Origin of the sequence: Amycolatopsis melonis (assembly GCF_040064235.1) — a bacterium.
In the GTDB taxonomy this organism is placed as follows: Bacteria; Actinomycetota; Actinomycetes; order Mycobacteriales; family Pseudonocardiaceae; genus Amycolatopsis; species Amycolatopsis melonis.
Genome location: NZ_JBDZYD010000009.1, coordinates 1 through 56,471, shown reverse-complemented (window position 1 = coordinate 56,471; position 56,471 = coordinate 1). Strand labels below are relative to the sequence as shown.

Here is a 56,471-nt window from a genome sequence, read left to right as displayed (position 1 = left end):
GGCGCCAGGTGACGGTCGGGACCGGGACCGTCCACTTTGGTGCGAAGCAGGTCGCGCACCGCGCCGGTGACCGGCGAAGGCTCCAGCGGCGCACGGAAGTCCAGTGCCCTGGCCGCGGTCAGCAGCTCGATGGCGAGAACCGTGGTGAGCCCGTCGACGGCCTTGCGCAGCTTCCGCGCGGCCGACCAGCCCATGGAGACGTGGTCCTCCTGCATGGCACTGCTCGGGATGGAGTCGACCGACGCGGGCACGGCGAGCCGCTTCAGCTCGCTGACCACGGCGGCCTGGGTGTACTGGGCGATCATGTGGCCGGAGTCGACACCGGGGTCGTCGGCGAGGAACGGCGGCAGGCCGTGCGAACGCGCCTTGTCGAGCATCCGGTCGGTGCGGCGCTCGGCGATGCTGGCGACGTCGGCGACCGGGATGGCGAGGAAGTCCAGCACGTAGGCGACGGGCGCGCCGTGGAAGTTCCCGTTGGATTCGACGCGGCCGTCGGCGAGGACGACGGGATTGTCCACAGCGGACATCAGCTCGCGCTCGCCGACGAGCTCGGCGTGGGCGAGGCTGTCGCGCGCGGCGCCGTGGACCTGCGGGGCACACCGCAGCGAGTAGGCGTCCTGGACGCGGTTGCAGTCGGGACCGCGGTGGCTCTCGACGATCTTCGAGCCCTGCAGGGCCTGCCACATCCGCGCCGCGGACGTCGCCTGGCCGGGGTGCGGGCGCAGGGCCTGGAGGTCGGCGGCGAAGGCACGGTCGGTGCCCAGCAGCGCTTCGACGCTCATCGCGGCGGTGATGTCGGCGACGTCGAGGAGGTTGTGCAGATCGGCGGCGGCGAGCAGGAGCATGCCGAGCATGCCGTCGGTGCCGTTGGTGAGGGCGAGGCCCTCCTTCTCGGCCAGCACGATCGGCTCGATGCCCGCGTGCTTTAGGGCTTCGTCGGCCTTGATCACTTCGCCGCGGTAGGTGACCTCGCCTTCGCCCATGAGCGCGAGCGCGACGGCGGCCAGCGGCGCGAGGTCACCGGAGCAGCCGAGCGAGCCGTACTCGTGCACGATCGGCGTGATGCCGGCGTTGAGCAGGGCCGCAAGCGCTTGCGCGGTCCGGGGGCGGACGCCGGTGTAGCCACTGGCGAGCGTCCGCAGCCGCAGCAGCATGAGCGCGCGCACGACCTCGGGTTCGACGGCGGGCCCGGCACCGGCGGCGTGCGAGCGGATCAGGCTCCGCTGCAGCGCGGTCCGGCTCTCGACCGGGATGTGACGGGTGGCGAGCGCGCCGAAGCCGGTCGAAACGCCATAGGTGGGCGTGACGGCATCGGCGAGGTTCTCGATGTGCTGACGCGCCGCGGCGAGGGTCTTCTCGGCCGCGTCGCTGAGCCCGACGGGCGCATGCCCGCGGACGACGTCGACGACCTGGGCGGCGGTCAGGGGCTCCGGGCCCAGGAGCACTTTTTCCGGCATGGGGACATTGCACCCCTTCGGAACCGCTGGTGGGAGGCGCTGCGGAGTGGTTCTGTCTGGTATCCCAGACACCGGGGCTAGCCTGGCCGCGAGGAGGTGAGCCATGAGCGACGTTCCGGCATTGCGCCGCGGCCTGGCGGTCCTCCGGTTGCTGGCGACCCGCCCGGGCCCCGTGACGGCGGCGGCGATCGCCCGCGAGACGGATCTCCCCCGCTCGACGACGTACCACCTGCTCAACGAGCTGGAGGCGGCCGGTTTCGTCGTCCACCTTCCCGCGGAGCGCCGCTACGGCCTCGGCATCGCGGCGTTCGAGCTGGGCTCGGCGTACCTGCGCCACGACCCGCTGGAGCGCCTGGCCGGGCCGTTGCTGCGCAAGCTGGTCGACCGCACCGGCCACACGGCCCACCTGGGCGTCCTGCACGGCAACGAGTCCCTGTACCTGATCAAGGAGCGCCCGGCCCGCCCGGAGACGCTGGTGACGGAGGTCGGCGTCCGCCTCCCGGGCCAGCTGACGGCCTCGGGCCGCGCAATCCTGCGGCACCTGCCCGCCGCCCACGTCCGAGCCCTGTTCCCCTCCCCGGCGGCGTTCGTCCTCCGCACCGGCCGCGGCCCCCGCACGCTGGCGGAGCTGCGCCGCACCCTGACGGCCGAGCGCCGCCTGGGCTGGTCCGTGGAGGACGGCCACGTGACGGACGGCTTCGCCTCGGTGGCCTGCCCGGTGTTCGACCACGGAGCCCGCCCCCTGGCGGCGATCAGCGTGACGCTGCGCCACCACTGCGAGACCGAGCCGTGCGACCGGACATGGCCGGAGCTGGCCGCCGAGGTGGCGGCGGCGGCCACCGAGCTGACCACCCGCATCGGCGGCCGTCCCGGCTGAGCTTCACATCCCGACCGCGTGCCGGATGCCTGCGCCCATCGCCCGCATCAGTTCCGGCGCCCGGGTGCCTCGTGCGTCGTTCGCCAGCCGGCCGAGCACGTCGTCGTCCGCGACAATCCGGAGCAGCGCTTTCTTTCCGGCGTCGTCGAGCAGCCTTGGCATCAGCGATCCCAGGAGCCAGGCACCCGCGAGTGCCGGGTCGTACTCGTGCTGAGCCAGCAGCGCGGATTCCTCTTCGTACAGGAGATCGAGGTAGGGCCCGGTCGAATACCAGGAGATCATCGTGGCGAGATCGATCGCGTCGCGGGTGGTGATCATGCGACGCTCCCACCAGGTCAGCAGCTTGAGGAGGGCCAGCTCGGGCGCCGCGGGAACCCGGACGGTGAGCCCGCCGGGCAGGACGACGGTCTCGGCGGACGCCGTCGCCTCACGCAGGCCACGGACGTTCAACCGATGGTCGAAGTCGGCCCAGGTGGCCACCTCGACCGCGATGTCGACGTCACGGGTGGCTCGCTCGGGCGCCGTTCCGGCCAGCCCGATCGACAGGATCGTGCGCGCCGTGGCCCCGACCACCAGGTAGTCCACATCGGCTGCCTGGGCAGCGGCGTTCACCGCGGTGAGCACACGGGCGGCGCGGACGATTTCAGGTTCGGTCGAGGCGGACAAGTCGATCGTCATGGGTCCGGATCCGGTCTCCGTGGTCGCGCTGGCGCGGATCTCCCGAAGCCAGCAAGTCGGCGTAGATCAACGGGGAAGGCACGAGCCAGGACTCCGGTTCGGGCACGCGCCAGAACCGTTCCCGGATGTGGACGTTGCCGTTGCCGTCCGCCCGGGCCAGGCGATGCCGGCCGACGAACCGGGCCGGAACCTGTTCGGCGTAGAGCGTGAGCGAAGCGGGCCGCAGGTGTGAGTCGAGGAGACTGGCTCCGGCTTCTCCGCCGAGCTGGATTCCCATCGAGCGCATCTCGGTCTCCGAGGCCGGCCACCACGAGAGGTCGTCCACGGAGAATTCGCCGAGCGCCAGCGCCGCGTGCAAGGTGATCGAGTACGCCTCGGCCCACCGGTCGAGCAGCTCGCCACCGCGGGCCAGCCGGCGCCCCTTCGCCCCGGCATAGAGGTAACCCGCCGCGGCGAGCTCGTCGATCACCGCCTTGACGGTTCCCAGCGAGGCCCCGCTCGCTTCGGCCAGGACCCGGTACGGCCGGGATACGAGATCAGGCCAGCTGAGGAGGACGAACACCACGCGCAGACCCGAGCGGCCGAAAGCCCCAGCGGCCCTTGGCGAGGTTCTCGCCCGCGGAACCGCCGGATTGCGCCGTCCGCGGACGTCGACGAGGACGTCGTCCCAAGCCAGGTGCGCATTGCCCGCGGTGTCCACGTAATCGATCCCCCGGGCACGCAGGCGCTCGGCAACAGGCTCGCTGACATGCGTCGTGACCACCAGCGCCGGGAGGCCGGCGGGCAGAGTGAGGCTGGTGGCCAGTTCAGGGGTCAAGCGGCGCTTGACCTCGACACCGTAGGTCCGGGCGGCCCCGGACCGGGCGGTCAGACGCAGCACGGCGTCGAGCCGGTGCGTTTCGCCGGGCTCGGTGCTCTCGACGGAGAGCACTTCACCCCGGAACCCGAACTCACCCAGCCGCTCGACTGCCACGCTGGTCAAACTCCCGCTGTTCAACGGGAGAGCATGTTCAGTTGTTTTGAACATGCTCTCATTTTGAACAAGTCTCTCTTCTCTCGCAACTTGTCCCGGCGGCCGTCCCGGCTGACGGCCGTCGCGGGCCGTCCGGGGGCCGGGGCTGGTGCGATCGGGGCAACTGTCACCGAACGACTCGATTCCACTCCGCTGGGTTATTACCGTGACTGAACAGCGTTCCGAGGGGCACCGGCGATGGATGACGCACGCGTGACGAGGGTGGGGTTCGGCGCGGTGCTCGCCGTCCCCGAGTTCCGCGCGATGTGGACCGCCGAGCTGCTGTCCGTCTGCGGTGACCAGCTCGCCCGCGTCGCGCTCGCGGTGCTCGTCTTCCAGCGGACCGGCTCGGCCGCGCTGACCGGCCTCACCTACGCCCTGACGTACGTGCCGTCACTGCTCGGCGGTGTCCTGCTGGCCGGCGCGGGCGACCGGTGGCCGCGCCGCGACGTCATGGTCGCGACGGACCTGGCGCGCGCCGTGCTGGTCGCCGTCATCGCGGTTCCCGGCGTCCCGCTGTGGGTGCTGTGCGTGCTGGTCGCGGCGATGACGGCACTGGGCGGGCCGTTCAAGGCCGCGCAGCAGGCCCTGCTGCCGACGGTCCTCGAAGGCGAGCGTTACCTGGTCGGGATGGCCCTGCGCAACATCACCATCCAGGGCGCCCAGCTGGCCGGGTTCGCGGGCGGCGGTGTGCTGATCGCCGCGCTCACGCCGTCCGCGGCACTGGCACTGGACGCGGCAACGTTCGTCCTCTCGGCCATCCTGCTGCTCGTGGGCGTCCGGCGGCGCGCGGCGATCGCGCAGGCGGTCCGGCCGGCCTGGCTGTCGGCGACGGGCGCGGGGATCCGGCTGATCTGGCGTGACCCGGCACTGCGGACGTTGGTGGCGCTCAACTGGCTGGCGGGGTTCTACATCGTGCCGGAGGCGCTGGCCGCGCCGTACGCGGCCGGGATCGGCGCGGGCGCGACGCTGGTGGGGCTGCTCATGGCGGCCGATCCGGCGGGCAGCGTGCTCGGCGGGGTCGTGTTCGGCCGGTGGATCCCGGAAGCCGCGCAGGTGCGGCTGCTCGGGTTGCTCGGGATCGCCGCGGGGCTGCCGCTGGTGGTGTTCGTGGTCCGGCCGGGGCTGGTGCTGTCGGTGGTGCTGCTGGCCGTGTCCGGGCTGCTGGCCACGGGCTACAACATCCAGGGCACGGTGTCGTTCATGCGCCGGGTGCCGGACGAGCAGCGCGCGCAGTGCGCCGGGGTCAACTCGGCGGGCCTGATCACCGTGCAGGGGGTCGGCGCGGCCGCGGCGGGCGCGCTGGCCGACGTGCTGAGCCCGGGCCACACCATCGCCGTGGCCGGGGCGGCGGGTGCCGCGGTGGCCGTGCCGATCGCGAGGGCGTGGCGCCGGGTCAGGCGGGAGGGTCGATGACCTCAGTTGTCGCGTCCGCACATGGTGCGCCTCCTTCCCCCGCTCCGGGCCGACCCGGCTCCGTCACCGGCCGGACACCATGAGTATGCGGACCGGCGGTGGGGTTCCGCGCTCTGTGCCACGCATTCGTGACATCCTCGTGGCACCACGGCGCTGGGCGCTGTGGCGGCAGGGTCCGCGGGTGGTCGTGTACTGCCTCGCGAGCGAGGTGGTGGCGGTGGTCCTGACGCTGCGGCCGTCCCCGATCGCGATCGACCGCCGCACGCTGCTGATCCTGGCGGCGCTGCTGGTGCTGGGCGTGGTCCAGGCGGAGACGGGACGGCGCGTGGAACGCATCCGCCGTCGCGTGTCGGGCAGCCCGCACATCAACATGACGTCGGTGTGGACGTTCGCGGGCGTCCTCCTGCTGCCGCCGCTGCTGCTGACCCTGCTGGTCGCCGGGCTGTACGCGCACCTGGCGATCCGCAGCTGGTACCGCCTGCAGCGGGTCCCGGCCTCCCGCACGGTCAGCAACGCGGCGATCATCCTGCTCTCCTGTTACGCGGCACAGTCGGTGCTGCGCGCGTCCGGCGTGCACGACATCCGCGCCGCGATGACGGCAGGCTGGACCGGAACGTTCGCGACGGCGGCCGCGGGCCTGACGTTCTTCGTGGTCAACGCGCTGCTGGTGCTCCCGGCCCGCCGCGAGGTGGGCCGCACGCCGGCGGCGTTGTTCGGCAGCTGGTCCGACAACGGCCTCGAGATCGCCACGTTGTGCCTGGGCGCGCTGAACGCCCTGGCGCTGGCGACGTTGCCGGGCCTGGTGGTGCTGGTGTTCCCGCCGTTGCTCCTGCTGCACCGGACGGTGCTGGTGAAGCAGCTGGAGGTGGCGGCTCACCGCGACGAGAAGACGGGCCTGTACAACACGAGCGGCTGGCACGCGCTGGCGGAGCGGACGCTGGCGGCCACGGCCCGTCAGCAGGGAACGTTCGGCATCCTGATGCTGGACCTGGACCATTTCAAGCAGGTGAACGACACGTACGGCCACCTGGCGGGCGACGCGGTACTGAGGGCGGTGGCCCAGTCGATCATTTCGGCGGTCCGCGGCCGCGGCGACGCGGTGGGCCGCTTCGGCGGCGAGGAGTTCGTGGTCCTGCTGCCGGGCATCACCCAGCCGGACATCGGCGCGGTGGCCGAGCGCATCCGCAGGACGATCAGCGCCCTGAAGGTCCCGATGGGTCACCTGTCGATCAAGGGGTTGTCGGTCTCGATCGGCATAGCGGTCTACCCCAACGCGGGAACATCACTGCAGCGCCTCCTGGACGCAGCCGACACGGCCCTGTACCACGCAAAGGCAACGGGCCGGAACAAGGTGGTCCACGTAGCGGACCTGGTCTGAGTCACCCGGCCCGCTGCGGCCGCCGGACATCGAGCCCGAGCATGGCCAGCAGTTCGGCACATTCCCGAGAGTCGGAGGAGTGCCCGGCCACGGTGAGAACGGCCCGATCATTCTGTTCGGCAAGCCGAACGGCTTCCTCAGCCCGGATAACCCCCATCCGGCTGTCCTCATCATGGGCAAGAGAGCTGCCATTACGCCGGGCCCAGGTCATCTGGCCACCTACTTCCGACCCCACGGGTGCGGAGCCATGGTCGGAAGCCCAGCATGACACCCCACCCAAACCCACCCACAAGTGACCCCCACCACAACCCCCAGCAACACAACCCCCACTCTCAGTAGAGCGAAACCCTGACGGGGGACGCGGGGCCGGTACGACCAGGTGAGAGAGGAGGGGAAGAGGCAGACGGCGGGTAGGCCGGGGATGCCCAGCAAGAGGAGGGGACGCGGACACGGACACGCGGTGGCACGAGCGCGCGGGCCAGGGACGAGAGCGCGGGTATGGGCACGCGGCGGCACGGGCACGCGCGGGACTGGGGCGCGGGACGAAGCCTCGCGGGCACGAGCAGCTCGGGGACGGGCACGGGCACGCAAGGGTGCGGACGCGCAGGCGGGGCGGACTCGGGATGCGGAGACGAAGACCCGCAAGAGCCATGCGTGGGGCAGCCCACGCATGGGCACGCGGCGGCAGGGGCACGCAAGGGACCGGGACGCGGGACGAAGCCCGGCAGGCACGAGCAGCGCGAGCACGGGCACGGGCACGGGCACGGGCACGGGCACGGGCACGCAAGGGTGCGGACGCGCAGGCGGGGCGGACTCGGGATGCAGAGACGAAGACCCGCAAGAGGCATGCGGGAGCAGCCCAGGCATGGGCACACGGCGGCGCGAGCACACAGGACGGGGGCGGCCACGCGGCGAGCCGAGCACAAAGGCGAAGCCGAAGCGGCCAAGGGCCGCGGGGCGAAGCCAGAAGGGGGGCAAGGGGCGAAGCCCCAAAGGGAATGAGGGGCGAAGCCCCGAAAGGAAAAACACGGGGACCGGGGCGAAGCCCCGGGAGGGGGTCCAGGGGGCGAAGCCCGCCTGGCGGGGGTCTGGGGGTTCGACCCCCAGATAAACACCCGAGAACGAAGAGAAGGTCCAGCCCCGAAGGGGCGTGGACCTTCTCGAAGTGGAGGTGCCGGGAATTGAACCCGGGTCCTCTGGCGCCTCGACAGGGCTTCTCCGTGCGCAGTTCGCTGTATCTCTGCTTGGCTCCCTCAGTCACGCGAACAAGCTGAGGTGACGAGCCCAGCCACTGTTTGTTTCCCAACCGGACCCCGTGGCCGGGCCCGGCGGTGAGCCTCCTAGCTGATGCCGGCGACCGGGTCGGAGGCGACCCCGGGCCGACAGACTCGAACTACGCTCAGGCGGCGAGTTCGTAGTCGCGCTGGTACTTGACCTTGGCGCTTATTGGTTTGCGATGACGCTTGCGGTGGTCTCTCGCCTGCACCGGCACGCTTCCCCTGACTCAACGTCCAGAGTCGAAACCGTTCACCCCCTTGGTGGGTTGCTCAACCTGTTCATCATAACGCGTGCCGCCACTGCTTTCTTCCCGGTGGTAGGGCCTGCCCCACCGGGAGGATGCCCGCGCGCCCCATGTCACCTGGCCGGGTGGACGGCGATGCTGGTGGGGCGAGGATGAAGGGAGCCTGGTCATGGTGGTCGAGAGGCGGGATCCGCCGTTCGGTGGTTCGGTGGTGTTCCTGCTGATGAACCTGCCGCTGGGGGTGGTGGCGTTCGCGTTGCTGACGTCGTTCACGGCGGCCGGGGTGGGGACTGCCGTGGTGTGGGTGGGCGTCGGCCTTCTCGCCGTCCTGGTGCTGGCCGTGCGGGGTGCCGCGCGGTTGGAGCGGGCGCGGGTCTATGCGCTGCTGGACCGCTACATCGAGCTGCCGTACCTGCCGTTGCCCGCCGGGAGGCAGGCGCTGCGGTGGAAGGCGCGGCTGAAGGATCCGTCGACGTGGCGGGACCTGGCCTACTTCTTCCTGCTGTTCCCGCTGGGTGTCGTCGAGTTCGTGCTGGTCACGACGTTCTGGGCGACGAGCCTGGCGCTGACTGCGCTGCCCATCTACTTCCGGTGGCTGCCGGGCGGTGCCTACCACTTCCCGGCCGAGGACGTGCGGTGGCTGACCGTGGACTCGACCGTGGAGGCGCTACCGTGGGCGGCGCTGGGGGTGCTGTTCATCGCGTTGTCGGTGGCGTTGACGAAGGCGCTCGCGGGGGTGCACGCCCGGCTGGCGGCCGGGCTGCTCGGGCCGACGGTGGCGCAGCGTCACCGGATGGAGCGCTGGTGGCTGGACACGGAAGAGAAGAACCTGGTGGCGGGATGACCGAGGCGGAGCAGCTGGAGCACGCGCGGCCGCATCCGGCTCGCACGATCGTCTACATGATCGTCAGCTTCGTCTTCCGGCTTCTGCAGTTCGTGCTGATCGTGACCGGGACGGCGGTGGGGGTCGCCACGGTCGCGGTGTGGATCGGGTTCCCGATCCTGCTGGCGACGACGAGCTTCGTCCGCTGGTCGGGCGATCGCGAACGCGGCTGGGCCGGGAAGATGCTCGGGGTGCCGTTGCCGCCGGTGGAGCGCCGCCCGGTCGATGGCATGACGCTGGTGCGGCGGTGGGCGACGCGGCTGAGCGACCCGACGACGTGGCGGGATCTGGCCTACCTGATGGCCGCGTTCCCGCTGGCGTGCGTGGAGCTGGGGATCGCGCTGGCGTCGATCGTGCTGCTGCCGATGGCGATCTGGGTGACGCCGTGGCTGGGCTGGCTGCACGGCGAGCTGGCGCTGGCGTTGCTGGGCCCGGACCGCACGAAACGGCTGGAGCAGAAGGCCGAACGGCTGCAGGCGTCGCGGGCGCGGGGCGTCGACGCGGCGGAGGCGGAACGGCGCCGCATCGAGCGTGACCTGCACGACGGCGCGCAGCAGCGGCTGGTGGCGGTCGCGATGAGCCTGGGCCGGGCGAAGTCGAAGTTCGACCAGGATCCGGAGTCGGTACGGGAGCTGATCGACGAGGCACACGCCGACGCGAAGCTCGCCGTGTCGGAGCTGCGGGACCTCGCCCGCGGCATCTACCCGGCCGTGCTCGGGGACCGCGGGCTGGACGCGGCGCTGTCGGCGCAGGCGGCGAAGTCGCCGATCCCGGTCGACGTCCGGGTGGACGTGGAGCCGAGGCCGCCGGCGGCGGTGGAGACGACCGCGTACTTCATCGTCGGCGAGACCCTGACGAACATCGCGAAGCACTCCGGGGCGACCGAAGCGGCCGTGAAGGTGTGGCGCACGGACGGGCACGTCGTCGTCGAGATCACCGACAACGGCCACGGCGGCGCGGAGGTGCGGCCCGGCGGCGGGCTGGCCGGCCTTGCCGACCGCGCCGCGACGATCGACGGCGTCATCACGGTCGTCAGCCCGGTGGGCGGGCCGACCGTAATCCGGGCGGACCTGCCCTGCCAGTGGTGAATAAGCTGGCCCTCGTTCATCCACGAACCTGGGGGCCGGATGCGGGTAGTCATCGCCGAAGACGCCGTGCTGCTGCGGGCGGGGGTCACCCGCCTGCTCGCCGACGAGGGCATCGAGACGGCGGCGGCCGTCGACAACGGCGACGACCTCCTCGGCGCGGTCAAGGAGCACCGGCCCGACCTGGCGATCGTCGACGTCCGGATGCCCCCGACGTTCACCGACGAGGGCCTGCGCGCGGCACTGGCGGCCCGCAAGGAGATCCCGGGCCTGCCGGTCCTGGTGCTCTCGCAGTACGTCGAGGAGTCGTACGCGGTGGAGCTGCTCTCGGGCGGCGCGGGCGGCGTCGGCTACCTGCTGAAGGAGCGCGTCGCGGACGTGGCGGAGTTCCTGGACGCGGTCCGCAGGGTGGCCAACGGCGGCACGGCGATCGACCCGGACGTGATCGCCCAGCTGATGGCCCGCGGCCGCCGCAATCCCCTGGACGCGCTGACGGCCCGCGAGTCGGAGGTGCTGGGCCTGATGGCCCAGGGCCTGTCGAACACGGCGATCGCGAACTCGCTGGTGGTCTCGCACGGCGCGGTGGAGAAGCACATCGGCAACATCTTCTCGAAGCTCGGCCTGGAGGCCAGCGCGGAGGAACACCGCCGCGTCCGCGCGGTCCTGACCTACCTGGGCCGCTGATCGCGCACGGCGGTCACCAGCACCAACGCAACGCCCAGCCCGGCAGTCGGGGCGACGGTCGCCCCCAGCACGGCGCGCACCAGGATGCCGCCTGGCGCAACGAGCAGCACGCCCAGGCTCAGACCGGCGACCACGGCCCACACGACGACGACGCGGCTGGTCTGCTTCCGCGCGACCAGCGCGGCAACCGTGAGCATGGTGGCCGCCAGCGCGGTACCGGACCAGCCAAGACCGGCCATCGTCCACGGTGACACCGCGAACTTGTCGCGGTAGAGCAGGTGGAACACCCACGGCCCGGCCACGTAGGCGACCGCGGCCACGACGAGGCCGGTCCCCAGTGTTCCCGCCGCGCCCACCGCGGCGAGCCGGCGAAGCCGTCGGGCGCCGTCCGGCTGCTGCAGAACGCGGACCACCGTCGGAACCGCCAGCGACTGGATCGGGGCGAGCACCAGCAGCAACGGCGACCGCAGCAGCGACACCGCGAGGAACAACCCGCTGAGCGCCTCCTCGCTGCCGGGCGGCGCGACGAGCTTCACCACCGCCGGGTAGCCGGTCAGCACGCTCGCGGTCAGCGCGGCGCTCAGCGACAGGCCGAGCATCCGCCGCCACAGCGGTCCCCACGCCTCGGCAGGCGGACCGGGTTCGACCAGGCCCCGCACCCGGAAACCGAAGAGCAGCCAGGCACCCGAGCCGGCGGCGACGGCCACCGCCAGCCAGGTCAGGTTTCCGGCGCCCGCCAGGACGAGCGCGGCGAAACAGGCCAGCCGCACTCCGGCCTCGGCCAGCAGGACGGCCGAGTAGCGGCCGGTGTGTCCGGCGCCGATGAACAGCCCACGCAGGCCGTACAACGCCGGGAAGGCCACGATCCCGCAGCCGGCGACGAGGGCCAGCACGCGGTGCTGGTCGAACAGCCGCGTGCTGACCGCCGGGACCGCCAGCGCGGCCGCGATCACCACCGCGATCGTCTGCGTCACCGCGAAGGTGCGCAGCGCGCCGGAGTCCGGCTTGCCGCCTGCCACCGCCGTCTGCCAGGACAATTCCTGTTCCAGCGGCGAAAACGCACTGCCGACGCCCATCAGCAGGCCCCAGAAGCCGAGGAACACCGCGTTCTCGGCCGGGCTGAGGTGCAGGCCCGCCAGCACCAGCAGCACGTACCCCATCGCCGACGTCGCGAGCACCGTCAAGCCGAGACCGCCGACCGAACCGGCCCGCGAACGCAGCCGTTGCCCCTCGAGCCGCACCCGAATCCCCTCCCCCGGCAACCAGCTTCGTGATCATAGGCAAACAGCCGGTGACCGGAAGTCCCGTAGGGTGGGAACCGGGTCACCCGTTCCGCGGGCGGCACCCTCACCATCGCTCACCTACCATGAGCGGACCCGTCGGAGAGGAGCGCAGATGACCGACGAGACCCGCTGCGTCCGCTTCTTCGGGGGCCCGCTCGACGGCCGCGTCCAGGAACTCGGTGACGCCGAACCCGTTCCCGGCACCGTGATCCGGCACATCCACCTGCACGGCGGGCCGAAGATCGAGACCCGCTACGAGCTCGGGCTCACCGAGCACGGCTGGGAGTACCGCGTCGCCGCCGCGCAGCACGAACCCGAGCCCGACGGGCTGCGGTAGGGAAAACCCCCGCTTCCGGCGGGGGTGAACAGGACCCCGGATACGCCGGGCAGCACCGCTGTTTCCGCAGGCCGGAGCGACCAAGCTCGACAGCATGCACACGAGCCGGGACCGCTTTCTCGACGTCGTCCGGGCGGGGGCCATCCTCGCCGTCATCGCCCAGCACTGGGTCATGCCGGTGCTCTCCTACTCCGACGGCCACCTCGCGACCGGCAACGCCCTCGCCACGCCCGGCTGGTGGGTCGTCACCTGGCTCAGCCAGGTCATGCCGCTCGTCTTCTTCGCCGGGGGCGCCGCCAACCTCATCTCGCTGAGCCGCGCCGGGTCGCCGCGGAAGTGGCTGGCCGCGCGGATCAAGCGGCTGATGGTGCCGGTCCTGCCGCTGATGGCCGTCTGGCTGGTCGTCCCGGACTTCCTGCGCGGCCTCGGCGTGCCCGACCAGCCACTCCAGGTCGGCAGCGCGATCGCCGCGCAGCTGCTGTGGTTCCTCGCCGTCTACGTCCTGGTCATCCTGCTCACGCCCGTCATGGTCGCCGCGCACCGGCGCTGGGGCCTGAAAGTGCCGCTGGTCATGGGTGCGGCCGGGGTGCTCGTCGACGTCGCGCGCTTCAACGACTTCGGCTTCATCGGTTACGCCAACGCGATCTTCGTCTGGGTCGCGGTCCACCAGCTCGGCTTCCACTACGTCGAAGGCCGCCTCGGCACGCTCACCCGGCGTGCCGCGCTCGGCCTGTCCGCCGCCGGGTTCGGCGTCACCGCGCTGATGGTCGCGTTCGGCCCGTATCCGGCCAGCATGATCGGCATGCCGGGCGCGCCGGTGTCGAACATGAGCCCGCCCACCGTGCTGCTCGCCTTCCTCGCCGTCGGCCAGATCGGCCTGCTGCTGGCCTTCCGACCGCAGCTCAACGCGCTCGCCGGGCGGCCCGGCGTCGGGAACGCCCTGAGCTGGCTCGGCGCGCGGTTCATGAGCGTCTACCTGTGGCACATGCCGGCGCTGATCGTGGTGGCGGGCGTGACCGTCTACGGCCTCGGCTACGAAACTCCCGCGCCCGGCACGGTGTTCTGGCTGGTCATGGCGCCCGCGTGGTTCGCGGTCTGCGGGCTGGTGCTGCTGGGCCTGCTGCGTGTGTTCGCCCACTTCGAGCTGCAGCGCGACACGTCCGCCGTCACCGCACGCACTCCGCAGCTGGTCGTCGCGGGGCTGCTGGTTTCCGGTGGCCTGCTCGGCCTCGCCGCCCGCGGATTCGCTCCGCTGTCGGACGGCATCGCCCACGGCCCGGTGCCGTGGGTGGTCCTCGCGACGGCCGGATTCCTCCTGGCGGGCAAGCAGATCCCGGTCACCGACCTGCTGGCCCGCGCGGTCTCCGTGACCGAACGTGCCGCGCTGCGGCGTTAGGAGATCAGCCGCAGCGGGGTGTCGTGCAGGACGGCCCGCAGGAACGGCTCTCCCAGGCGATCGTCGGCGTCCGCCCAGCCGGCGATCGCCTGCAGCTGTGTCGCGTACGGGTACGGGATGTTCGGGAAGTCCGTGCCGAACACGACGCGGTCGGCGAACGCGGCCAGCCGCGCCGCCCAGTCCGGAGGCAGCGGCGCCATCTTCTCCGCGAACGGGACGCCGACCATCGTGGTGTCCAGGTGCACGCGCGGGTACTTCGCCATCAGGTCGAACGCCGCGCCGAACTCCGGCATCGCCGCGTGCGCGAGCACCGCCGTCAGCTTCGGATGCCGCGCCAGGACCTCTTCGAAGACCGTCAACCCGGTGAAGTCGCCCCGCAACGGACCGTGTCCACAGTGGACGACGACGGGGACGCCGGCGTCGGCCAGCGCTCCCCACACCGGTTTCAGCAGCGAGTCACGCGGGTCGTACGCGCCCACCTGTACGTGCGCCTTGAACACGCGGGCACCGTCGCGCAGCGCACTGTCCACTGCGGATTCCGCACCGGGCTCCGGGTAGAACGTCCCGGTCGGCACCGCGTCCGGGACGCGGGCGGCGAATTCGAGCGCCCACGATGTCAGCCACTGCGCCATCCCCGGCTTGTGCGGGTAGACCAGCGGCGCGAACCGCCGGACGCCCAGCGCCCGCAGGGTGGCCAGCCGCTCGTCCTCGGACGTCCGGTAGTACACCGGCCACTCGGTGCCGTAGTGCATCGACGCGCGGTCGAAGTACGCCCAGACCTTGTCCAGCACCGGCTTCGGCAGGAAGTGGACGTGCAGGTCGACCAGGCCGGGCAGCCCGAGCGACGCCGTCCAGCTCGCGACGTCGGCGTCGGTGGCCGGCCCGGGCGTCACTCCGTGAACCGGCCCTTGAGCGCCCGGCCCATCGCCTTGCTGATGTCGCGCTGCGCGTCCCGCTTGGCCAGCGCCTGGCGCTTGTCGTAGGCCTTCTTACCGCGGGCGAGCGCGATCTCGACCTTGACCTTGCCGTCCTTGAAGTACATCGACAGCGGCACCAGCGAGAGCCCGCTCTCCTTGGTCTTGCCGATGAGCTTCTCGATCTCCCGCCGGTGCAGCAGCAGCTTCCGGGTCCGCCGCGGCATGTGGTTGGTCCACGTGCCCTGCGTGTACTCCGGGATGTGCACGTTGCGCAGCCAGACTTCGCCGTCGTCGACGGTCGCGAACGCGTCCGCCAGTGACGCCTTGCCCTCGCGCAGGCTCTTGACCTCGGTGCCGACGAGCACGAGACCGCACTCGTAGGTGTCGAGGATGGAGTAATCGTGCCGCGCCTTGCGGTTCGACACGATCACCTTCTGGCCACGTTCCTTGGGCATACGACCACTCTACGTGATACCGGCAGTGACGAGCAGCCGGTTAAACCTAGTGCCGGACGTACAGGCGCAGCGTCACGTACCCGGTGATGGCGGAGATCACCACGGACACCGCGAGCAGGATCGGCGCGACCGGGAACAGCAGCTCCAGCATGGTGATCTTCGGGAAGACGTCACCGGTGAACACCGAGTCGAGGAAGCCGGCCTTCGTGATGATCAGCATGATGATCCCGATGACCGCACCGAAGACGCCGGCGACCACCGCCTCCAGCAGGAACGGCAGCTGCGTGTACCAGCGCGTCGCGCCGACCAGCCGCATGATGCCGACCTCGGTGCGGCGGGTGAACGCCGACACCTGGATCGTGTTGGCGATCAGCAGCAGCGCGGCGACGGCCATGATGAGCGCGGCCCCGAAGGCCATGTTGCGGACGCCGTTGAAGGCGTTGAACACGCGGTCGAGGAACTTCTTCTGGTCGTCGACCTTCCGCACGCCCGGCTTGCCGCCGTACTCCTGCACGATCGCGTCGCTGCGGTCCGGGTCCTTCAGCTTCACGTGCAGTGACGCGGGCAGCGACTCCGGCCCGGTCAGCGCGATCAGCTCGGGCTGGCTCTCGAAGATCTTCTTGAACCGGTCGTAGGCCTGGTCGCGGTTCTCGAACACGACCGACTCGACGCCGTTGTTGCTCTGCAGCGACGTCCGCAGCGACTGGCACAGCGCCTGCGTGCAGTTGCGGTCGTTCGCGCTGATGTCGTCGGTGAGGTAGACCGACACCTCGACGTCGGCGAGGAAGTTGGCCTTCATCTTGTCGATCGTGCGCACGGCCAGCAGGCCGCCGCCGAGCATGGCGAGCGACACGGCCGTGGTCAGGATCATCGCGATGGTCATCGTGACGTTCCGGCGCAGGCCGGTGACTACCTCACTGAAGACGAAACTGGCGCGCATGGCGGGTGCAGGTCCTTGGGGTCGGGGTCGTTCGAGGGCGGGGAGGTCAGCGACCGATGCCGTAGACGCCGCGGGCGTCGTCGCGGATCACCCGGCCGAGCTGCAGCTCGACGACGCGGCGCCGCATGGAGTCCACGATGGAGTGATCGTGGGTCGCCATCAGGACGGTCGTGCCGGTGCGGTTGATCCGCTCCAGCAGCAGCATGATGTCCTGGCTGGTGTCGGGGTCCAGGTTCCCGGTGGGCTCGTCGGCGAGCAGCACCAGCGGCCGGTTCACGAACGCGCGCGCGATCGCCACGCGCTGCTGCTCACCACCGGAGAGCTCGTTGGGCAGCCGGTCGGCCTTGCCGTCGAGGCCGACGAGCTCCAGCACCTCGGGGACGACCTTCTTGATGGTCGGGCCGGGCTTGCCGATGACCTCGAGGGCGAAGGCGACGTTCTCCGCGACGGTCTTGTTGGCGAGCAGCCGGAAGTCCTGGAACACGCAGCCGATGGTCTGCCGCAGGCGGGGCACCCGGCGCCGGGCCAGCTTGGCGACGTCGAAGTTGGACACCATCACGCGGCCCTTGGTCGGCACCTCTTCGCGCAGCAGGAGCCGGAGGAAGGTCGACTTCCCCGATCCCGAGGGACCGATGAGGAAGACGAACTCACCCTTTTCGATGTCGACGGACACCCGCTCGAGCGCGGGCCGCGTCGAGGTCTTGTAGACCTTGGAAACCTCTTCGAGCCGGATCACGATTCGGCATACTACCCACCGGTCTCGTGAAGCCCCGGTTGCCCGGTCCACCCGGGTGGAGCAGCGGGCGTTCGCGCACGGTGAGCGGTCGAACGGACACCCGCTGCGCCCGAGTTACGCCGCGTTGGACTGCTTCCGCCAGCGAATACCGGCGTCGAGGAAGCCGTCGATGTCACCGTCGAGCACCGCCGTCGGGTTGCCGACCTCGAACTCCGTCCGCAGGTCCTTGACCATCTGGTACGGGTGCAGCACGTAGGAGCGCATCTGGTTGCCCCAGCTGGAGCCGCCGTCCTTGAGCGCGTCCATCTCCTTGCGCTCTTCTTCCTTCTTGCGCTGCAGCAGCCGGGCCTGGAGGACCTTCATCGCGGCCGCCTTGTTCTGCAGCTGCGACTTCTCGTTCTGGCAGGAGACGACGATGCCGGTCGGCAGGTGGGTGATGCGCACCGCGGAGTCGGTCGTGTTGACGCTCTGCCCACCGGGGCCCGACGAGCGGTAGACGTCGACCCGGATGTCCTTCTCCGGGATGTCGACGTGGTCGACCTCTTCGACCTCGGGCAGCACCTCGACGTGCGCGAACGACGTCTGGCGGCGGCTCTGGTTGTCGAACGGCGAGATCCGGACGAGCCGGTGGGTGCCCTGCTCGACCGAGAGGGTGCCGTAGACGTAGGGGGCGCTGACCTTGAACGTCGCCGACTTGATGCCCGCCTCTTCGGCGTAGGAGATGTCGTAGACGTCGGTCGGGTAGCCGTGGCGCTCGGCCCAGCGCAGGTACATGCGCAGGAGCATCTCGGCGAAGTCGGCCGCGTCGACGCCGCCTGCCTCGGAGCGGATGGTGACGACGGCGTTGCGGTCGTCGTACTCGCCCGAGAGCAGGGTGCGGACCTCGAGGGCGTCGATGGCCTTGCCGAGGTCGGCGAGCTCGGTCTCGGCCTCGCCCATGCTGCCGGAGTCGCCCTCGGCCTCGGCGAGCTCGTAGAGCACGCCCAGGTCGTCGAGCCGCTGGCGCAGGTCACTGACGCGCCGCAGCTCACCCTGCCGGTGGGACAGCTGGCTCGTCACCTTCTGCGCCGCCTCCGGGTCGTCCCAGAGGGTGGGGCTCGAGGCCTGCTGCTCCAGGTCGGCCACCTGGGCACGCAGCGCATCCAGGTCCATCACCGACTCGATCTGGGTCAGCTTGCCGGCCAGGTCCTTCAGTGCCGCGTCGAACTCATCACTCACGTTTGTCAAGGTTACGGCAAAACCCACGACCGGTTGCGAGGACCGGTCGTGGGCGCGCGAACCTCAGGCCGCGGGGATGGCGTCGAGCAGCTTCAGCGCGGCCTTGGCCTGGGCCTGGGCGAACTCGGCGACGGCCTTCTCGTACGGCCCGTCGGCCGCCTTGGTGGCCGCCTTCGCCTCGTCGAGCTGCTGGGTGTAGCTGGCCCGGGCGGACTCGAGCAGCGACTGGCGCTGCTTGGCCGTCAGCGACCCCGCGTGCACGAGCCGCAGGATGAGCGGGCTGCGCAGGTGGTCGGGGCCGGCCTCGGACGTCAGCCAGGCCTTGAAGGCCTTCTTGCCGGCGGCGGTGATGACGTACTGCTGGCTGGAGCGCGGGCCCTGCTTGCCGAGCCGGACGAGGCCTTCCTTGGACAGCGCCGGGAGCTCCCGGTACACCTGGCTGCGGGTCACGCTGAAGAAGGCGCCGAAACGCTCACCCGCCCCCGCGACGAGCTGCCCGCCGGTGGCGGGACCGTCGTGGAGCAGACCGAGCAGGGCGGCGGCTGTTGCATTCAATTCGGACACGTCCTCTACGTTCCCACTTATCGGCCGCTGTGTCCACAGTGGTCAGCACATCTGTCCATTGTGGCTAGTGAGATCCCCTCGTTCGGCCCAATGCGACCAGGTCCACTGTGGACCGCGGATACGCTGTGCAACCACCGGCCGCGCACTTTGGTCCAACCAGCCGCACCGGAACCACCCCGGCCACCGCCGCCGCGGGCGGCCGGTCCCCGGCTTGGCGGACACCGGACACGCACCGCAACCACGCGGACACGGCACCCGGATAGCGGGTTTCGTAGTTTTTCGAGTGCTTCACGAGAAAGTCTGCAGCGAAAGGTGCGCGGACATGACAAAAGAGGCGCGGTCCCGAATTTCCAGGACCGCGCCTCTTTGTGGTAGCGGGGACAGGATTTGAACCTGCGACCTCTGGGTTATGAGCCCAGCGAGCTACCGAGCTGCTCCACCCCGCGCCGTTGTGGTACTTGAATAGATTACATGCTGCGTCCACGGCGTTTACACCGGGGTCCCCAAACGGGCCTGACCTGGCCTTACGCCGTTCCGAGCCACTGACGTGCTCCACTGAGGACCATGGCGAGCCCGTCCTCGAACCGCGCGTCGGCATCCCCGAGCACAGCCTGCCCCGCCCCGGCGTACCGCTCGTCGAACTCGCCGGGCATCGGACGGACAGCCTGCTCCTCGATGACGAAGCCGACGACGAAGCAGTAGACGGTGAAAGTTGCCTGACTGGCCCGTCCCTCGTCCAGCCCGGCGTCGATGCTCCGGCGCAGCGGATGCGTCCCGACCAGGCTGGTGTCGCCGAGATAGGTGCCGGCAAAGACCTTCCCGCCGTCGCGATAGGCCAGCATCATCCGCCGCAGCGCACGGGCACGGTAGGCAACGCCTTCCCACTCCCCCGCCGACTCCGGCGGCTCGCGATCGGCGACGGAGTCGCGGTACATCTGCGTCGCCATGTCGTCGAGCAGTTCCTGCTTGTTCTTCACGTGCCAGTAGAGCGCCGGAGCTTTCACGCCGAGGTCGGCGGCGATCAGCCGCAACGTGAGCCCGTTCAGCCCGACCTCGTTGAGCAGCTTCAACCCGGACCGCGCAATGTCCTGCCTGGTCAGAGCCATTTTCGACGTTCTCCTCGCAGCACCGGGCTTGACAACTTAACGATGTTAAAGGCACCCTGGTGCCAGGTCAATTTAACAACGTTAAGGAGCTGGGGACGATGGAGCTGACGGCCGAGGTGGTGGTGGCGGGCGCGGGCCCGGCGGGCCTGATGCTGGCGAACGAGCTGGCACTGGCCGGAGTGGACGTTCGGGTGCTCGAGCGGATGCACGAGCGAACGGGCTTGTCGAAGGCCTTGAATCTGCAACCGCGAACGGCCGAGATCCTGGATCTCCGAGGTCTGCTCACCCGTGCGGAGCAGCGTTCGTTCGCGACCGTCCCAGAGGGACACTTCGCGGCGATCCCGGTGTCCTACGAGGGCTGGAACACCCGCCACCCATACCAGCTGGGTATTCCCCAGGCCCAGATCGAGCAGCTGCTGGAGGAGCGCCTGGCAGAGCAGGGCGTCAAAGTGAGCCGAGGCGACGAGCTGACCACCTTCACCCAGGACGCCGACGGCGTCACGATCACCACGCCCACCACCCGAATCCGAGCGGCCTACCTGGTGGGCTGCGACGGAGGAAGAAGCACGGTCCGCAAAACCCTGAACCTCCCCTTCGAGGGCATCGAAGGCCAAGGCCACGGAGTGGCAGCAGACGTCCTCTTCAAGTCACCCCCACCCGGAGCCCCCACAGAGTGGCGCTCAATGGGCAACATGGTGACCTCCCAGAGCCCAGGCAAGTTCATCGGAGTAATCCCCCTCCACCAGAAGAACCTGTACCGCCTGACATTCGGAGACCGCCTGACCCGCCCCCAAAACCTCAGAGCAGAGGTAACCAGGCAGGAAGTCGAAGCAGCAGTGCAGGAACGCTTCGGCAAGGAGGCGGAGATCGCAGAGATCCGCTGGGCATCCCGTTTCTCAGACGACAGCCGCTTAGCAGCAAGCTACAAGGTAGGCAGGGTCTTGTTGGCAGGAGACGCAGCCCACACACACTTCCCAGCAGGAGGCCAGGGCCTGAACCTGGGAGTCCAGGACGCCATGAACCTGGGCTGGAAACTGGCAGCAACCCTGAAGAACCACGCACACCCAGGCTTACTGGACACGTACGAGCAAGAACGCCGCAAGGTGGCAGAAGAAGTCCTGCAGAACATAGCGGCCCAGAACGCCCTGATCCCCACAACACCAAACCAGCTGGCCTTGAGATCCCTCTTCCGAGCCCTGACCCAGCTCCCCGAAGTCCAGCACCACCTGTCAGGCCTGGTCTCAGGCCTCAACATCAAGTACCCAACACACGAAACCCACCCAGCAGCAGGAACCCGCCTACCCGACTTCAACCTGAAGCAAGCAAGGGCAAGCACCCTGTTCCACAAAGGAAAGTTCGTCCTCCTGACAACAACCCCCACCCCACCCCCACACCCAGAGGTAGTGGTGGCAGAGGCCCCAGAACTCCCCTGGCCAGACCTGACAAGAGTCTTGGTCCGCCCAGACGGCTACGTGGCCTCAACAAGCGGATCCACAGAAGGCTGGCTCACTTAGAAACCCAACCGACCGCAGGGGGGTCCAGGGGCGGCGAAGCCCCCCTGGCGGGGGTCTGGGGGTTCGACCCCCAGAGACAAATGCGAAGGAGGGTCCCACGGGCGCTTTTTGCCCGTGCGACCCTCCCACACTCTGTAGCGGGGACAGGATTTGAACCTGCGACCTCTGGGTTATGAGCCCAGCGAGCTACCGAGCTGCTCCACCCCGCGTCGTGGCACCTACCTTACGCCCTGGTTTCGCCGGGGTGCAAAGCAGGTGCCGGTTGCGTTACCGAGGTCACCCTCCGGGCTGGCTGCTGGGGGGCGGGGTGCTGCTGGACGGGGTCGCCGGCTTGGCTGCTTCGTACGCTCGTGCGGCGGCGTCGAGGGCGGCGAGGGCGGCGCCTTGTTCGGTGAAGTTGCCGGATTGCTGGGCGGCCTTGAGTTTGGCGATGGCTGCCTGGATGTCGGCGACGGCCTTGTCGAGGGCCGCGTTGCCGCTGCCGTTGTTCGGCGGTGGCGTGGTCGGGCTGGTGGGTGTGGTGGGGGTGGTCGTAGGCTGCCCGGCTTGGGGCGGGGTGGTGGTGGCTTCGCCGGTGCCGGGGCCGAAGACCTGGTTGAGGGCTTCCTGGAGGGTGGCGCCGTAGCCGACCTTGGGTCCGTAGGAGACGAGGACGCGGGCCAGCTGCGGGTAGCTGTTCTGGTTGCGTTGCCGGATGTAGACGGGTTCGACGTAGAGGAAGCCGTCGGCGACCGGGAGCGTGATCAGGTTGCCGTAGATGGGGATGACGTTGGGGTTGTTGAAGAGGGTGCGGTCCTGGGCGACGCGGGGGTCGCTCTGGAACCGGTTCTGGACCTGGACCGGGCCGTCGACCTGGGTGGCTCCGGTGGCCGCGCTGGGTAGCTGGAGGACGCGGATGGTGCCGTAGTCGCCGGGGTCGGACGACACCGACATCCAGGACGCGAGGTACTGGCGCTGGAGGCCGGTGAGGGAGCTGGTCAGCTGGAATGTCGGCTTGTTCTGGCCGGGTGCGTCGGCGAGGACGTAGTAGCCGGGCTGGTTGGCCGCGCCTGCCGCGGCCGGGTTCGAGCCGCCTTCGGCGGTCGGGTCCTGCGGGACGCTCCAGAACGCCTGCTGGGAGTAGAACTCCTGCGGGTTGCTGACGTGGTAGCGCGACAGCAGCTCGCGCTGGATCTTGAAGAGGTCCTCGGGGTAGCGGAAGTGGGCGCGCAGGTCCTGGGAGATCTCGGAGCTGGGCTTCACCAGGCCGGGGAAGACCTTCTCCCAGGCGTTGAGGACCGGTTCCTTGTCGTCGATCGAGTACAGCGTGACGGTGCCGTTGAAGGCGTCGACGGTGGCCTTGACCGAGTTGCGGATGTAGTTGATGGAGCTGTTGGCCTGGCGGGCGACGCCGTTGAGGGAGTCGTTGGTGGCCGCGCCGAGCTGGGTCTGCTGGGCGTACGGGAAGTTGTTGAGCGTGGTGTAGCCGTCGATGATCCACTGGATCTTGCCGTCGACGACGGCCGGGTACGGGTCGCCGTCGAGGGTCAGCCACGGCGCGATCTTGCTGACGCGGTCGCGCGGGTCGCGGTTGTACATGATCTTGGAGTTGTCGCCGATGGCGTCGGAGAACAGGATGTTCCGTTCGCCGTACTCGGCGGCGAAGGCGAGCCGGTTGAACCAGTTGTCGATCGGGACGCCGCCGGTGCCCTTGTAGTTGTAGCGGTCGGTGGCGGTGTCGTACTCGCCGGGCGCGTTGTTGCCGCCGACGATGGCGTAGTCGGATTCGGCGGCGGACAGCTCGCCGTAGTAGATGCGGGGTTCCTTGACCTCGATGCCGGGCTGGCCGGGTGCGGGCGCGCCGGCGCCCGCCGGGTTCTGCGTGTCGCTGGTGGTGGCGATCGGGTAGCCGCCGTCGGAGTTGGCGTCCTTGACCGCGCGGTCGATGGTGTTGGCGGGCGCGACGACGAAGCCGTTGCCGTGGGTGTAGACGAGGTGCTTGTTGATCCAGCTGGTCTGGTTGCCGGTCAGGCCCTCGGTCTTGATCTCCTTGGCCGCGACGATGTAGTCCTGCGTCACGCCGCCGACGGTGTAGCGGTCGATGTCGAGCTTGGCCGGGAAGCCGTAGAAGTTCTCGCGGCCGACGCGCTGGGTGAAGGTGTCGGAGAGGATGTTCGGGTCGAGCAGCCGGATGTTCGACATGGTGCCGGTGTCGGACTTGATCTGGGCCGTGGTGGCGTCCGACTTGCCGGCGTAGGGCTGGTACTGGACGTCGGTGAGGCCGTAGGCGCGGCGGGTGGCGTCCATGTTGCGCTGGATGGACGTCGCTTCCTTCTCGTTGGCGTTCGGCTTCACCGAGAACTGGTCGAGGATGGCGGGCCAGGCGACGCCGACCAGGATGCCGGAGAGGATGAGCAGCACCAGCGAGATGGCGGGCAGCTGCAGGTTCCGCAGGAAGGCACCGGCGAAGAAGGCGATCGCACAGATCACCGAGATGCACAGCAGGATCAGCTTCGCCGGCAGGACCGCGTTCAGGTCGGTGTAGGTCGCGCCGATGAACAGGGGGTAAGCGCGATCGGACAGCAGCAGGTTGTAGCGGTCGAAGAAGTACTCGACCGCCTTCAGCAACACGAAGAGGCCGACGGTGATGGCGAGCTGCGCGCGGGTCGGGCCGGCGAGCTGGCCGCCCTTGCCCGCCAGCCGGATGCCGCCGAAGACGTAGTGCGCGATCAGCGCGCCGAAGAACGAGACGACGACGGTGATGAACAGCCAGCCGAGCAGCCAGTTGAAGAACGGCAGGTCGAAGGCGTAGAAGCCGACGTCGTTGCCGAACTCGGGGTCGGTCTGGCCGAACTTGGTGCCGTTGAGGAACAGCTGCACGACCTGCCAGTCGCCCTGCGCGGACAGGCCGGCGATGAGGCCGGTCAGCACCGGGATGCCGACGCCGAAGAGGCGGATGCGGGCGACGATCGCCGAGCGGTAGCGCGCCAGCGGGTCGTCGGTGCCGGAGATCGGCACGAACACCGGGCGGGTCCGGTAGGCGATCATCAGGCTGATCGCCAGCGCGCCGCCGACGAGCAGCCCGACGGCGAAGAAGAGGACCACCCGCGTGATCAGCTGCGTCGTGAACACCGACCGCGCGCCTGCTTCGCCGAACCACAGCCAGTCGACGTACGTGTCGAGAAGGCGGGCCCCGAGCAGCAGCGCCAGCACGATCACCGCGGCGATGATGAGGAGGATCCGGCTGCGCCGGGACAGCTTCGGCAGGCTCACCGGGGGCCGAGTCGCCACGGCACACGCTCCTGTCTTCGTCAATACCTGAGCAGGGGCGCGTGCGCCCCCTGATCCCCTAACTCTACGGATGCCCGGTGAAGTTCCCGAGACCCGCCCAAACCGGACTCGCGGCGACCGCGGCCCGGCCGACCTGACACGATGGGCGCATGGAATCGCAGCAGGCCGGCGTGGCCGCTCTCGCCCGCGAGATCGAGGAGTTCATGGCCGCCGGTGGCTGGGACCAGCCGCCGCAGCTGTTCGCGCTGGTGCCGACCGCGGCGCTGCTGGACGAGCAGCCGGAGCTGGCGGGCCAGCTGGACCGCGCGAACCCGCTGACGCCGGTGGCCCAGGAGGCGCTGCCCGAGGGCGACCTCGCCGAGGCGCTGGGCCGGATCGCCTGGCCCGACCTGGTCATCGGCTGTGCACTGGCCCAGGAGATCATCGTGCTCCCGCCGGGCTCGGAGTCGGAGCTGCCCGACGTCGCCGAGGCGGACGCCGAGAGCCTCCGCCGGGCGGCGGCCGACCACCCGCAGCGGACCGAAGCCCGCCTGGTGGCCGCGGTGCTGCGCGACGGCGACGGCGCCTGCGTGATGCGGCTGCGCGGGATCGGCACGGACGAGACCGTCGACGAGATCGTGGAAAGCCCCGACCTCGCCCCGAACCTGGTCGAAGCGCTGAAGGCCACGCTGCTGCCTTGACTCGAGCTCACTATCGAACATCCACTATGACGCTAAGTCATAACTACACCTACCCTCACTATGTCGAATCGTTCGCCAGAACGTAGTAGATCTACGATTTTCGAAGCCAACTTCTCGTAGCCCCATTGGTCTCACTGAGGCAACCACTTTTCAACCTTGCGCAACAGACGGTTGGCTGCTAACTTATTTTCGATACGTCTTCTGGGGAGGGGGACAATAAGGCGCACTGGTTTAGCAATTGCGCGTTTGTACACACTTGCTTACCATTCAATCAACTCGAACCACTCGAGCCTTCCTCAACACATCTCCAGTCCGCGAGAAGACGATCGCGTGTATCAACAGGCAATTCCTTTGAATTTCCTTTACTGATACGGAGGCACTTGGTGGAACTCAAAGAATTACCGACCGATCGATTGATCTTAGCCTTCGATGGCACTTGCATGACCTGTCGTCAAATCTCTATCACAGTCGCCGCCGCCTGCAACGACAAGCTGGACGTACTTCCGCTGTCCAATCCCCAAGTGGAGCAATGGCGACAGCAGGCATTGGGTTCGGAAGCGCGAAATGCACCTACCTTGATCGAAGCAACCGGAGCCGGCGTGCGCGCATGGCAGGGGCTGACCATGGCCCTTCCCTTGATGCGCCGGATCGGGCCTTGGCGGATGATACGAATCTTGACCGCCCTGGGTCAACTGAAGCGCGAGTCGGACGAGTGGCTGGCCATCCAGGGCACCGGACAAGCGCCGAGCCGAGAACTGAACCGCGGCAAGTTCCTGCGTCTCGCCGCAGGCGTCGGCCTTGCAATCGCCGTGCTGGGAATGGGTAAAACCCCCGCCCTCGCCGCTGATCAAACCCGGAGAGTGCGCAACCTCGCTGACCGCACGGGCCGACTCCCGCAGACCTACGACGAAGTGACAGCTCTCCCAATGGCAGACAGACGTGCAGTCATCGGCGCATTGACCCCTCGCGTTCGCAGCAACTTATGGGTCGAGCAGATTTCGCGGTACCGAAAGACACATTCGAATCTTTCGAAAGAGCAGGCATCAGTGCTTGACCAAGCATCCGCACTCGCCAGCGTCGAATCGATCTTTCAATCGAGAGCAGTCGAAGATCCAGCGATCGACAAACAGTTGCAAGAGTTACAGCGGGTAGCAATAGCAGCTTTCGGCAAGGAAGAGGCCGGCAAGATCCTCGCCACACTGGGGGCAGCCGACGTCAATTCTAATGCGTCGATGTCGATGCAGGCGCAGTCAATTCCCTTGGCAGGCGGAGGACCTCTGTCATGTAATTGCAGTCGAGAGAGTGACTTCTGTGCAATCGCATGCTTGGGGTGCGCAGGCTGCCAGGGGAGACCAACGAATGGGGTTTGCGTAACCGGATACCCCGGATGCGGACTGCTCTACAACTACGCCTGCGACGGAATGTGCGACGGCTCCTGCCACCCGTGTCTACCGTAAAGCTGACCGTATGGCTTTCCGGTTCGCGGCAGCATCAGTGAGATTTTGCGCGGGAACGGGCGACGGGAACCCGATCGTTCGGTGACGCCCCGGGGCACCTCTGTCTGCGGTACCCGGGGCGGCGCCTGCTCCTCAGCACACCACCGTCAGCAGGACGCGGTCGGACGGCCCGCCTTCAGGTTGGCCAGCTGGGCGAGCGCGTCGTCCAGTGTGGACACCTTGATGAGGTTGAGCCCGGCGGGCGCGGTGGTCTTCGCCTCGGCGCAGTTGTGCTCGGGCACCAGGAAGTCGGTGGCGCCGGCCTCGCGCGCGCCGATCACCTTGAACGAGATCCCCCCGATCGGGTCGACTTCGCCGGTCTCGGTGATCTCGCCGGTGCCGGCGATGTGCCGCCCGCCCGCGAGGTCGCCGGGCTGCAGCCGGTCGATGATGGCGAGGGTGAACATCAGGCCCGCCGACGGGCCGCCGACGTCCTGCAGGGAGATGTTCACGGTGAACGGCGCGTCGGCGCGGTCGACCGCGGTGAGACCGATGAAGCCCTCCTTGCGGTCGGGGCGCGCGGCGAGCGTGAGCGGGACGGTCCGCTCCGGCTGGCCGTCCGACTGGAAGGTGATCTGCACGGTCTGGCCGGGCAGCGTGCCGGCCAGCGCGGCCCGCACGTCGCCGGCCTCGGCGATCTTCTTGCCGTTCACGGTGATCAGCCGGTCGCCCGGGGAGAGCACGTGGTCGGCCGGGCTGCCGGAGACGATCTGCTTCGCCAGCACCTTGATCGGGTAGCCGAGCTTGCGCAGCGCGGCGACCTGCGCGTTCGTCTGCGAGTCCTGCAGCTGCTGGATGTTCTCCTGCTTGACCTGCTCGTTCGTCTCGCCGGGCTTGAAGTACTCCTCGCGCGGCGCGAGCGCGTAGCGGCCGCTGGCCCAGAAGCCGAGGCCCTGGAAGAGGGTGACGCCGTCGTGCAGCGAGACGGTCGTCATGCGCAGCTCGCCGGTGGTCTGGAAGGTCTCGTGACCGGTGACCTGGATGACCGGGTTGCCCGCGGCGTCGCGACCGAGCGTGTCGTAGGTCGGGCCGGGACTGATGGCGACGAAGGGCACCGGCACGACCGAGCCGAGCACGACGAAGATCAGGAACAGCGAGCCGCTGACCACGAGTGTCCAGCCACGGCGGGTCATCCGCCGGGCCTCGCCGGCCGGTTCCGCCGCCGGTTCCGGCGCGCTCTTCGCGGGGGCGGTCTCCTCGGAGGACTTGGTCACGACCGACAGCGTACGGTGACCGTGTTCGCTTCTCGGTGAAGGCCACGCACATGGGTCCGGTTGACGCGCTCGGCGGCCGCCGACCCGCGTACGGTGGACACATGAGCAAACCCCCGTTCGGCTTCGGACCTCCCGATCCCGACAAACGAGGTGAGAACGACCCCTCGGAAGGCGGGCAGCCGTCCGGCGCCGAGGCTTTCAACCAGCTCGGGCAGATGCTGAGCCAGCTGGGCCAGATGCTCAGCCAGGCGGGCAGTTCCAGCGGGCCGGTGAACTACGACCTCGCCAAGCAGATCGCCCTGCAGACCCTGGGCAGTGCCGGCAACACCGGCGAGAGCAAGCTGGGCTTCCGCGGCGGCGACGACTCGAACGCCGCGGTCCGCGACGCGGCCCACCTTGCCGAGCTGTGGCTCGACGCGGCGACGGTGTACCCGGCAGGCGCGACCTCTGCGGTCGCGTGGTCGCCGCGGACCTGGGTGGAGAAGACGCTGCCGACGTGGCAGCGGCTGTGCGACCCGGTCGCCCGCCAGATTTCGGGTGCCTGGATGCAGGCGCTGCCGGAGGAGGCCAAGCAGGCCGCCGGCCCGCTGCTGCAGATGATGGGGCAGATGGGCGGGATGGCGTTCGGCTCCCAGCTCGGCAACGCGCTGGCCCAGCTGGCGTCGGAGATGCTGACGGCGTCGGAGATCGGCCTGCCGCTGGCCCCGGCCGGGACGTCGGCCCTGCTGCCGGCGAACATCGAGAAGTTCGCCGACGGCCTGGAGCTGCCGAACAGCGAGATCCTGGTGTTCCTGGCCGCCCGCGAGGCCGCCCACCAGCGCCTGTTCACGCACGTCCCGTGGCTGCGGCAGCGTCTGCTGGCGACGGTCGAGGAGTTCGCCCACGGCATCACGGTGGACACGTCGGCGCTGGAGTCACTGGCGGGCCGCATCGACCCGTCGAACCCGGCGAGCATCGAAGAGGCGATGTCCTCGGGCCTGCTCGAGCCCCAGACGACGGACGAGCAGAAGGCGGCGCTCAACCGCCTGGAGACGCTGCTGGCCCTGGTCGAGGGCTGGGTGGACGTGGTGGTCGCGGAGGCGGTCGGCGACCGCCTGCCGGGAGCAGAGGCCCTGCGCGAGACGCTGCGCCGCCGCCGCGCAACGGGCGGCCCGGCCGAGCAGACGTTCGCGACGCTGGTGGGCCTGGAGCTGCGCCCCCGCAGGATGCGAGCGGCCTCGGCCCTGTGGAAGCTGGTGGGCGACCGCCACGGCCTCGAAAAGCGCGACGGCCTCTGGTCCCACCCGGACCTGATGCCGACGGCAGAGGACCTCGACGAGCCACTCGACTTCGCCGACCGCGTCGGCGCAAGCGACGCCCTCGACGACCTGGACCCGATCGCCGAGCTGGAGCGCACCGAGCGGGCGGAGAAGGACCAGCAGGACCCGCCCCCGCCTTCCCCTGGCGAGGGCGACACCAAGAGCTGAGCAGTGCCCCGGGCCGGGCGTCTCGCACCCGCGAGCCGCCCGGCCCGGCTTTTCGCCCCCGCGACGACCGGCGTGTCGACCTTCCAGGCACGCCAGCCGACCCTCCAGACACACGCGCCGACCCTCCAGGCACGCGGGCCGACCCTCCAGGCACGCCCGCCGACCCTCCAGGCACACGTCTGCCTTCCTCCGGACCCGCAGCGCAACGCCCTGCCGACCTGAACGGCCCTTCCACCTCAGTCCTGCGCGTGGGCTCCGGAGCCGCCCATCAGCGTCGGCATCGCAGGGCGCACGGTTGCGATGTCCTGAATGAGTCATTCAGGACACCGGCGAGCGCAACCGCCGCCCCTCCAGGCACGCCAGCCCACCACACCGCCCAGGCGCCGCCCCGGCCCCGGCCCCGCCCCGGCCCCCGGCCTCGGCGCCAGTCCGGCCCGCGGGGTGATCCGCAAGCAAGCGAACCACCCCGGAACCAGCTCACCCGCTCAGTCCTCCTCGGAAATCCCCCACCCAGCGGCCGCCGCCAGCCCCTCCAGGTAGCCCATCGCCCGCTCGGTCTTCGGGTACCTCCGCACGAGCGTCCAGAAGGCCGCGTCGTGCCCGGGCTCCCGCAGGTGCGCCAGCTCGTGCACCAGCACGTAGTCCAGCACCCACGGCGGGACCTTCCGCAGCCGCTCGCTCACGCGGATGGTCGCGTCGACCGGCGTGCACGACGCCCACCGCGTACGCATCGGCGGCACCCAGCGGACGCTCGCCGGTACCGCCGTGCCGTCCAGGTACTTGGCCGACAGCACCGCGCAGCGCGCGAGCAGCACGTCGTCCGACGTCTTCGGGGACGCCGGCCGTCGTGGTTCGGGGCGCTGCAGTTTGCGCTCCATCTCGGCGACCCAGTGTTTCTCCTCCGCCCTGGTCATCCGCGCGGGGATGAGCACGACGAGCGTGTCGTCTTTCCAATACGCGGTGACCGTCCGGTGCCGGCGCTGGCTGCGCCGCACTTCGACCTTGTGTCCGGGTGTGTCCGACGAGGGGTTCGTTCCCCCTCGGCCTCTCAGGGAAGGCATCTGTGCTTCGACCACCCGACAACGGTAAGGCCAGGCACCGACAACTCCGAGCGCCTTGCGGTCACGGACCCGAGTTGTCCACAGGCACTTCCACTTGTGGACAACTCGGCCGCTCCGGCGTCTTCCGGGGCCTTCCGGTCGCCGGCGGGTGTCATCCTGCGGACATGTTCCTCTCCACCGCGGACATGCCACCGGTGCTGCTGCCCGGCCATCCCGCCCTGCTCCCGGGCCTGACCGTGCTCGAACGCGGGCCCGACGAGATCCAGATCGGGCTCGACCCGCGCCACGGCGTGATCGCCGAAGGCCTGCCACCGGCCCTCGTCGCCAGGCTGCGCACGCTCGACGGCAGCAAGCCCGTCGAGCGCCTCCTGCTCGCCGAGGGCGAACACGGCGACCGGCTGCGGACGCTGCTGCGGCAGCTGACCGCGCTCGGCCTGGTCACCGACGCCGGCCGCCCCGAGGGGCCGGGTCTCCGCGGCGAAACCGGGTTCTGGTCCCTGCGGGCCCGGCACCACCAGGGCGCGATGACGGAGCTGCGGCGCGCCGCCGCAGTCACCGTGCACGGCGACGGCCGCGTGGCGGTCGCGGTCGCCGTGCTGCTGGCCAACGCCGGCATCGGGCACGTCGACCTGCGCGTGCCCGGCGAAGTGACCGAACACGACCTCGGCTCGGGCTTCACCGACGCGGACCTGGGCAAGTCCCGGCGGCAGGCGCTCGCCGACCTGCTCCGCCGGGTCGACCCGCGCCTCCGCGTCACCCGCCTGCACGACCGGTTCCCCGACCTGGCGCTGCTCACCGACGCCGTCGTGCCGGCTCCCGAGGTCGTCGCCGACCTGATGGACGACGGCGTCCCGCACCTGCTGGTGCGCGTCCGCGACGGGACGGGGATCGTCGGCCCGCTGGTCGTGCCGGGCCGCAGCTCGTGCCTGCGCTGCGCCGACCTGCACCGCACGGACCTCGACCCGTGCTGGCCCCGCGTCGCGGGCCAGCTCGCCGGCCGGCACCAGCGCCCGGACCTCGGCGCGGTCCACGCCTGCGCGTCGCTGGCCGTCGCGCAGGCGATGCGGCTGTTCTCGCCCGGCGGGCCGGCCCCGCCTGCCTGGAACGCCACCCTGGAGATCGACGCCTTCGACGCCCGCATCCGCCACCGCGGCTGGCCGCCCCACCCGCGGTGCGGCTGCCGCGCGCGGTCCGCACTCCAGGAGACACTCCAGGAGACGTAGGCCACCAAGTCGCGGCGAGCAGGCTGCGCGCTGCCGAGGACGCAAGGCAGAATCGCCGGTGTGACCGACTTCCGCGACCCGGCCGATCGCGACACCGCGATGCCGCGCAAGGGTGCCGCCCGTACCGCCAAGCTCGCCAGTCTCCCGCTCGGCATCGCCGGCCGGGCGGTCGGCGGCTGGGGCAGGAGGCTCGCGGGCCAGAGCGCGGAGCAGGTGAGCGCGACACTGTCGGCCAAGGCCGCCGAGCAGCTGTTCGAGGTGCTCGGCACGCTCAAGGGCGGGGCGATGAAGTTCGGCCAGGCGCTGAGCGTGTTCGAGGCGGCGGTGCCGGACGACATGGCGAAGCCGTACCGCGAAGCGCTGACGAAGCTGCAGGCCGCGGCGCCGCCAATGCCGGTCCGGCAGACCCACCGGGTCCTCGCCGAGCAGCTGGGCCGCACCTGGACCAGCCGGTTCGCGTCCTTCGACGACGAGCCGGCGGCGGCCGCCAGCATCGGCCAGGTGCACCGGGCGGTCTGGCACGACGGCCGCCAGGTCGCGGTCAAGGTGCAGTACCCGGGCGCCGACGAGGCGTTGCGCAGCGACCTGCGGCAGCTGCAGCGGTTCAGCAGGCTGTTCCAGGCGTTCCTGCCCGGCACCGAGGTCAAGCCGCTGCTGGCCGAGCTGGCCGAGCGGATGAACGAGGAGCTGGACTACCAGGCCGAGGCCCAGCACCAGCGTGCCTTCGCGAAGGCGTTCGACGGCGATCCGGGCATTCTCGTGCCGCGGGTGGTGGCCAGCGCGCCGAAGGTGGTCGTCACGGAGTGGGCGAACGGCACGCCCCTGTCGAAGGTGATCGCCGACGGCGACCGCCGGACCCGCAACCTGGCCGGCCGGCTGCTGGCGGAGTTCCACTACTCCTCCCCCGAGCGCGTCCACCTGCTGCACTCGGACCCGCACCCGGGCAACTTCATGATCACCGACGACGACCGGCTGTGCGTCATCGACTTCGGCGGGGTCGCCCGGCTGCCCGAGGGCATCCCCCGCCACCTGGGCGAGATGACGCGGCTGGCGCTCGACGGCGAGTCCGCCGGGCTGATGCGCCTGTTGCGCGAGAACCGGTTCATCCGCCCCGACAGCGACCTGACCGCGGACGAGGTGCTGGCATACCTCGCGCCGTTCACCGAGCCGCTGGCCGAGCCGACGTTCCACTTCACGCGCCGCTGGATGCAGAAGCAGGCGGGCCGGGTGGGCGACAGCCGCGGCAACGACTTCCGCGTCGGCCGGTCGCTCAACCTGCCGCCGGAGTACCTGATGATCCACCGGGTGACGGCGGGCTCGACGGGCATCCTCTGCCAGCTCGACGCGGAGATCCCGGCACGCGGCATCGTGGAGCGCTGGCAGCCCGGTTTCGCCGCCTGAGTTGTCCACAGGCGGGGCCGTGAAGGGCCGAATCCGGCCGAGTTGTCCACAGGTGGCGGAAACGGGGTTCCACCCGGTTGGCCGAGCCGCCATGCTCGGTTCATGGCTGCTACTCAGTGCACCGATCCCCTGACCCTCAGCAATCCGAGCACGTGCGAGGTGATGAACCTCGAACAGCTACGGCAAGCCGGGGTGTCCGACCGAAGAACCAGGCGGCTCTGCGGCCCCGGCGGGCCGTGGCGCCGCCTGCACCCCGGCGTCGTCCTGCTGCGCAACACCACCCCGACCCGGCGTCAGCTGCTGCACGCCGCGGTGGTGCGGTACGGGCCGAGGGCGGTGATCACGGGCAGCGACGCGCTGCAGGCCCACGGCGTGAAGTGCCCGCCGGCGGAGGAGATCCACCTGCTGGTGCCGGGCCACTGCCGGGTGGCGTCCTGCGAAGGAGTCCGGGTGGCGCGCACGGCCCGGTTGCCGGACCCGGTCGTGGTCGACGGCCTGCCGTTCGCACCCCCGGCCCGTGCCACGCTCGACCTGGCGCGGAACGAGCCCGACCCGGCCCGCATCCGGCACCTGCTGACGCTGCCGTTGTACTGGGGCCTGTGCGACCGCCACGAGCTGCTGGCGGAACTGGACACGGGTCCCCAGCGCGGCACGGCGGCGGTCCGCAGGGTGCTGCGTGAGCTGGACGACGGCCCGATCCAGGCCCACGGCCTGGCCGTGCGAGTGCTCGACGCGGCACGGCTCCCACCCCCGGCCTGGGACGTGACGATCTGCGACCGCCGCGGCCGCCGCATCGGCGACGCGGACGCATGGTGGGACGAGATCGGCCTCGCCTGGCAGTACCGCTGCGGCCCCGGCCCCTCCGGCGGCTTCAGCCACCTGGCCCTGGCGGCAACGGGGATCGTCCTGGTCCGCTGCACGGTCCGGCAGCTACGCCAGGTCCCGCACGAGGTGGCCCAGGAGCTGGCCCGCGCGTTCGGCGAAGCATCACGAACACCCCGCCCACGGGTACGCGCGGTCCCGATGGCCCCACTCGGCGACGCGGCATGACGAGCTGTGGAGACATGGGGCCGGACCACGGACGCGGCGCGTCCGTGCGGCACGCAGGCGAGGTGACAGACCCGGCTCCCGGCCACGGCCGCGGCAAGCCCGCACCACGCGACGAGGCAGCGCCTCCGGCTCCCCAGCCACGGGCCTGGCAACCCGCGGAGCGCCCCAACCACGGGCCCGGCAACCCGCGGAGCGCCCCAACCACGGGCCCGGCAACCCGCGGAGCCCCAACCACGGGCCCGGCAACCCGCGGAGCGCCCCAACCACCCCTCCGGCCCGCGCCAAGCCCCACCGCCACGCGCACCAAACGCGGCGCCCCACCGCCCGAAGAACGCGCCAGAAACCTCAGGAGGCCGCAGTGCTCACCAGTACTCGTCGGGCAGCTTGCCCTCGATGTCCCGCACGTGCTGCCGCGCGCAGTCCGGGCACAACCACCGCAGCGCGCCCTGCTCGCGAGTGGACACCCATGCGAGGGCCGTAGCCGGATCATCGTCGGCGGTGCGGCTGCGTCCGCAGCGGGTGCACACCACCGGCTCCGGCGCGTTCACCGTGACCGTCCACAGTGGATCGCCTTGGCGCCGAACAGGTACAGGTCGTCGCGGTGGCCCAGGAAGTGCGGGCTGCCGGGATCGGTGAGCGTGGCGACGGCGTCGCGGTCGTCCGCGTCGAGCCATTCGCCTGCCCAGTCGGCGAGCCAGCCGATGCGATGCACCACGTACTCGCGCAGGAGGTCCGAGCCCGGCATGGGGTGGTCGATGAGCGCGCCGAACGACTCGACGTCCTCGAGCCCGGCTTCGCGGAGCGCGCGCGTCCAGCCGTAGGGCATGGCGATGCTGCCGGTGATCCCCGCGCGCATCCGGATGAACCACTCGGCCCGTGCGGCGTGCAGCCGATGCTCCAGCCCGGGCCGTCCGACCCCGAGTTCCCAAGGGAGGCACCGCAGTTCGAGCCCGCCTTCGGCAATGGCGAGCACCCCGCCCGGCCGCAGGAGCCCGGCCAGTGTGCGCAACGCGGCCTGCTGGTCGCCGACGTGGTGGACGACGCCGGCGGCCCACACCAGGTCGGCGGCGGGCACCCGGGCGGCCAGCCCGTGATCGGCGAGGTCGCCGGCCTGGCCGACGACCTGGACGGTGTCGCCGGCCGCCGCGGAGACGGCGTGCTGCGCCTCGGCCAGCAGCTCCGGCGTGGCGTCGACGAGCACGACCGTGCCGCCACCGGCGCGCGCCAGCTCGCGCGCGAACAGCACGCTCATGCCGCCGGCGCCGCACCCGACGTCGACGACCGTGGGCCGCCCGGCCACGCCTTCGAGCAGCCGGCGCGCGACCGGAGCGAGCGCTTCGGCGTCGAGGGCGTCGGCCATGCGCAGCTGGGCGAGGCGGTCCGCCCAGTCGATGTCGTCGTGGGTGTGTCCGGACATCACCCCATTCAACACCAGCCACGCGGCCGGAGCCTGCCGCCGAGCACGAAGGCCCCCGCCGCCCGGAGGCGGCAGGGGCCCTGCGCTCAGTTCTGGTCCTGGTACCGCTCCGCCCGTCGAGCCGCCCAGCGGGCCACTCGCGTCCAGCGGCGCACGGCACGCGCGCTACCTCGGGCCCGCTGCGCGCGGACCCCCTCTTCCAGGTCCCGTATTCGGGCCCTCGACAGTTCTTCGTAAAGCAACATCTCGCTGATCTCCTCGATCTCGGTCTTCGTCAGTTGCAGCTGCGGACGGCACATCCGCGCTTCGTAGTCCTTCGCGGTAACCGGTTCGACGCTCATGCGGCGGCGCTCCGGTGATCGCCGCCTGCCTTGGCGGCGGCGGGCTCGACGGTGGCGTTCTTGCGCGGACGGCCACGGGGCCGCTTCCGCGCGATCACGACGCCGCGCTCGAAGATCTCGCCACCCCAGACGCCCCACGGCTCACGCCGGGCCAGCGCACCGGCCAGGCAGGCCTCGCGCACCGGGCAGTCGGCGCACTGCGCCTTGGCGCGCTCGAGCTCGGCCGGGGACTCCGCGAACCACAGGTCCGCGTCGCCCGAACGGCAGGGCAGCGCCACGTCGGGAACGGCGATCGGGTCGAGCAGGTCGGCGAATATTGCCTCACCCGAGGTGTAGGCGATGGCCGAAGACATGGGGGTTCCTCCTTGTGTCGTACGGGTTTTCGGTTGGGTGATGGAGCTGGGCAACGCTGGTTCCTCTGAGGTTGTGCAGCCAAAAACACGAAGGCCGCGGATCCGGGTTCTCCGGTTCCGCGGCCTTCGTGAGCCTCGTGTCCTGACTAGGTCAGGAACTTCGCTCCCGTATCGACAACGGAACACGGAACTGCTTGATGGTCGGCAGATCGGCCTGCGGGTACGCGGCGGCAACGCCCTGCGTCCCGAAGACGACGACACCGGTGGCCCAACGCCGCTCGACGCGACCCATGCCACGGATCTCGTGCGCGCTCACGGGCAGACCGGTGCCCGGGCGCGAAGCAGCCGCGACTTCCGCGGCGCAGGACAGACGGGTGCCCGGGTTCGTGAGCGTCATGTTGATGATCATTTCACCGGCACCTCCTTCTGCACTCTGCACATGCGGCCGCCGAGCGGCGCTGTCAACGTGGATCCCCAGCCGAGCCCTTCGGGCTCGGTACTGGCAGGTTATTGCCCCCTGCCACATGGGGGCAACTCAATTAAGAGGAAAATCCTCGAAGTTACGAAGATCGCCTCTGAGCAGCGGGTTCGCCGCGTCGATCATGGCTCGGACGCGGTCAAGGCCACGCCGGCGCAGGCAACCTGCGGCATCGCCCGCCCGCGCCGGGGACGGCACGGACGCGATCGCCTCCCCGGCTGCCCGAAGGTCCGCCCCATCGGCCCCGGCGGCCACGGGCCACACCGGCGGGGGCTCGCCAGCACGCCGACGCCGAGGCGGACCGCAGGAAGATCAGGTCAGGCGCCGCCGATTACGCGGCGACGCCGGGCAGTACGCCGGGCACCGCACCATCCACTTCGGCGAGCCGACCAGGCGCGGCCGCCCCGCGAGTCCACCCGGCACCGCTCCAACGCGGTCACCCCCGCAAGCCGACCGCCCCATCACCGGCACCGACCACAACTCCCAGCCAACCCGCGCAGCCCCCTAAGAAGCCGCCGAGGCCCGGACCACGCCGAGGATCTCCGCGCCGAAGCGTTCGAGCTTCGTCGCGCCGATTCCCGAGATCGACACCAGTGCCGCCTCGTCCGTCGGGCGCTGCTCGGCGATGGCCGTCAGTGTTGCGTCCGTGAACACCACGAAGGCCGGGACCTTCAGCTCCCGGGCGCGGTCGGCGCGCCACGACTTCAGCCGCTCCAGGAGTGCCTCGTCCACTGTGGACGGGCAGCGGCCGCAGCGGCCGAGCTTCACGTCGATCGTCTCCAGCAGCGGGCCACCGCATACCCGGCAGCGGGTCTTGACCGGCTTCGGCTGCTGCTGCTGCTGCTGCTGGGAGCGTGCCACCCTTGCCGCCGGGTGGTCCTCCGGGATCAGGCCGTACAGGAAGCGGCTGCGGCGGCGGTTGCGGCGCGCTCCCGGTGTGCGGGCCAGTGCCCACGACAGCCACAGGTGCTCGCGGGCGCGCGTCACGCCGACGTAGAACAGGCGCCGCTCCTCCTCGATCGCCGCTTCGTCGCCGTCCGCGTGGAGGATCGGCATCGTGCCCTCGGCCAGGCCGACCAGGAACACCGCGTCCCACTCCAGGCCCTTCGCCGCGTGCAGCGACGCCAGCGTCACACCCTCGACCGTCGGCGGGTGCTGGGCCGCCGCGCGCTGGTCGAGCTCGGCGCAGAACCGCGGCAGGTCGGCGTCGGGCACCGTGGCGGCCAGCTCCTCGGCCAGCTCGACCAGCGCCAGGAGCGCGTCCCACCTTTCCTTGGCCGCGCCGCCGGCGGGCGGGGACTCGGTGAGGCCGACCCGCGCGAGCACCGACCGGACCGTCGTGACCAGGTCGGAGCTGCCGTCGCCGCTCGCCGCCCGCAGTGCGGACATCGCCTGGCGGACCTCCGTGCGGTTGAAGAACCGCTCGCCGCCGCGGACCAGGTACGGGATGCCCGCCTCGGCCAGCGCCGACTCGTACGCCTCGGACTGGGCGTTCACCCGGTAGAGGATCGCGATCTCGCTGGCCGCGACGCCGCCGTCCAGCAGCTCGCGCACCCGCCGGGCGACGGCCCCGGCCTCGACCGCCTCGTCGTCGAACTCGGCGAAGCGCGGCTCCGGGCCCGGCGGGCGCTGGCCGATCAGCTTCAGCCGCGACCCCGCCGGACGTCCACGCGCGGCCCCGATCACGCGGTTGGCCAGCGCGACGACCTCGGGCGTCGACCGGTAGTCACGCTCCAGCCGGACGACCGTGGCGTCCGGGTAGCGCCGCGTGAACTCCAGCAGCGGCCGCGGCGACGCGCCGCCGAAGGAGTAGATGGTCTGGTTGGCGTCGCCGACGACGGTCAGGTCGTCGCGGCCGCCGAGCCATGCGTCGAGGAGGCGCTGCTGCAGCGGCGTGACGTCCTGGTACTCGTCGACGACGAAGCAGCGGTACCGGTCCCGGAACTCCTCCGCGACGACGCTGTGCTCCTCGAGCACCGCGGTCGTGTGCAGCAGGAGGTCGTCGAAGTCGAGGACCTGCGCGGCGTTCTTCAGCTCCTCGTAAGTGCGGTAGACCTCGGCGATCTGCGTCGCCGGTGCCGGGATGTCGCGCTGCATCCGCGCGGTGACGGCCGGGTAGTCGTCCGGGCCGACCAGCGACGCCTTCGCCCACTCGATCTCGCTCGCGAGGTCGCGCAGCACCTCGACCTCGGTGCCGAGCCGGTGCCGGTTCGCGGCCTGGCCGACGAACCGCAGCTTGTTCTCCAGCAGGTCCCACGGCCGGTCGCCGACCACGCGCGGCCAGAAGTACCGCAGCTGGCGGCGGGCGGCGGCGTGGAACGTCAGCGCCTGCGCCGCGTCGACGCCGAGGCCGCGCAGCCGCGTCCGCATCTCGCCCGCGGCGCGCGTGGTGAACGTGACGGCGAGGACCTGACCGGCGGAAACGTGCCCGGACCGGACGAGGTGGGCGATCCGGTGGGTGATCGTGCGGGTCTTGCCCGTGCCGGCCCCGGCCAGCACGCAGACCGGGCCCCGCGGGGCACTGGCGGCGGCGCGCTGCTCGGGGTCGAGGCCATCGAGCAGACGGTTCAGGCTCCTGGGTGAAAGTACGCCGGTCACGTCCGGCATCCTCGCAGAGGGGGACGGGGAATCGGGGCAGGGGCACGCGGCCGTATCCTGGTCATATGGCGGGTAAGCAGGACAAGGAAGCGGCCAAGCAGGCCAAGAAGGAGAAGCGCGCGGCGAGCAAGGCACGCCGTGGCCAGCTCTTCGAGGCCTTCAAGATGCAGCGCAAGGAAGACCCCTGGCTCATCCCCTGGATGGTCGGCGCGATCGTCGTCGTCGCGGGCGTGGCGTTCGGGATCGGGTTCTTCTTCAACGCGCAGTGGGTGCTGCTGCCGCTGGGCCTGATCCTCGGTGCGCTGGTCGCCATGATCATCTTCGGCCGCCGGGTCCAGAAGACGGTCTACTCGAAGGCCGACGGCCAGCCCGGCGCCGCGGCGTGGGCGCTGGAGAACCTGCGCGGCCGCTGGAAGGTGACGCCGACCGTCGCGGCGACGACCCAGCTCGACGCGGTGCACCGGGTCCTCGGCGGCCCCGGCGTGGTGCTGGTCGCCGAAGGCGCGCCGCACCGCGTGAAGACGCTGCTCGCACAGGAGAAGAAGCGTGTCGCGCGCCTGGTCGGCGACACGCCGATCTACGACGTGATCATCGGGCACGAAGAGAAGCAGGTCCCGCTGAAGAAGCTCCAGGGCTACCTGATGAAGCTCCCGCGCAACCTCAAGCCCGCCCAGGTCGACGCGCTCGAGGCGAAGCTGGCCGCGCTGGGCAACCGCGGCGCGGCGCTCCCCAAGGGCCCGATGCCGGCCGGCGCGAAGATGCGCAACGTCCAGCGCACGATCCGCCGTCGCTGACCCCGCCACCAGCACGAGAACGGCCCCCGTCCGGATCAGGACGGGGGCCGTTCTCGTGTTTCAGCGCATGCGGATGACGACGGTGCCGGTCAGCCGGTCGAGCCAGCTGCGGCCGTCGGCGTTGCGGACCGCGGCCGGGATGATGACGAACGTCAGTACCGCCCGGACCAGCGCCCGCAGCGGGCCGACCAGCGCGGCGCCGTCGAGGCGGGCGACACGGATGCCGACCACGGCCATCCCGGGGGTGAAGCCGAAGAAGCCGGCCGAGATGACGGAGATGACCGCCCACACGCCGCCGGACCAGAGGTTGAACTGCTGCATCGCGGCCGGGTCCTGCAAGTTGGGGTGCAGGAACACCGCCGTGACCAGGGACGCGAGCACGAGGTCGACGATCAGCCCGAGCAGCCGCACCCCGCCGCTCGCCGCCGAGCCGACGCCCGATTCGGGCAAACCGAGCTTCTCGCCCGGCCAGCGTGAGCCGTCCCGCGCGGTGGTCTCGCCGCCGTCGCCGGTTCCGGGCAGCCATTCACCGGTCCATCTCGCCACCCATCCAGGGTATGCCGGTGGCGCGGAGCACATCCGACCTGGTCGGATACCCGATATCGACCACCCGTTAACACTGGCGAAACATACGGGTGACGGTCGGGCAACACCGCACTTTTAGCGTGAGCCGAAGAGAGCACTGCCGTACGAGCTCGAACGAGAAGGAGTCACCGAGGGTGCCCACTACTCCAGACGACATCCAGCGCCTCATCGCCGACGAGGACGTCGAGGTCATCGACGTCCAGTTCTGCGACCTGCCGGGCGTGATGCAGCACTTCACGGTCCCCGCCAAGGCCTTCACCGAAGACGTCTTCGAAGAGGGTCTCGCGTTCGACGGCTCCTCGGTGCGCGGCTTCCAGTCCATTCACGAGTCCGACATGCTGCTGCTGCCGGACGCGGCGACCGCGCGGATCGACCCGTTCCGCAAGGCGAAGACGCTGGCGCTGAACTTCTTCGTGCACGACCCGTTCACCCGTGAGGCGTACAGCCGCGACCCGCGCAACATCGCGCGCAAGGCCGAGCAGTACATCTCCGAGTACGGCGTCGCCGACAACGTCTACTTCGGCCCCGAAGCCGAGTTCTACATCTTCGACTCGGTCCGCTTCGACTCCGCCGAGCACGCCTCCTTCCACGAGATCGACTCGATCGAGGGCTGGTGGAACACCGGCGCCGACGAGGTCGGCGGCAACCAGGGCTACAAGACGAAGTTCAAGGGCGGCTACTTCCCGGTCCCGCCGGTCGACCACTTCGCCGACCTGCGCGACGACATCGTCCGCAACCTGACGAACGTCGGTTTCGAGATCGAGCGCGCGCACCACGAGGTGGGCACCGCCGGCCAGACCGAGATCAACTACAAGTTCAACACGCTGCTCCACGCGGCGGACGACCTGCAGCTGTTCAAGTACATCGTGAAGAACACGGTGTTCGCGGCTGGCAAGACGGCGACGTTCATGCCGAAGCCGCTGGCCGGCGACAACGGCTCGGGCATGCACTGCCACCAGTCGCTGTGGAAGGACGGCCAGCCGCTGTTCCACGACGAGTCCGGCTACGCCGGCCTGTCGGACACGGCGCGCCACTACATCGGCGGCCTGCTCAAGCACGCGCCGAGCCTGCTGGCCTTCACGAACCCGACGGTGAACTCCTACCACCGCCTGGTCCCGGGCTTCGAGGCCCCGGTTTCGCTGGTGTACTCGCAGCGCAACCGCTCGGCGTGCGTCCGCATCCCGATCACGGGCAACAACCCGAAGGCGAAGCGCGCCGAGTTCCGCTGCCCGGACTCGTCGGGCAACCCGTACCTGGCGTTCTCGGCGATGATGATGGCCGGCCTCGACGGCATCAAGAACAAGATCGAGCCGCCGGAGCCGATCGACAAGGACCTCTACGAGCTCCCGCCCGAGGAGGCCAAGGACGTCAAGCTGGTCCCGGGCGACCTGGGCACGGTCCTCGACACGCTGGAAGCGGACCACGACTACCTCCTCGAGGGCGGCGTGTTCACGCCGGACGTGATCGAGACGTGGATCGCGTACAAGCGCGAGAACGAGATCGACCCGCTGCGCCTGCGCCCGCACCCGTACGAGTTCGCCCTGTACTACGACGTGTGATCGGCGCTGGGCCGCGGTGACGGCCCACCCGGACACGGGACGGCGGTCGAGGGGAAAGCCCCGGCCGCCGTCCCGTTCTTTTTGCTCGGTTATGGACCTCGCGTGGCGTCCTTCAGGCGGAACACATCCTTGATGCCCGCCGCGTCCGCTCCGAGCTTGACGGCGTGAGGTGCCGGAGCGCATACGCCCCGCGCCGCGCCGTTGGCGAATGCCCGCGCGCAGCAAGCCGGCAAGAAATACAACGTCGTGCCAATGACCACGCAGAACGCCGGCCCGCACGCTCGCCACCTGCCGTTCGGCGGCCTGTCTGCAGGCGGCACGGATGGTCTGCGGGCAAGCCGCCGGAAGATCCAGTGCACGGCGCGCCGCCGCGACAACGTTGCTACGAGTGTCATGCGCATCCGCATTGCCCGCGTGTCTTCCCCATAGCCGCACCGTCGGGCTTCTACTCTGACTGCGAAGCCTGCTTCAGTCGCTTCCTCGTACGGCCGTCGAGGAAGCGCCCCTGGCTCTCTCGACACTGCCGGGTAGATCGCCCGCGGTTTCCTCAGGGGAGAAGGTAGGTGAGGCCCGTGTTTCGACGGGGCTGGAAGAACCGGTTCACCGTCAGCATCACCTGTGAGGTGACGCTGACGGTGAACCACGCAGTAACCGTGGTCGGACTGGTCCTGCTAGGCGTAGGAACCTGGTACCAGCGCTGACCTGCGGTAACCCGTCACCGGGGCTGTCCTGCCGGACGGCCCCGGTGATGCGTTTGCGGGTTTGCATGCAAACCCGGCTGGATCACTGTAACTCTGGCCGGGTACGTACACCGACAATTCGCTCGGCATGTTCTGGCGCAAGATGTCAGAAGAAGTCAGGAGAAGTCAGAAAGAAGTCAGGCCTACATGGCTTGACAACACAGTCCGCTGTCGATAAGGGCGTCGCTGCGGGATGAGCTTGGCTCCCCCTTGGTCCCGGCAGCCCAGTTGCTAACAGCGGCGCGAGCGTCGTGGTGACGGCGCAGCCGCCGTCCCGTTCTCTTGTGCCAAGTTATGGACCTCCCGACCGGCTCCACTATGGACCTTTCCACCGGACCATTCCCGGGCCAAGCTGCTTCCATGTCCGTCGAATTCCTGATCACCGCGCTCGTCATCGTGGTCACGCCGGGGACCGGTGCGCTCTTCACGATGAGCGCCGGGCTCTCGCATGGCACCCGTGCCAGTGCCGTTGCCGCTGTCGGCTGCACTCTCGGCACCGTTCCGCACGCCGTTGCCGCCATTACCGGGCTTGCCGCTCTGCTGCACACCAGCGCCGTTGCCTTTCAGGCTCTCAAGTACGCCGGTGTCGCCTATCTGCTCTACCTCGCGTGGTCCGCGCTGCGTGCCAAGGACGCTCCGGCCCGGGACGTCTCGCCCCAGCCTGCCGGGCGCGTTGTCCTGTCCGCCGTGCTGGTGAACGTGCTCAATCCGAAGCTCACTGTCTTCTTCTTCGCCTTCCTGCCCCAGTTCGTGCATCCCGGCGATCCGCACGCCACGCTCACCCTGATCGAACTGAGCGCGGTGTTCATGGCGCTCACGCTGGCCGTCTTCCTCGCCTACGGTGCCGGTGCCGCCGTGATGCGGGACCGGGTGCTGGCACGGCCGCGCGTCCGGGCCTGGCTGAACCGGATCTTCGCCGGCACCTTCGTCGCCCTTGCCGCCCGGCTGGCCGTCGGATGATCCGGTTCCGGCACTCCGGCGAAATCTGGTCGGACTTTCCCCAGCTGGTTGCCGGCGTGATCCACGCCGAGGACGCGCACACGGACGGCGAGCACCTCGAGCGGTACTGGCGCATCGCGGCCGAACGTCTCGCCGCCGGGCCGGAGTCGGGGCTGCCCGAGATTCAGGCGTGGCGACAGGCCTTCACGCGGCTGGGCCTCAAGCCCACCCAGTACCGGTGCGCCGCCGAGTCGCTGCTGCGCCGCTTCCGCAAGGACGGCTCGCTTCCCTCGATCCATCCGCTCATCGACCTCGGCAACGCGATCTCGCTCGCCTTCGCCATCCCGGTCGCCGTGCTCGACGCCGGCACCCTCGACGGGCTGCTCGAAGTCCGCTACGCCACCGGGGACGAGAAGTACCTGGCCTTCTCCGGGGAAACCGAGCACCCCGCCCCGGGCGAGGTGATCTTCGCCGACGAGCACGGCCACGCACACGCCCGCCGGTGGACCCACCGGCAGAGCGCGCGCTCGGCCGTCTCGCCCGCGACGCGGTCCGTGCTGATCGTCGCCGAAGCCCTGCATCCCGGTGCCGCGCACGACATTCCCCGGCTGCTCACCGCGCTCGGCGACGAGCTGCCGGGGTCCGTCTCGGCAGTGCTGACCCGGGAGGCGCCCGAATTCCGCACCTGACCGGTCACGACGACGCGGTCGGCCTCCGGAACAGCTCCATCGCCTGGTTCCGCCGGAACAACGGCCGCAACCGGTACGTGTAGTGGTAGTCGCGGTCGGCGAACAGCTTGTACTCGTCGTGCGTCTGCGCGCCCCAGCTGTCGTCGCCGCCGACACCCATCTGCCGGTGGTTCAGGCGCAGCACCACTTCCTGGCGCGGCGTCAGCTGGTAGTCGTGCCGCGCTCCGATCGACAGGTCCTCCGGCGTGAAGTGCGACGCGTTGACCTCCAGCAGCGGCTCGCCCGTCGCGAGCAGGCCGGCGCCGCGGCGGTTCGTCAGCGCGACCCACCGCACGTCGGTCTTGTTGCCGTTCTCCTGCGGGCGGATGTAGCCCGTCCACTGCCCGGCCACCGTCGAGGAGTACACGCCCACGTCCGAACCCGTGTTGCGGTCCCAGTGGTTCTCCTCGGGCCCGCGGCCGTAGTAGTCCAGCGTGTCGAACTCGCCGGGCACGAACAGGATCGTCCCCACCTCCGGCAGGTACGGCAGGCTCGCCGCGCCCGGGTGCACCGTGTGGTCCACCTTGATCTCGGCGTTGCCGAAGACCGTGTACGTCGTCGTGTAGGCGGACTCGACCGCGGTCGGCAGCGTGCCGCGGACCGTCACGACCACCGGCTTCCCCGCCGTCACCGAGACGTCGGTGACGTGCCGGTCGGCACCCGCGTACCGCCAGGTCGCGGTGCGGCTCGGGTGGCCGTTGCCGCGGTCGTTGTCGGTCGGCGCGCGCCAGAAGTTCGGCACCGGCCCGGACGTCACGAGCCGGACGCCGCGGGCTTCGTAGGACGTGATGAGCCCGGTGTCCTTCGCGATGACCACGCTGAAGCCGTCCCCGGTGATCCGGACTTCGGCGTCGGTCTCCTGCACGGCGGCCGCGGGCACCTGCGCCAGCGGCACCGGCGCGACGGCGGGACTGCCGAAGTCGACCGGCAGCTGCTGCTTCGCCACCTCGAACCCGGGCTGCGCCCAGAGCGTGGGTGCCTTGGTGGTGAAGGAAAAGCGGACGAAGTACTCCCCTGCCGGGTTGGCGGGACGGCGCAGCGGCAGGGTGATCGTCCGGCTCGACCGGGGCGGCACGTCGAGCTGCGCGGCGGTCAGCCGCCCGCGCTGCACGACCTTGCCGTCGTTGGCCAGCTCCCACGTGCCGTCGAACGCAGTGACGTTGGTGAACAGGTTTTCGTTGGTGATCGTGAAACCGCTCGCGGCCGCGGAGACGTTGATCGCCTGGTAGACCTGCTTGACCTCGACGGCCTTCCCGCTGATCCGGCGGTCGGCGGTGACGATGCCGTTGGCGCAGAAGTTGCCGTCGTTGGGGTTGTCGCCCCAGTCGCCGCCGTAGGACAGGTACGTCCGCTGGCTGGGCTGCTTCTCGGAGTACGCCGCGGTGGCCGAGTCGAACCACAGCCGCACGGCCGGATCACGCGGATCGCGGTCGCTCGCCGCGATTTCCGCGGCGCCGAGGGCACGGGCGTACACGCGGGCGATCCGGATGTGCCCGCTGAACACGCGCGCGGAGTTCTCGACGTCGGTGCCGAGCGCGAGCTGGACGGCGGAGCTGTCCGGCACGCGGTCGGTGTCCGTGTGCGCGACGGCCTTCCCGTCGAGGTAGAGCGTCAGCGTCTTCGCGTCGTGGTCGAGCACGCCGGCGACGTGGTGCTCCTGGCCCACCCAGTCCGCGGGCAGCGGTGCCGTGACCGAGATCCACTTGCCGGAGTAGACGAAGAATTCGAGATTGGTGTCGTTCTGCTTGAGCGAATACTGGTGGTCGCCCTTGGCGATGATCGGCTGGTGCCCGCCGACCGCGGCGGCGGTCACCCACGCTTCCAGCGTCAGAGAACCGGTCAGGTCGAGGCTGTGCGCGGGCGGGAAGACGGCCGCGCCGGCGAGGCCGGACCCTGGCGCGAACGTCGCGGCGGTCGCCAGTTCCGCGGTGAGCGCCGCCGGGCCGGTCTCGGTGAGCAGCTTGCGTTTCGGCGTCGGCCAGTACAGGCCCTGGTCGACGAAGTCCCAGATGAACCCGCCCTGCAGCACCGGGTGGGCGCGGATGACATCCCAGAACTCCTTGAGGTTCCCGGTGGAGTTCCCCATCGAGTGCGCGTACTCGATCATGATGTACGGCCGGGTGTCCGACTGGTCGGCCGCGCGCTTCGCGAGCGCGGCCGGTGTCGGGTACATCTGCGAGCGGACGTCGCTGATCCCCGGCCGGTCGTCGCCCTCGTACTGGATCACGCGCGTCGCGTCGTACGACCGGATCCAGTCGTACATCGCGACGAAGTTGCTGCCGGTGCCCGCCTCGTTGCCGAGCGACCAGATCACGACGCTCGGGTGGTTCTTGTCGCGGTGCACCATCGCCTTGACCCTGGCGAGCACCGCGTCCGTCCACTCGGGATTCGAGCCGGGGTAGTGGTCGCGGACGCCGTGCGTCTCCAGGTTCGCCTCGTCGACCAGGTACAGGCCGTACTCGTCGGCCAGCTCGTACCAGTCGGGATCGTTGGGGTAGTGGGACGTGCGGACGGCGTTGATGTTCAGCCGCTTGATCAGCCGGATGTCCTCGACGAGGTCGGCGCGGGTGAGCGCGCCGCCGCGGGCCGGGTGCTCTTCGTGCCGGTTGGTGCCGCGCAGGCTGACCGGCTGCCCGTTGATCCGCATCAGCCCGCCGGAGAGCACGAACTCGCGGAAGCCGACACGCGCGGACAGCGTCTCGGTGACCCGCCCGGCCGGGTCGCGCAGCACGAGCACGGCGGTGTAGAGGTTCGGCTGTTCGGCCGACCAGAGTTTCGGCGCGCGCACGGCCTTCTCCGCCTGCACGGTCACGTCCTGCCCGACCGGCGCCGACCCGAGCGAGACCTGCTGGCGCAACGGTTCCGGCCACACCGGCCGCCGGTGTTCGTCGTACAGCTGGGTTTCCACGGTGTAGGTGCGGGTGTCCGCGGCGCCGTAGTTGCGGACGCTCGCGGTGACCGCCAGGTCGGCGTTCGTGTAGCCGTCGCGCAGCCGCGGGTCGAGGCGGAAGTCGCGCAGGTGCACCGGCGGCGTCGAGAACAGGTAGACGGACCGGTAGATGCCGGACAGCCGGATCATGTCCTGGTCTTCCAGCCAGTCGCCGTCCGGGAAGCGGTAGACCTCCACGGCGAGCTGGTTGGTTCCCGGGCGGAGATGATCGGTGATGTCGAATTCCGCGGGAGTGCGCGAGTCCTCCCGGTAGCCGAGCAGCGTGCCGTTGACCCACACGTAGCACGCCGACTTCACGCCCGCGAAGTGCAGGAACGTGCGCCGTCCCGCCCAGGAGGACGGCACCTCGAAGGTCCGGCGGTACTGGCCGACGGGGTTGAACTTCGTCGGCGCGAACGGCGGCTGGGCGTTCTCGTTCTGCCCGTTGGCACCCCACCAGGGGTAGGTGATGTTGGTGTAGATCGGGAAGTCGTAGCCGTGCAGCTGCCAGTCGGACGGCACGGGGATGCTCGCCCAGGAGCGGTCGTCGACGTCCTCGCGGTGGAACTCCGGATCGCGGGCGTCGGGCCGGTCGGCGTGCCGGAACTTCCAGTCCCCGTCGAGGCTCTGCCGGAACGGCGAGCAGGTGCGGTCCCCGGCGAGGGCCTGCCCGAGGTCGGCGTACGGCATGAGGGTCGCGTGCGGCGGCTCGCTGCCGACGTCGAAGATGCGCATGTTGTTGTTCCACTCGGGGAACCCGTTGGGCGGCGCGGCCGACGGCCGGGTGGCGGCCGCGGCCGGGCAGGCGAGCGCCGAGAGGGTCGACGGCAGCGCGAGCGTGCTGAGCAGGGCGGCCCCGCCGCCCAGGAAAGTGCGCCTGCTGAAGGAGTTCCGGTGCCCGGACGGCTCGGGCGACATGTGCGTCATCGTTGACCACCCCGTTCTTCGACATCGGAATGGTTACCTCTTCACCATCCGAAGTCAACGCTTCTACGCAGAAACCAACGGAAGTTGCTGTTGGTTTCTGTTCGAAGCTGGGTGATCACCCGGACAGCGGAGTGACAGGGCCGCGCAGGTCCAGCCACATGATGCGGAGGCCGACGTCGCCGTGCACCGGATGACGGAACGCGCCGGGCGCCACGCCCAGTGTCGTGAACCCGAGGCTCTCGTAGAGCCGGATCGCGCTCGTGTTGGTCTCGACCACCGCGTTGAACTGGATGGCCACGAAGCCGGCCGTTCGTGCCCACGCGATCATGTCCGTCACCAGCGCGCGGCCCACTCCCCGGCCGCGGGCGGTGGCCGCCACCATCAGGCTTCCGGAGGCCACATGACTGCCCGGCCCCGGGCGGTTGGCGTACATGTTCGCCGTCCCCAGCACCCGGCCGCCGTCCGCGGCGACCACCACCCGGGCCGGAGGCGGGCGCAGCCAGGAGGCGCGGGCTTCCTCCTCGGTCATCGCCGGGTCGTAGGGAAAGGTCTCCTGCGCCGTGACGACGTCGTGGACGATCGGCCAGATCCCCGGCCAGTCCCCGGCGGTGGCCGGGCGGATCATCCCTCCGCCGTCGACAGCAGCTTGAGGTCCGCGCCCGCCGCTTCGAACCGGCCGCGCGGGTCGTCGACCAGCTTGCGGCGCTCCAGGTCCATCAGCCCCAGCGTGCAGGTGATCTCCGCGGCGAGGGTGCCGTCCAGCTTGACGATGTCGGAGTCCATCTTGAACGTCTTGCCGCTGCCGAACTTGACGTCGCACGTCACGTCGACGACGTCGCCCGCCCGCAGCTCGCGGCGGAACACCACGTGCGTCTCCAGCAGCACCGAGGCCACGTTCCCCAGCCCGGTCAGCGCGCCGGACGCTTCGAGCAGCTCCAGCCGCGCCACCTCGCCGTAGGAGTGGTAGACGGCGTGGTTGAGGTGGCCCAGGGTGTCCAGCTCGTAGTGGCGGACCTTGATCCGGGTCCGGAACGGTTCGCGATCGCTCACCCGGCCCACTGTAGGTCAGGCCTCGTAGAACAGGTGCTCCACCACCGTGTGCGCCCGGCGCGTGAGCCGGCGGTAGAAGTCCAGGAACTCGCCGGGGTCCTCGGTGGCCGGGCGGCCGAGGACGCGGGCCACCGCGGCGAGGTCGCGGCCCGACCCGGGCACCTCGTCGACCGCCTTGCCGCGCACCAGCATCCCCGCGTTGCGCACCCGCGTCGCCAGCAGCCACGCTTCGCGGAGCGACGCCGCTTCGGACTCCGTCGCCAGCCCCGCCTCCGGCAGGCGGGCCAGCGCGTCGAGCGTCGAAGTCGTCCGCAGTGCCGGGATTGCACCGGCGTGCTGCAGCTGCAGGAGCTGGACCGTCCACTCGACGTCGGCGAGGCCGCCGCGGCCCAGCTTCGTGTGCCGCGTCGGGTCGGCGCCGCGGGGCATCCGCTCGGTCTCCACGCGTGCCTTGATCCGGCGGATCTCGCGGGCCTTCGTCGCGTCCAGGCCGCCTTCGGGGTAGCGGATCGGGTCGATCATCGCGAGGAACCGCTCGCCCAGCTCGTCGTCGCCCGCGACGAACCGCGCCCGCAGCAGCGCCTGGGCCTCCCACACCTCGCCCCACCGGGCGTAGTACGCGCGGTAGGACTCGAGCGTCCGCACCAGCGGCCCGCTCCGGCCTTCGGGCCGCAGGTCGGCGTCGACCACCAGCGCCGGGTCCGAGCTGGGCGCCCCCAGCATCTTCCGCACGGTCTCCGCGACCGACGACGCGAACTTCACGGCGTCGGCGTCGGAAACGCCTTCGGCGGGCTCGCACACGAAGAGCACGTCGGCGTCGGAGCCGTAGCCCAGCTCGGCACCACCGAGGCGGCCCATCCCGATGACCGCCAGCCGCGCCGGGGTCCGGCCCAGCTCGGCCTGCCGCTGACGGAACGCCGCGGCGAGCGCGCCCTGCAGCACGGCCACCCAGACACTCGACAGCGCTTCGCAGACCGCGGGCACGTCGAGCAGCCCGAGCAGGTCGGCGCACGCCACGCGCAGCAGTTCGTGACGGCGCAGCGAACGCGCGGCGGCGACGGCGGCGTTGAGGCCGGGCTGACGCCGGACGGCGGCCCGCAGCGACTTCGCCACCTCGGCGGGCGTACGGCCCAGCAGCCGGGCCGGGTCGCCGAGCAGCTGCAGCACCTCGGGCGCGCGCACCAGCAGGTCCGGCACCAGCCGGGACGTGCCGAGCAGCAGGGCCAGGTTCTCCACGACCGTGCCCTCGTCGCGCAGCACCCGCAGGTACCACGGGGTGTCCTCGAGCGCCTCGGACACCTTCCGGTACGACAGCAGGCCGCCGTCGGGATCCGGGGTGTCGGCGAGCAGGTCCAGCAGCACCGGCAGCAGCGCCTGCTGGATCGCGGCGCGGCGCGAGACGCCCGCGGTGAGCGCCTTGATGTGCTGGAGCGCGCCGTCGGGCGCGGTGTAGCCGAGCGCGGACAGCCGGCTCGCGGCCTGCTTGGTGGTCAGGCGCAGCGCCTCGGTCGGCACGTTCGCGACGGACTGCAGCAGCGGCCGGTAGAAGATCTTCTCGTGCAGCCGCCGGATGCCCTTGCCGTGGCGACGGAACTCCGCCAGCAGCGCCTCGCCCTGGCTCTTGCCGCCGGACGGCTTGATCCCGCTGGCGCGCGCGAGGATCCGCAGCTCACCGGTGTCGGACGCGGCGGGGAACAGGTGGGTGCGGCGCAGCCGCCGCAGCTGCAGGCGGTGTTCGAGCATCCGCAGGAACTCGTACGACTCGGCCAGCTCGGCGGCGTCCTGGCGGCCGACGTACCCGCGTTCGCCGAGCGCGGCGAGCGCGTCCATCGTGGACGGTGAACGCAGGTTCGCGTCGACCCGGCCGTGCACCAGCTGCAGCAGCTGGACGGCGAACTCGACGTCACGCAGGCCGCCGCGGCCCAGCTTCAGCTCGCGCTCGGCGTGCTCGGACGGCACGTGCCCCTCGACGCGCCGCCGCATCTGCTGCACCTCGGCGACGAAGTTCTCCCGGTCGGCGGCCGACCACACCAGCGGCGCGACCATCTCGGCGTACTGACGGCCCAGCTCGGCGTCACCGACCACCGGCCGAGCCTTGAGCAGCGCCTGGAACTCCCAGGTCTTGGCCCACTTCCGGTAGTAGCCCTGGTGCCCTTCGAGCGTCCGGACCAGCGCGCCGGCCTTGCCTTCCGGGCGCAGCGCCGCGTCGACCTCGAAGCAGGCCTTCCCGACGACCCGCATCATCGTGCTCGCCAGCCGCGTGGCCACGCCGAGGTCGCCGTCGCCGGCGAAGATGACGTCGACGTCGCTGACGTAGTTGAGTTCCCGGCCCCCGCACTTGCCCATGGCGATGACCGCGAGCCTGCCCTCGGCCGTCGCGCCGACCTCGGCCTCGGCGACGACGAGCCCGGCGGCGAGCGCGGCTTCGGCCAGCTCGGTCAGCTGCGCGGCGACCTCGGCGTAACGCGGGTGCTCGAGCCCGGCCTCGACGAGATGCCCGAGATCGGCGGCGGCGATGCCGAGCAGCTGGCCGCGGTAGGCGGTCTTGAGGGCCTGCTCGGCTTCGAGGCCGGTGCGCACCGAGCCGTCGTCACGCAGCAGGGCCGCCCGCAGGATGGCGCGGTAGCAGGCGGAATCGGTGCACTTGTCGCCGGTGAGCGAGCGCCAGTGCGCCGGGTTCGCGGCGAGGAAGTCCGCGAGCGCGCTCGACGTCCCGAGCACGCCGAGCAGGCGGCCGCGGAACGTCCGGTGCGTGCGGAGCTGCTGGTCGAGCTCGGCCCACTCGGCGCCGCCCGCCTCGCGGATCCGGTCGAGACCGCGCAGCGCGAGATCGGGATCGGCGGAGCGGGACAGCGCCGCCAGGACGTCGGCGGCGGCCTCGGCCGGGCCGGCGTCGGACCACCAACCGGCCGCGCGCAACTGCCCCTCGGCACGGGAATCGGTGAAGCCGTACCTCGCCGCCGAAGCGGTCGTTCGCGCGCGGTCTGCCATCACCGACCACCGTAACCGGCGAAGGCGGGTCAGGCGGCGAGCCGGCCCGGCTCGGGGTCGGCGGGTGTCGGCTCGGGCACCTGGAAGCTGTGCGCGGTGACGGGGTTGCGCCGCGAAAGGACGTAGATGCCGGCGCCCACTGCGACCCCGGCGACGCCGACGGCGATCGTGCCCGCGTTGCCGAGCGAGGCGATCTTGCCGGAGACCGCGCCGACGATCGCCGCGGCGGGCAGCGTGAACAGCCACGCGACGACCATCCGGCCCGCCATCCGCCACCGGACCGGCGCCTCCTTGCGCCCGACACCCGAACCGACGATGCCGCCGGAGCACACGTGCGTCGTCGACAGCGGGAAGCCCAGCCGCGACGAGACCAGGATGACCAGCGCCGAGCTGGTCTGGGCGGCGAAGCCCTGCGGGCCCTCGATGTCGGTCAGGCCCTTGCCGAGGGTGTGGGTGATGCGCCAGCCGCCGAGGTAGGTGCCCAGCGCGAGGGCACAGGCGGCGCTGACGATCACCCACACGGGCGGCGACGCGCCCGACGGCAGGCTGCCGGCGCTGACGAGGGTGAGCGTGATGACGCCCATCGTCTTCTGCGCGTCGTTGGTGCCGTGGGCGAGCGAGACGAGCGAGGCCGAGACGATCTGGCCGACCTTGAAGCCGCGCGTGGCCGGGCGCCGCCGCACGAGGAAGCGGTAGACCAGGTAGGTCGCGACCATGGCGACGAGACCGGCGATCACCGGGCTGGCCGCGGCCGGGACGAGGACCTTCTCGACGATCTTTCCGAAGTGGACCGAGTCGGCGCCCGCCGAGACCCAGGTGGCGCCGATCAGGCCGCCGAACAGGGCGTGCGACGAGCTCGACGGCAGGCCGACGAACCACGTCACGAGATTCCAGATGATCGCGCCGACCAGCCCGCCGAAGACGATCGCCGGACCGATCTTCGTGTCGTCCACCAGTCCGCTGGAGATCGTCTTGGCGACCTCCACCGACAGGAACGCACCGACGAGGTTCAGCACCGCCGAGATCGCGACCGCCACGCGGGGCTTGAGAGCCCCGGTGGCGATCGACGTCGCCATCGAGTTCGCGGTGTCGTGGAACCCGTTCGTGAAATCGAAAACCAAAGCCGTGACAACGACGATCACGACCAGCAACGAGGGTTGCACCCCGACCTCCGCACCCTTGTGGGGACTCCTCCCGCAAGGTACCTGACGGGTACGCCCGGCGTTAACAGCGTGTTGCTGGTTGTGACCTCGGTCGTCAAGCGAGCGGCAACGACCGTTGACTGTCGGCGGCGGGCGCGAGTTCCCCGGCGGCCAACCGGACGAACCGCTGCGCGAACGGACGCCACGTTTCGGCGATGTCGGCGTGCACGGTGACCAGCGCGTCGTGCTCGAGCGAGCCCGGCCGGGCGAATTCCGCTTCGTCCGGGCAGTCCGCGGCCCAGCTCTCGACGACCTCGGGCGTCGTCTCGATGTGGAACTGGACACCGTAGACACAACGCCCGAGCCGGTAGGCCTGGTGCGGGTAGCGCGGAGAGGACGCGAGCAGCTCGGCGCCGGGCGGCAGCCGGGTGATGGCGTCGCTGTGGAACTGCAGGACGTCCTGCATGAGCGGCAGCTCGGCGAAGAGCGGGTCGGTCCACGCCGCGTCCTTCTTGGCGACGAGGTGCGGACCGACCTCCGGCCCGTCGGGCCCGGCCTCGACGTGCCCGCCGGTGGCGACGGCCAGCAGCTGCGAGCCGAGGCAGATCCCGAGGGTGGGCAGGTTCTTCGCCGCGGCCTTGGCCAGCAGCCGCCGGACCTCGGCGAGCCACGGGTGTTTCGCGTCGTCTTCGGCGCCCATGCCCCCGCCGAGGCAGACGACACCCTGGTAGCCGTCGAGGTCAGCGGGCAGGTCGTCCCCCGGGGGCAGGCGCACGTCCAGTTCGGCGCCGGCGTCGGTCAGCCAGTCACCGAGGGGGCCGACGGGGTCCGAGGCGTCCGGCTGGATGATCAGGAGTCGGGTCACGCCGTCCAGGGTAGTCAGCAGGCGCAGCTGATTCCGGGGGCTTTGGTCCCTTCGGTGGGGTAGCCGGCGGCGATCCAGCTGGTGATGCCCCCGGAGAGCCGCTTGACCCGGAACCCGAGTTCGGCGAGCTTGAGAGCGCCCTTGGTGGCGGCGTTGCACTGGGTGCTTTCGCAGTAGCAGACGTAGACGAGATCCCGGTCGAGGTGCTGCGTGGTTTCGGCGGTCATGTCCCGGTAGGGCAGGTTGATCGCGCCAGGGATCCGGGCCTGGGCAAAGGCTTCGGGCGCCCGCGTCTCGACGATGACGTAGCCGTCGGTCCGTCCGGCTTCGAGGTCCCGAACGAGATCATCGGGATCGACTTCGAAGGCAAGTTCGGCGGCGAAGTATTTGGCGGCATCTTCGGGAGCCGCGGCGGGGACGGCGAGCGTGCGTGTCATGACGTCAATCCTGCTGCCCGCGGCGGTTCCGGCACAGGGGAGAATCGGGGTGGAGGCCCGGGTCTGCCGGGGATTTCCCTGTTGTGGCCGTACGAATCCGGGAGAGTTGCGGTGGACCCCCTCGACGACGTCGACTGGCACCTGCTGGAGCTCCTCCAGGAGGACGGCCGCCTGAGCTTCACGGAGCTGGGCCGCCGGGTGTCGTTGTCCGGCTCGGCGGTGACGGAGAGAGTCCGCCGCCTGGAGGAGCGAGGCGTGATCACGGGCTACGCGGCGACGGTCGACACGACGAAGCTCGGGTTGCCGATCGAGGCGTTGGTGCGGGCGCGGGTCCGGAGCCTGGACACGCCCCGCTTCCGGACGACGGTGTTGCTCCTACCCCAGGTGATCGCGGCGGACCACGTGACCGGGGAGGAGTGCTGGGTGCTGCGGGTGCTGTGCCGGGGCACGGCGGAGCTGGAGGGGGTGCTGGAGACGGTGCAGCGGTATGGGGAGACGTCGACGTCGCTGGTGTTGTCGTCGCCGCTGAGGCGTCGAGCACTGGGGCGGCCGGGGATGGATTGAGGGCGGTGCCGGTTTTGAGGGCGGTGCCGGCTTGCGTGCCTGGGCGGCGGGTTCGCCTGCTCAGGCGGTCGGCTGGCGTACCTGGAGGGTCGGTCCGTGTATCCGGAGGGTCGGCTCGCGTGCCTGGAGGGTCGGCCTGCGTACTTGGAGGGTCGGCTCGCGTGCCTGGAGGGTCGGTTTGCGTCTCTGGGCGGACGGCCCGTCTTTCCGGGATCGCCGGTTGGTGTGCTCCGGGGCGGATCTCGCGTGATGGGGCCCGTAACTCGCGTGATTGGCGGCGGATCTCGCGTGCCCAGCGGGGTATCTCGCGTGACTGTGCGGGCATCACCCGTGACTGGAGAGGCATCGCGTGTGATTGGTGGGGCATCACGCCGGGCGGGCATAAGGAAAGGGCCTGGGCCGGGAGACTGTTGGTCTCGACCGGGCCCAGGCCCTCACCTTCAAGGTAAGTTCGGCGGTGTCCTACTCTCCCACAACCCTTCGGTTGCAGTACCATCGGCGCTGTCAGGCTTAGCTTCCGGGTTCGGAATGGGACCGGGCGTTTCCCTGACGCTATAACCACCGAAACACTACGAAACAACACACCCGGTGTGGTGTTTCAGAGCTGTAGAGTGGATGCGTAACATCTTCGTAGGCAAGTCCTCGGCCTATTAGTACCAGTCAACTCGACAACACATTACTGTGCTTCCATTTCTGGCCTATCAACCCAATGGTC

The 56,471-nt window shown here is 70.3% G+C and carries 49 protein-coding genes, 2 tRNA genes, 1 rRNA gene and 1 other RNA gene (1 of these 53 running past the window's edge); 20 read left to right on the top strand and 33 right to left on the bottom strand.

Annotated elements, in window-relative coordinates; genetic code table 11:
• On the bottom strand, positions 1 to 1,457 hold the 5' portion of the coding sequence (gene hutH / locus ABJI51_RS24060) for a histidine ammonia-lyase (RefSeq protein ID WP_348953621.1). Its footprint begins 70 nt before the window's first position; only the first 1,457 of its 1,527 coding nucleotides appear in the window; it begins with the start codon at positions 1,455 to 1,457; its stop codon lies off the left edge, out of view.
• Positions 1,458 to 1,560: 103 nt separating this feature from the next.
• Between hutH and ABJI51_RS24055 the strand changes: the two genes are divergently transcribed.
• A complete protein-coding gene (locus tag ABJI51_RS24055; RefSeq protein ID WP_348953619.1) occupies positions 1,561 to 2,334 on the top strand; it encodes an IclR family transcriptional regulator in 774 nt (257 codons plus the stop codon).
• Between the two features lie 3 nt (positions 2,335 to 2,337).
• On the opposite strand, the gene ABJI51_RS24050 is transcribed toward ABJI51_RS24055, so the two are convergent.
• Positions 2,338 to 3,012, bottom strand: coding sequence for a hypothetical protein (locus tag ABJI51_RS24050; RefSeq protein WP_348953618.1), 675 nt, complete (start codon positions 3,010 to 3,012; stop codon positions 2,338 to 2,340).
• Positions 2,978 to 4,039 (bottom strand): type IV toxin-antitoxin system AbiEi family antitoxin, encoded by a 1,062-nt coding sequence (locus ABJI51_RS24045; RefSeq protein ID WP_348953617.1) that lies wholly within the window; start codon positions 4,037 to 4,039, stop codon positions 2,978 to 2,980. The genes ABJI51_RS24050 and ABJI51_RS24045 overlap by 35 nt, the downstream gene beginning before the upstream one ends.
• A gap of 183 nt (positions 4,040 to 4,222) precedes the next feature.
• On the opposite strand from ABJI51_RS24045, the gene ABJI51_RS24040 reads away from it, so the two are divergent.
• A complete protein-coding gene (locus tag ABJI51_RS24040) occupies positions 4,223 to 5,440 on the top strand; it encodes an MFS transporter (protein WP_348953615.1) in 1,218 nt (405 codons plus the stop codon).
• 139 nt (positions 5,441 to 5,579) lie between these two features.
• The gene (locus tag ABJI51_RS24035) at positions 5,580 to 6,818 is read left to right on the top strand and encodes a GGDEF domain-containing protein (protein ID WP_431605663.1); all 1,239 of its coding nucleotides are present in this window, start codon (positions 5,580 to 5,582) and stop codon (positions 6,816 to 6,818) included.
• Position 6,819: 1 nt separating this feature from the next.
• Here ABJI51_RS24035 and ABJI51_RS24030 read toward each other — a convergent pair whose 3' ends face one another.
• Together ABJI51_RS24030 and ssrA are read right to left on the bottom strand one after the other, a co-directional pair.
• Entirely contained in the window at positions 6,820 to 7,029 is a 210-nt protein-coding gene (locus ABJI51_RS24030; RefSeq protein WP_348953613.1) for a hypothetical protein, read from the bottom strand.
• Between the two features lie 952 nt (positions 7,030 to 7,981).
• Positions 7,982 to 8,353: a transfer-messenger RNA gene (gene ssrA / locus ABJI51_RS24025) on the bottom strand.
• Positions 8,354 to 8,509: 156 nt separating this feature from the next.
• Here ssrA and ABJI51_RS24020 point away from each other — a divergent pair.
• The 3 genes from ABJI51_RS24020 to ABJI51_RS24010 are packed head-to-tail and all read left to right on the top strand — an operon-like array spanning position 8,510 to position 10,992.
• The gene (locus ABJI51_RS24020; RefSeq protein ID WP_348953612.1) at positions 8,510 to 9,184 is read left to right on the top strand and encodes a sensor domain-containing protein; all 675 of its coding nucleotides are present in this window, start codon (positions 8,510 to 8,512) and stop codon (positions 9,182 to 9,184) included.
• Positions 9,181 to 10,311, top strand: a complete 1,131-nt coding sequence (locus tag ABJI51_RS24015; RefSeq protein ID WP_348953611.1) for a sensor histidine kinase — start codon at positions 9,181 to 9,183, stop codon at positions 10,309 to 10,311. The genes ABJI51_RS24020 and ABJI51_RS24015 overlap by 4 nt, the downstream gene beginning before the upstream one ends.
• Before the next feature lie 39 nt (positions 10,312 to 10,350).
• Positions 10,351 to 10,992, top strand: a complete 642-nt coding sequence (locus ABJI51_RS24010; protein ID WP_348953610.1) for a response regulator transcription factor — start codon at positions 10,351 to 10,353, stop codon at positions 10,990 to 10,992.
• Here the strand turns inward: ABJI51_RS24010 and ABJI51_RS24005 are convergent.
• On the bottom strand, positions 10,977 to 12,233 hold the full coding sequence (locus ABJI51_RS24005) for a hypothetical protein (RefSeq protein WP_348953609.1): 1,257 nt from the start codon (positions 12,231 to 12,233) through the stop codon (positions 10,977 to 10,979). The two genes, ABJI51_RS24010 and ABJI51_RS24005, sit on opposite strands and share 16 nt — an antisense overlap.
• Before the next feature lie 154 nt (positions 12,234 to 12,387).
• On the opposite strand from ABJI51_RS24005, the gene ABJI51_RS24000 reads away from it, so the two are divergent.
• Entirely contained in the window at positions 12,388 to 12,612 is a 225-nt protein-coding gene (locus ABJI51_RS24000) for a hypothetical protein (protein WP_072481551.1), read from the top strand.
• Between the two features lie 94 nt (positions 12,613 to 12,706).
• Entirely contained in the window at positions 12,707 to 14,008 is a 1,302-nt protein-coding gene (locus ABJI51_RS23995) for an acyltransferase family protein (protein WP_348953608.1), read from the top strand.
• Here ABJI51_RS23995 and ABJI51_RS23990 read toward each other — a convergent pair.
• From ABJI51_RS23990 to ABJI51_RS23955, 8 genes are all read right to left on the bottom strand, one after another.
• A complete protein-coding gene (locus ABJI51_RS23990; RefSeq protein ID WP_348953607.1) occupies positions 14,005 to 14,901 on the bottom strand; it encodes an amidohydrolase family protein in 897 nt (298 codons plus the stop codon). The genes ABJI51_RS23995 and ABJI51_RS23990 overlap by 4 nt on opposite strands.
• Positions 14,898 to 15,380, bottom strand: coding sequence for an SsrA-binding protein SmpB (gene smpB / locus ABJI51_RS23985; protein ID WP_348953606.1), 483 nt, complete (start codon positions 15,378 to 15,380; stop codon positions 14,898 to 14,900). The genes ABJI51_RS23990 and smpB overlap by 4 nt, the downstream gene beginning before the upstream one ends.
• Before the next feature lie 46 nt (positions 15,381 to 15,426).
• Complete coding sequence (gene ftsX / locus ABJI51_RS23980) at positions 15,427 to 16,320, bottom strand: permease-like cell division protein FtsX (RefSeq protein WP_348953605.1); 894 nt, start codon at positions 16,318 to 16,320, stop codon at positions 15,427 to 15,429.
• A gap of 46 nt (positions 16,321 to 16,366) precedes the next feature.
• A complete protein-coding gene (gene ftsE / locus ABJI51_RS23975) occupies positions 16,367 to 17,056 on the bottom strand; it encodes a cell division ATP-binding protein FtsE (protein WP_348953604.1) in 690 nt (229 codons plus the stop codon).
• Between the two features lie 114 nt (positions 17,057 to 17,170).
• On the bottom strand, positions 17,171 to 18,274 hold the full coding sequence (prfB, locus tag ABJI51_RS23970; protein WP_348953603.1) for a peptide chain release factor 2: 1,104 nt from the start codon (positions 18,272 to 18,274) through the stop codon (positions 17,171 to 17,173).
• A 63-nt stretch (positions 18,275 to 18,337) separates the two neighbouring features.
• Positions 18,338 to 18,838 carry a PadR family transcriptional regulator gene (locus ABJI51_RS23965; RefSeq protein WP_348953601.1) on the bottom strand — a complete coding sequence of 167 codons (501 nt, stop codon included), beginning with the start codon at positions 18,836 to 18,838 and terminating at the stop codon, positions 18,338 to 18,340.
• 369 nt (positions 18,839 to 19,207) lie between these two features.
• A tRNA-Met gene (locus tag ABJI51_RS23960) sits at positions 19,208 to 19,284 on the bottom strand.
• Between the two features lie 78 nt (positions 19,285 to 19,362).
• Positions 19,363 to 19,944, bottom strand: coding sequence for a TetR/AcrR family transcriptional regulator C-terminal domain-containing protein (locus ABJI51_RS23955; protein ID WP_348953599.1), 582 nt, complete (start codon positions 19,942 to 19,944; stop codon positions 19,363 to 19,365).
• Positions 19,945 to 20,042: 98 nt separating this feature from the next.
• Here ABJI51_RS23955 and ABJI51_RS23950 point away from each other — a divergent pair, with 98 nt between their 5' ends.
• Entirely contained in the window at positions 20,043 to 21,458 is a 1,416-nt protein-coding gene (locus ABJI51_RS23950) for an FAD-dependent monooxygenase (protein WP_348953597.1), read from the top strand.
• A 135-nt stretch (positions 21,459 to 21,593) separates the two neighbouring features.
• Here the strand turns inward: ABJI51_RS23950 and ABJI51_RS23945 are convergent.
• Positions 21,594 to 21,667: transfer RNA gene (locus ABJI51_RS23945), tRNA-Met, on the bottom strand.
• Between the two features lie 67 nt (positions 21,668 to 21,734).
• On the bottom strand, positions 21,735 to 24,728 hold the full coding sequence (locus ABJI51_RS23940) for a UPF0182 family protein (RefSeq protein WP_348953596.1): 2,994 nt from the start codon (positions 24,726 to 24,728) through the stop codon (positions 21,735 to 21,737).
• Positions 24,729 to 24,877: 149 nt separating this feature from the next.
• Between ABJI51_RS23940 and ABJI51_RS23935 the strand changes: the two genes are divergently transcribed.
• Together ABJI51_RS23935 and ABJI51_RS23930 are read left to right on the top strand one after the other, a co-directional pair.
• On the top strand, positions 24,878 to 25,408 hold the full coding sequence (locus ABJI51_RS23935; protein ID WP_348953595.1) for a PPA1309 family protein: 531 nt from the start codon (positions 24,878 to 24,880) through the stop codon (positions 25,406 to 25,408).
• Between the two features lie 383 nt (positions 25,409 to 25,791).
• Positions 25,792 to 26,865 (top strand): bacteriocin fulvocin C-related protein, encoded by a 1,074-nt coding sequence (locus ABJI51_RS23930; RefSeq protein WP_348953594.1) that lies wholly within the window; start codon positions 25,792 to 25,794, stop codon positions 26,863 to 26,865.
• A gap of 146 nt (positions 26,866 to 27,011) precedes the next feature.
• Here ABJI51_RS23930 and ABJI51_RS23925 read toward each other — a convergent pair whose 3' ends face one another.
• Positions 27,012 to 28,037 (bottom strand): YlbL family protein, encoded by a 1,026-nt coding sequence (locus ABJI51_RS23925; protein WP_431605662.1) that lies wholly within the window; start codon positions 28,035 to 28,037, stop codon positions 27,012 to 27,014.
• 182 nt (positions 28,038 to 28,219) lie between these two features.
• On the opposite strand from ABJI51_RS23925, the gene ABJI51_RS23920 reads away from it, so the two are divergent.
• A complete protein-coding gene (locus ABJI51_RS23920; protein WP_348953591.1) occupies positions 28,220 to 29,584 on the top strand; it encodes a zinc-dependent metalloprotease in 1,365 nt (454 codons plus the stop codon).
• Positions 29,585 to 30,069: 485 nt separating this feature from the next.
• On the opposite strand, the gene ABJI51_RS23915 is transcribed toward ABJI51_RS23920, so the two are convergent.
• The gene (locus ABJI51_RS23915) at positions 30,070 to 30,579 is read right to left on the bottom strand and encodes a M48 metallopeptidase family protein (RefSeq protein WP_348953590.1); all 510 of its coding nucleotides are present in this window, start codon (positions 30,577 to 30,579) and stop codon (positions 30,070 to 30,072) included.
• Between the two features lie 230 nt (positions 30,580 to 30,809).
• On the opposite strand from ABJI51_RS23915, the gene ABJI51_RS23910 reads away from it, so the two are divergent.
• From ABJI51_RS23910 to ABJI51_RS23900, 3 genes are all read left to right on the top strand, one after another.
• Positions 30,810 to 31,868 carry a ThiF family adenylyltransferase gene (locus tag ABJI51_RS23910; RefSeq protein WP_348953588.1) on the top strand — a complete coding sequence of 353 codons (1,059 nt, stop codon included), beginning with the start codon at positions 30,810 to 30,812 and terminating at the stop codon, positions 31,866 to 31,868.
• A 60-nt stretch (positions 31,869 to 31,928) separates the two neighbouring features.
• On the top strand, positions 31,929 to 33,269 hold the full coding sequence (locus tag ABJI51_RS23905; protein WP_348953587.1) for an ABC1 kinase family protein: 1,341 nt from the start codon (positions 31,929 to 31,931) through the stop codon (positions 33,267 to 33,269).
• A 162-nt stretch (positions 33,270 to 33,431) separates the two neighbouring features.
• On the top strand, positions 33,432 to 34,319 hold the full coding sequence (locus tag ABJI51_RS23900; RefSeq protein WP_348953969.1) for a hypothetical protein: 888 nt from the start codon (positions 33,432 to 33,434) through the stop codon (positions 34,317 to 34,319).
• Between the two features lie 362 nt (positions 34,320 to 34,681).
• Here the strand turns inward: ABJI51_RS23900 and ABJI51_RS23895 are convergent, their stop codons facing one another.
• The 6 genes from ABJI51_RS23895 to ABJI51_RS23870 form a co-directional block, all read right to left on the bottom strand.
• Positions 34,682 to 34,867 carry a hypothetical protein gene (locus ABJI51_RS23895; RefSeq protein WP_348953585.1) on the bottom strand — a complete coding sequence of 62 codons (186 nt, stop codon included), beginning with the start codon at positions 34,865 to 34,867 and terminating at the stop codon, positions 34,682 to 34,684.
• Entirely contained in the window at positions 34,864 to 35,736 is an 873-nt protein-coding gene (locus ABJI51_RS23890; RefSeq protein ID WP_348953583.1) for a class I SAM-dependent methyltransferase, read from the bottom strand. The genes ABJI51_RS23895 and ABJI51_RS23890 overlap by 4 nt, the downstream gene beginning before the upstream one ends.
• Positions 35,737 to 35,822: 86 nt before the next feature.
• Positions 35,823 to 36,077, bottom strand: coding sequence for a hypothetical protein (locus ABJI51_RS23885; protein WP_348953581.1), 255 nt, complete (start codon positions 36,075 to 36,077; stop codon positions 35,823 to 35,825).
• The gene (locus ABJI51_RS23880; RefSeq protein ID WP_348953579.1) at positions 36,074 to 36,430 is read right to left on the bottom strand and encodes a WhiB family transcriptional regulator; all 357 of its coding nucleotides are present in this window, start codon (positions 36,428 to 36,430) and stop codon (positions 36,074 to 36,076) included. Before ABJI51_RS23880 ends, ABJI51_RS23885 begins: the two co-directional genes overlap by 4 nt.
• Before the next feature lie 151 nt (positions 36,431 to 36,581).
• Positions 36,582 to 36,839 (bottom strand): hypothetical protein, encoded by a 258-nt coding sequence (locus ABJI51_RS23875; RefSeq protein ID WP_348953578.1) that lies wholly within the window; start codon positions 36,837 to 36,839, stop codon positions 36,582 to 36,584.
• A 573-nt stretch (positions 36,840 to 37,412) separates the two neighbouring features.
• Complete coding sequence (locus tag ABJI51_RS23870) at positions 37,413 to 39,515, bottom strand: ATP-dependent DNA helicase UvrD2 (protein WP_348953576.1); 2,103 nt, start codon at positions 39,513 to 39,515, stop codon at positions 37,413 to 37,415.
• A gap of 56 nt (positions 39,516 to 39,571) precedes the next feature.
• Here ABJI51_RS23870 and ABJI51_RS23865 point away from each other — a divergent pair, with 56 nt between their 5' ends.
• On the top strand, positions 39,572 to 40,300 hold the full coding sequence (locus tag ABJI51_RS23865; RefSeq protein WP_348953574.1) for a DUF4191 domain-containing protein: 729 nt from the start codon (positions 39,572 to 39,574) through the stop codon (positions 40,298 to 40,300).
• Between the two features lie 60 nt (positions 40,301 to 40,360).
• Here ABJI51_RS23865 and ABJI51_RS23860 read toward each other — a convergent pair whose 3' ends face one another.
• Positions 40,361 to 40,846 carry an RDD family protein gene (locus ABJI51_RS23860; RefSeq protein ID WP_348953572.1) on the bottom strand — a complete coding sequence of 162 codons (486 nt, stop codon included), beginning with the start codon at positions 40,844 to 40,846 and terminating at the stop codon, positions 40,361 to 40,363.
• Between the two features lie 173 nt (positions 40,847 to 41,019).
• On the opposite strand from ABJI51_RS23860, the gene glnA reads away from it, so the two are divergent.
• The 3 genes from glnA (at position 41,020) to ABJI51_RS23845 (ending at position 44,812) form a co-directional block, all read left to right on the top strand.
• Complete coding sequence (gene glnA / locus ABJI51_RS23855; RefSeq protein ID WP_348953570.1) at positions 41,020 to 42,444, top strand: type I glutamate--ammonia ligase; 1,425 nt, start codon at positions 41,020 to 41,022, stop codon at positions 42,442 to 42,444.
• Positions 42,445 to 43,544: 1,100 nt separating this feature from the next.
• Positions 43,545 to 44,144, top strand: a complete 600-nt coding sequence (locus ABJI51_RS23850; protein WP_348953568.1) for a LysE family translocator — start codon at positions 43,545 to 43,547, stop codon at positions 44,142 to 44,144.
• Complete coding sequence (locus ABJI51_RS23845) at positions 44,141 to 44,812, top strand: B3/B4 domain-containing protein (RefSeq protein WP_348953567.1); 672 nt, start codon at positions 44,141 to 44,143, stop codon at positions 44,810 to 44,812. The genes ABJI51_RS23850 and ABJI51_RS23845 overlap by 4 nt, the downstream gene beginning before the upstream one ends.
• Before the next feature lie 4 nt (positions 44,813 to 44,816).
• Here ABJI51_RS23845 and ABJI51_RS23840 read toward each other — a convergent pair whose 3' ends face one another.
• The 7 genes from ABJI51_RS23840 to ABJI51_RS23810 form a co-directional block, all read right to left on the bottom strand.
• Positions 44,817 to 48,707 (bottom strand): glycoside hydrolase family 2 TIM barrel-domain containing protein, encoded by a 3,891-nt coding sequence (locus ABJI51_RS23840; protein WP_348953566.1) that lies wholly within the window; start codon positions 48,705 to 48,707, stop codon positions 44,817 to 44,819.
• Between the two features lie 115 nt (positions 48,708 to 48,822).
• Positions 48,823 to 49,332 carry a GNAT family N-acetyltransferase gene (locus tag ABJI51_RS23835; RefSeq protein WP_348953564.1) on the bottom strand — a complete coding sequence of 170 codons (510 nt, stop codon included), beginning with the start codon at positions 49,330 to 49,332 and terminating at the stop codon, positions 48,823 to 48,825.
• Positions 49,329 to 49,757, bottom strand: a complete 429-nt coding sequence (locus ABJI51_RS23830) for an acyl-CoA thioesterase (protein ID WP_348953562.1) — start codon at positions 49,755 to 49,757, stop codon at positions 49,329 to 49,331. The genes ABJI51_RS23835 and ABJI51_RS23830 overlap by 4 nt, the downstream gene beginning before the upstream one ends.
• Before the next feature lie 15 nt (positions 49,758 to 49,772).
• Positions 49,773 to 52,748, bottom strand: coding sequence for a bifunctional [glutamine synthetase] adenylyltransferase/[glutamine synthetase]-adenylyl-L-tyrosine phosphorylase (locus ABJI51_RS23825; protein WP_348953561.1), 2,976 nt, complete (start codon positions 52,746 to 52,748; stop codon positions 49,773 to 49,775).
• A gap of 29 nt (positions 52,749 to 52,777) precedes the next feature.
• Positions 52,778 to 53,911 carry an inorganic phosphate transporter gene (locus ABJI51_RS23820; protein ID WP_348953560.1) on the bottom strand — a complete coding sequence of 378 codons (1,134 nt, stop codon included), beginning with the start codon at positions 53,909 to 53,911 and terminating at the stop codon, positions 52,778 to 52,780.
• 94 nt (positions 53,912 to 54,005) lie between these two features.
• Positions 54,006 to 54,755, bottom strand: a complete 750-nt coding sequence (locus tag ABJI51_RS23815; RefSeq protein ID WP_348953559.1) for a type 1 glutamine amidotransferase — start codon at positions 54,753 to 54,755, stop codon at positions 54,006 to 54,008.
• Between the two features lie 14 nt (positions 54,756 to 54,769).
• Entirely contained in the window at positions 54,770 to 55,192 is a 423-nt protein-coding gene (locus ABJI51_RS23810) for a rhodanese-like domain-containing protein (RefSeq protein ID WP_348953557.1), read from the bottom strand.
• Positions 55,193 to 55,303: 111 nt separating this feature from the next.
• Here ABJI51_RS23810 and ABJI51_RS23805 point away from each other — a divergent pair, with 111 nt between their 5' ends.
• Entirely contained in the window at positions 55,304 to 55,756 is a 453-nt protein-coding gene (locus tag ABJI51_RS23805) for an Lrp/AsnC family transcriptional regulator (RefSeq protein WP_348953556.1), read from the top strand.
• Between the two features lie 449 nt (positions 55,757 to 56,205).
• On the opposite strand, the gene rrf is transcribed toward ABJI51_RS23805, so the two are convergent.
• Positions 56,206 to 56,322: ribosomal RNA gene (gene rrf, locus ABJI51_RS23800) — 5S ribosomal RNA — on the bottom strand.
• Positions 56,323 to 56,471 lie beyond the last annotated feature (149 nt).

What these genes read in the sequence shown, in the direction of transcription:
- ABJI51_RS24055 (WP_348953619.1), top strand. Translation starts at nt 1,561, where the DNA reads ATGAGCGACGTTCCGGCATTGCGCCGCGGCCTGGCGGTCCTCCGGTTG.
- ABJI51_RS24050 (WP_348953618.1), bottom strand. Translation starts at nt 3,012, where the DNA reads ATGACGATCGACTTGTCCGCCTCGACCGAACCTGAAATCGTCCGCGCC.
- ABJI51_RS24045 (WP_348953617.1), bottom strand. Translation starts at nt 4,039, where the DNA reads ATGTTCAAAACAACTGAACATGCTCTCCCGTTGAACAGCGGGAGTTTG.
- ABJI51_RS24040 (WP_348953615.1), top strand. Translation starts at nt 4,223, where the DNA reads ATGGATGACGCACGCGTGACGAGGGTGGGGTTCGGCGCGGTGCTCGCC.
- ABJI51_RS24030 (WP_348953613.1), bottom strand. Translation starts at nt 7,029, where the DNA reads ATGACCTGGGCCCGGCGTAATGGCAGCTCTCTTGCCCATGATGAGGAC.
- ABJI51_RS24020 (WP_348953612.1), top strand. Translation starts at nt 8,510, where the DNA reads ATGGTGGTCGAGAGGCGGGATCCGCCGTTCGGTGGTTCGGTGGTGTTC.
- ABJI51_RS24015 (WP_348953611.1), top strand. Translation starts at nt 9,181, where the DNA reads ATGACCGAGGCGGAGCAGCTGGAGCACGCGCGGCCGCATCCGGCTCGC.
- ABJI51_RS24010 (WP_348953610.1), top strand. Translation starts at nt 10,351, where the DNA reads ATGCGGGTAGTCATCGCCGAAGACGCCGTGCTGCTGCGGGCGGGGGTC.
- ABJI51_RS24000 (WP_072481551.1), top strand. Translation starts at nt 12,388, where the DNA reads ATGACCGACGAGACCCGCTGCGTCCGCTTCTTCGGGGGCCCGCTCGAC.
- ABJI51_RS23995 (WP_348953608.1), top strand. Translation starts at nt 12,707, where the DNA reads ATGCACACGAGCCGGGACCGCTTTCTCGACGTCGTCCGGGCGGGGGCC.
- smpB (WP_348953606.1), bottom strand. Translation starts at nt 15,380, where the DNA reads ATGCCCAAGGAACGTGGCCAGAAGGTGATCGTGTCGAACCGCAAGGCG.
- ftsX (WP_348953605.1), bottom strand. Translation starts at nt 16,320, where the DNA reads ATGCGCGCCAGTTTCGTCTTCAGTGAGGTAGTCACCGGCCTGCGCCGG.
- ABJI51_RS23955 (WP_348953599.1), bottom strand. Translation starts at nt 19,944, where the DNA reads ATGGCTCTGACCAGGCAGGACATTGCGCGGTCCGGGTTGAAGCTGCTC.
- ABJI51_RS23950 (WP_348953597.1), top strand. Translation starts at nt 20,043, where the DNA reads ATGGAGCTGACGGCCGAGGTGGTGGTGGCGGGCGCGGGCCCGGCGGGC.
- ABJI51_RS23935 (WP_348953595.1), top strand. Translation starts at nt 24,878, where the DNA reads ATGGAATCGCAGCAGGCCGGCGTGGCCGCTCTCGCCCGCGAGATCGAG.
- ABJI51_RS23925 (WP_431605662.1), bottom strand. Translation starts at nt 28,037, where the DNA reads ATGACCCGCCGTGGCTGGACACTCGTGGTCAGCGGCTCGCTGTTCCTG.
- ABJI51_RS23920 (WP_348953591.1), top strand. Translation starts at nt 28,220, where the DNA reads ATGAGCAAACCCCCGTTCGGCTTCGGACCTCCCGATCCCGACAAACGA.
- ABJI51_RS23910 (WP_348953588.1), top strand. Translation starts at nt 30,810, where the DNA reads ATGTTCCTCTCCACCGCGGACATGCCACCGGTGCTGCTGCCCGGCCAT.
- ABJI51_RS23900 (WP_348953969.1), top strand. Translation starts at nt 33,432, where the DNA reads ATGAACCTCGAACAGCTACGGCAAGCCGGGGTGTCCGACCGAAGAACC.
- ABJI51_RS23890 (WP_348953583.1), bottom strand. Translation starts at nt 35,736, where the DNA reads ATGTCCGGACACACCCACGACGACATCGACTGGGCGGACCGCCTCGCC.
- ABJI51_RS23885 (WP_348953581.1), bottom strand. Translation starts at nt 36,077, where the DNA reads ATGAGCGTCGAACCGGTTACCGCGAAGGACTACGAAGCGCGGATGTGC.
- ABJI51_RS23880 (WP_348953579.1), bottom strand. Translation starts at nt 36,430, where the DNA reads ATGTCTTCGGCCATCGCCTACACCTCGGGTGAGGCAATATTCGCCGAC.
- ABJI51_RS23875 (WP_348953578.1), bottom strand. Translation starts at nt 36,839, where the DNA reads ATGATCATCAACATGACGCTCACGAACCCGGGCACCCGTCTGTCCTGC.
- ABJI51_RS23870 (WP_348953576.1), bottom strand. Translation starts at nt 39,515, where the DNA reads ATGCCGGACGTGACCGGCGTACTTTCACCCAGGAGCCTGAACCGTCTG.
- ABJI51_RS23865 (WP_348953574.1), top strand. Translation starts at nt 39,572, where the DNA reads ATGGCGGGTAAGCAGGACAAGGAAGCGGCCAAGCAGGCCAAGAAGGAG.
- ABJI51_RS23850 (WP_348953568.1), top strand. Translation starts at nt 43,545, where the DNA reads ATGTCCGTCGAATTCCTGATCACCGCGCTCGTCATCGTGGTCACGCCG.
- ABJI51_RS23845 (WP_348953567.1), top strand. Translation starts at nt 44,141, where the DNA reads ATGATCCGGTTCCGGCACTCCGGCGAAATCTGGTCGGACTTTCCCCAG.
- ABJI51_RS23840 (WP_348953566.1), bottom strand. Translation starts at nt 48,707, where the DNA reads ATGACGCACATGTCGCCCGAGCCGTCCGGGCACCGGAACTCCTTCAGC.
- ABJI51_RS23835 (WP_348953564.1), bottom strand. Translation starts at nt 49,332, where the DNA reads ATGATCCGCCCGGCCACCGCCGGGGACTGGCCGGGGATCTGGCCGATC.
- ABJI51_RS23825 (WP_348953561.1), bottom strand. Translation starts at nt 52,748, where the DNA reads ATGGCAGACCGCGCGCGAACGACCGCTTCGGCGGCGAGGTACGGCTTC.
- ABJI51_RS23810 (WP_348953557.1), bottom strand. Translation starts at nt 55,192, where the DNA reads ATGACACGCACGCTCGCCGTCCCCGCCGCGGCTCCCGAAGATGCCGCC.